Source organism: Ornithinimicrobium panacihumi (assembly GCF_052073805.1).
Lineage (GTDB): Bacteria > Actinomycetota > Actinomycetes > Actinomycetales > Dermatophilaceae > Ornithinicoccus > Ornithinicoccus panacihumi.
Genome location: NZ_JBQGWG010000007.1, coordinates 57103 through 113157, shown reverse-complemented (window position 1 = coordinate 113157; position 56055 = coordinate 57103). Strand labels below are relative to the sequence as shown.

Annotated in this window: 53 protein-coding genes and 1 tRNA gene (2 of these 54 cut by a window edge); 13 read left to right on the top strand and 41 right to left on the bottom strand. The window is 71.7% G+C overall.

Annotation, left to right across the window (positions count from 1 at the left end; translation table 11 throughout):
* The 11 genes from ACTMMA_RS08900 to ACTMMA_RS08850 all read right to left on the bottom strand — a co-directional run.
* On the bottom strand, positions 1–1201 hold the 5' portion of the coding sequence (locus ACTMMA_RS08900; RefSeq protein WP_441189759.1) for a glutamyl-tRNA reductase. It extends 179 nt beyond the left edge of the window; the window shows 1201 of its 1380 coding nt (coding positions 1–1201); its start codon is at positions 1199–1201; its stop codon lies beyond the left edge, outside the window.
* Positions 1198–1908, bottom strand: a complete 711-nt coding sequence (locus ACTMMA_RS08895) for a redox-sensing transcriptional repressor Rex (protein ID WP_441189816.1) — start codon at positions 1906–1908, stop codon at positions 1198–1200. The genes ACTMMA_RS08900 and ACTMMA_RS08895 overlap by 4 nt, the downstream gene beginning before the upstream one ends.
* Before the next feature lie 147 nt (positions 1909–2055).
* The gene (locus ACTMMA_RS08890; RefSeq protein WP_441189758.1) at positions 2056–2400 is read right to left on the bottom strand and encodes a glutaredoxin family protein; all 345 of its coding nucleotides are present in this window, start codon (positions 2398–2400) and stop codon (positions 2056–2058) included.
* A 128-nt stretch (positions 2401–2528) separates the two neighbouring features.
* Complete coding sequence (locus ACTMMA_RS08885) at positions 2529–2627, bottom strand: 30S ribosomal protein bS22 (protein WP_003792170.1); 99 nt, start codon at positions 2625–2627, stop codon at positions 2529–2531.
* Between the two features lie 165 nt (positions 2628–2792).
* Positions 2793–2993 (bottom strand): helix-turn-helix domain-containing protein, encoded by a 201-nt coding sequence (locus ACTMMA_RS08880; RefSeq protein ID WP_441189757.1) that lies wholly within the window; start codon positions 2991–2993, stop codon positions 2793–2795.
* Positions 2994–3238: 245 nt separating this feature from the next.
* Entirely contained in the window at positions 3239–4426 is a 1188-nt protein-coding gene (locus ACTMMA_RS08875) for an acetoin utilization protein AcuC (RefSeq protein WP_441189756.1), read from the bottom strand.
* 112 nt (positions 4427–4538) lie between these two features.
* Positions 4539–5078, bottom strand: coding sequence for a GNAT family N-acetyltransferase (locus ACTMMA_RS08870; protein WP_441189755.1), 540 nt, complete (start codon positions 5076–5078; stop codon positions 4539–4541).
* A gap of 76 nt (positions 5079–5154) precedes the next feature.
* Positions 5155–5958, bottom strand: coding sequence for a pyrroline-5-carboxylate reductase (gene proC, locus ACTMMA_RS08865; RefSeq protein WP_441189754.1), 804 nt, complete (start codon positions 5956–5958; stop codon positions 5155–5157).
* Between the two features lie 10 nt (positions 5959–5968).
* Positions 5969–6934, bottom strand: a complete 966-nt coding sequence (locus tag ACTMMA_RS08860) for a proline dehydrogenase family protein (protein ID WP_441189753.1) — start codon at positions 6932–6934, stop codon at positions 5969–5971.
* A gap of 52 nt (positions 6935–6986) precedes the next feature.
* Positions 6987–7904, bottom strand: coding sequence for a sugar phosphate isomerase/epimerase family protein (locus ACTMMA_RS08855; RefSeq protein WP_441189752.1), 918 nt, complete (start codon positions 7902–7904; stop codon positions 6987–6989).
* Positions 7901–8842 (bottom strand): Ppx/GppA family phosphatase, encoded by a 942-nt coding sequence (locus ACTMMA_RS08850; RefSeq protein ID WP_441189751.1) that lies wholly within the window; start codon positions 8840–8842, stop codon positions 7901–7903. Before ACTMMA_RS08850 ends, ACTMMA_RS08855 begins: the two co-directional genes overlap by 4 nt.
* A 30-nt stretch (positions 8843–8872) precedes the next feature.
* On the opposite strand from ACTMMA_RS08850, the gene ACTMMA_RS08845 reads away from it, so the two are divergent.
* The 4 genes from ACTMMA_RS08845 (at position 8873) to ACTMMA_RS08830 (ending at position 13318) form a co-directional block, all read left to right on the top strand.
* Entirely contained in the window at positions 8873–9739 is an 867-nt protein-coding gene (locus tag ACTMMA_RS08845; protein ID WP_441189750.1) for a DUF3109 family protein, read from the top strand.
* Positions 9740–9742: 3 nt separating this feature from the next.
* The gene (radA, locus tag ACTMMA_RS08840) at positions 9743–11200 is read left to right on the top strand and encodes a DNA repair protein RadA (protein ID WP_441189749.1); all 1458 of its coding nucleotides are present in this window, start codon (positions 9743–9745) and stop codon (positions 11198–11200) included.
* 154 nt (positions 11201–11354) lie between these two features.
* Positions 11355–12410: a DNA integrity scanning diadenylate cyclase DisA gene (disA, locus tag ACTMMA_RS08835; protein ID WP_441189815.1), complete on the top strand. Its 1056-nt coding sequence runs from the start codon at positions 11355–11357 to the stop codon at positions 12408–12410.
* Between the two features lie 2 nt (positions 12411–12412).
* Positions 12413–13318 (top strand): iron-sulfur binding domain-containing protein, encoded by a 906-nt coding sequence (locus ACTMMA_RS08830; protein WP_441189748.1) that lies wholly within the window; start codon positions 12413–12415, stop codon positions 13316–13318.
* Between the two features lie 90 nt (positions 13319–13408).
* On the opposite strand, the gene lgt is transcribed toward ACTMMA_RS08830, so the two are convergent.
* From lgt to ACTMMA_RS08805, 5 genes are all read right to left on the bottom strand, one after another.
* Positions 13409–14287, bottom strand: coding sequence for a prolipoprotein diacylglyceryl transferase (gene lgt / locus ACTMMA_RS08825; RefSeq protein ID WP_441189747.1), 879 nt, complete (start codon positions 14285–14287; stop codon positions 13409–13411).
* Entirely contained in the window at positions 14287–15387 is a 1101-nt protein-coding gene (locus ACTMMA_RS08820) for a lipid II:glycine glycyltransferase FemX (protein WP_441189746.1), read from the bottom strand. The genes lgt and ACTMMA_RS08820 overlap by 1 nt, the downstream gene beginning before the upstream one ends.
* Before the next feature lie 109 nt (positions 15388–15496).
* A complete protein-coding gene (locus tag ACTMMA_RS08815; protein WP_441189745.1) occupies positions 15497–16207 on the bottom strand; it encodes a trypsin-like serine protease in 711 nt (236 codons plus the stop codon).
* A 38-nt stretch (positions 16208–16245) separates the two neighbouring features.
* Positions 16246–17304 (bottom strand): lipid II:glycine glycyltransferase FemX, encoded by a 1059-nt coding sequence (locus ACTMMA_RS08810; protein WP_441189744.1) that lies wholly within the window; start codon positions 17302–17304, stop codon positions 16246–16248.
* A 72-nt stretch (positions 17305–17376) separates the two neighbouring features.
* On the bottom strand, positions 17377–19902 hold the full coding sequence (locus ACTMMA_RS08805) for an ATP-dependent Clp protease ATP-binding subunit (RefSeq protein WP_441189743.1): 2526 nt from the start codon (positions 19900–19902) through the stop codon (positions 17377–17379).
* Positions 19903–20113: 211 nt separating this feature from the next.
* Here ACTMMA_RS08805 and ACTMMA_RS08800 point away from each other — a divergent pair, with 211 nt between their 5' ends.
* Positions 20114–20791 (top strand): hypothetical protein, encoded by a 678-nt coding sequence (locus ACTMMA_RS08800; protein ID WP_441189742.1) that lies wholly within the window; start codon positions 20114–20116, stop codon positions 20789–20791.
* 3 nt (positions 20792–20794) lie between these two features.
* On the opposite strand, the gene ku is transcribed toward ACTMMA_RS08800, so the two are convergent.
* Entirely contained in the window at positions 20795–21817 is a 1023-nt protein-coding gene (gene ku / locus ACTMMA_RS08795) for a non-homologous end joining protein Ku (protein ID WP_441189741.1), read from the bottom strand.
* Positions 21818–21835: 18 nt separating this feature from the next.
* Here ku and ligD (ACTMMA_RS08790) point away from each other — a divergent pair, with 18 nt between their 5' ends.
* Both ligD (ACTMMA_RS08790) and ligD (ACTMMA_RS08785) read left to right on the top strand, forming a co-directional pair.
* Entirely contained in the window at positions 21836–22825 is a 990-nt protein-coding gene (gene ligD, locus ACTMMA_RS08790; RefSeq protein WP_441189740.1) for a non-homologous end-joining DNA ligase, read from the top strand.
* Between the two features lie 11 nt (positions 22826–22836).
* Positions 22837–23670: a non-homologous end-joining DNA ligase gene (gene ligD / locus ACTMMA_RS08785; RefSeq protein ID WP_441189739.1), complete on the top strand. Its 834-nt coding sequence runs from the start codon at positions 22837–22839 to the stop codon at positions 23668–23670.
* Between the two features lie 70 nt (positions 23671–23740).
* On the opposite strand, the gene ACTMMA_RS08780 is transcribed toward ligD (ACTMMA_RS08785), so the two are convergent.
* From ACTMMA_RS08780 to ACTMMA_RS08760, 5 genes are all read right to left on the bottom strand, one after another.
* Positions 23741–24064 (bottom strand): histone-like nucleoid-structuring protein Lsr2, encoded by a 324-nt coding sequence (locus ACTMMA_RS08780; RefSeq protein WP_441189738.1) that lies wholly within the window; start codon positions 24062–24064, stop codon positions 23741–23743.
* A 252-nt stretch (positions 24065–24316) separates the two neighbouring features.
* Positions 24317–24544 carry a hypothetical protein gene (locus ACTMMA_RS08775; RefSeq protein WP_441189737.1) on the bottom strand — a complete coding sequence of 76 codons (228 nt, stop codon included), beginning with the start codon at positions 24542–24544 and terminating at the stop codon, positions 24317–24319.
* Positions 24544–26010: a lysine--tRNA ligase gene (gene lysS / locus ACTMMA_RS08770; protein WP_441189814.1), complete on the bottom strand. Its 1467-nt coding sequence runs from the start codon at positions 26008–26010 to the stop codon at positions 24544–24546. The genes ACTMMA_RS08775 and lysS overlap by 1 nt, the downstream gene beginning before the upstream one ends.
* A 72-nt stretch (positions 26011–26082) precedes the next feature.
* Complete coding sequence (locus tag ACTMMA_RS08765; protein ID WP_441189736.1) at positions 26083–26586, bottom strand: methylated-DNA--[protein]-cysteine S-methyltransferase; 504 nt, start codon at positions 26584–26586, stop codon at positions 26083–26085.
* Positions 26583–28265, bottom strand: a complete 1683-nt coding sequence (locus ACTMMA_RS08760; protein WP_441189735.1) for an AlkA N-terminal domain-containing protein — start codon at positions 28263–28265, stop codon at positions 26583–26585. The genes ACTMMA_RS08765 and ACTMMA_RS08760 overlap by 4 nt, the downstream gene beginning before the upstream one ends.
* 169 nt (positions 28266–28434) lie before the next feature.
* Between ACTMMA_RS08760 and ACTMMA_RS08755 the strand changes: the two genes are divergently transcribed.
* Positions 28435–29403: an SAM-dependent methyltransferase gene (locus tag ACTMMA_RS08755; protein ID WP_441189734.1), complete on the top strand. Its 969-nt coding sequence runs from the start codon at positions 28435–28437 to the stop codon at positions 29401–29403.
* A gap of 59 nt (positions 29404–29462) precedes the next feature.
* Positions 29463–30566: an NADH-quinone oxidoreductase subunit D gene (locus ACTMMA_RS08750; protein ID WP_441189813.1), complete on the top strand. Its 1104-nt coding sequence runs from the start codon at positions 29463–29465 to the stop codon at positions 30564–30566.
* A 43-nt stretch (positions 30567–30609) separates the two neighbouring features.
* Here the strand turns inward: ACTMMA_RS08750 and ACTMMA_RS08745 are convergent, their stop codons facing one another.
* The 11 genes from ACTMMA_RS08745 to ACTMMA_RS08695 form a co-directional block, all read right to left on the bottom strand.
* On the bottom strand, positions 30610–31257 hold the full coding sequence (locus tag ACTMMA_RS08745; protein WP_441189733.1) for a hypothetical protein: 648 nt from the start codon (positions 31255–31257) through the stop codon (positions 30610–30612).
* 649 nt (positions 31258–31906) lie between these two features.
* Positions 31907–33133, bottom strand: a complete 1227-nt coding sequence (locus ACTMMA_RS08740) for a methyltransferase domain-containing protein (protein WP_441189732.1) — start codon at positions 33131–33133, stop codon at positions 31907–31909.
* A 94-nt stretch (positions 33134–33227) separates the two neighbouring features.
* Positions 33228–33734 (bottom strand): DUF3180 family protein, encoded by a 507-nt coding sequence (locus ACTMMA_RS08735; RefSeq protein WP_441189731.1) that lies wholly within the window; start codon positions 33732–33734, stop codon positions 33228–33230.
* Positions 33731–34639, bottom strand: a complete 909-nt coding sequence (folB, locus tag ACTMMA_RS08730) for a dihydroneopterin aldolase (RefSeq protein ID WP_441189730.1) — start codon at positions 34637–34639, stop codon at positions 33731–33733. Before folB ends, ACTMMA_RS08735 begins: the two co-directional genes overlap by 4 nt.
* The gene (gene folP, locus ACTMMA_RS08725; protein WP_441189729.1) at positions 34629–35498 is read right to left on the bottom strand and encodes a dihydropteroate synthase; all 870 of its coding nucleotides are present in this window, start codon (positions 35496–35498) and stop codon (positions 34629–34631) included. Before folP ends, folB begins: the two co-directional genes overlap by 11 nt.
* Positions 35499–35500: 2 nt before the next feature.
* The gene (gene folE / locus ACTMMA_RS08720; RefSeq protein ID WP_441189812.1) at positions 35501–36112 is read right to left on the bottom strand and encodes a GTP cyclohydrolase I FolE; all 612 of its coding nucleotides are present in this window, start codon (positions 36110–36112) and stop codon (positions 35501–35503) included.
* A gap of 19 nt (positions 36113–36131) precedes the next feature.
* Positions 36132–38171: an ATP-dependent zinc metalloprotease FtsH gene (ftsH, locus tag ACTMMA_RS08715; RefSeq protein WP_441189728.1), complete on the bottom strand. Its 2040-nt coding sequence runs from the start codon at positions 38169–38171 to the stop codon at positions 36132–36134.
* A gap of 147 nt (positions 38172–38318) precedes the next feature.
* The gene (gene hpt, locus ACTMMA_RS08710) at positions 38319–38870 is read right to left on the bottom strand and encodes a hypoxanthine phosphoribosyltransferase (protein ID WP_441189727.1); all 552 of its coding nucleotides are present in this window, start codon (positions 38868–38870) and stop codon (positions 38319–38321) included.
* Positions 38871–38921: 51 nt separating this feature from the next.
* Positions 38922–39941, bottom strand: a complete 1020-nt coding sequence (tilS, locus tag ACTMMA_RS08705; protein WP_441189726.1) for a tRNA lysidine(34) synthetase TilS — start codon at positions 39939–39941, stop codon at positions 38922–38924.
* A gap of 19 nt (positions 39942–39960) precedes the next feature.
* Positions 39961–41109, bottom strand: coding sequence for an Rv3626c family coenzyme F420 biosynthesis-associated protein (locus tag ACTMMA_RS08700; RefSeq protein WP_441189725.1), 1149 nt, complete (start codon positions 41107–41109; stop codon positions 39961–39963).
* Between the two features lie 73 nt (positions 41110–41182).
* On the bottom strand, positions 41183–42625 hold the full coding sequence (locus ACTMMA_RS08695; protein WP_441189724.1) for a D-alanyl-D-alanine carboxypeptidase/D-alanyl-D-alanine-endopeptidase: 1443 nt from the start codon (positions 42623–42625) through the stop codon (positions 41183–41185).
* A gap of 89 nt (positions 42626–42714) precedes the next feature.
* Between ACTMMA_RS08695 and ACTMMA_RS08690 the strand changes: the two genes are divergently transcribed.
* Both ACTMMA_RS08690 and ACTMMA_RS08685 read left to right on the top strand, forming a co-directional pair.
* Complete coding sequence (locus tag ACTMMA_RS08690) at positions 42715–43230, top strand: inorganic diphosphatase (protein WP_441189723.1); 516 nt, start codon at positions 42715–42717, stop codon at positions 43228–43230.
* Between the two features lie 291 nt (positions 43231–43521).
* On the top strand, positions 43522–45093 hold the full coding sequence (locus tag ACTMMA_RS08685; RefSeq protein WP_441189722.1) for a DUF3352 domain-containing protein: 1572 nt from the start codon (positions 43522–43524) through the stop codon (positions 45091–45093).
* A gap of 54 nt (positions 45094–45147) precedes the next feature.
* Here ACTMMA_RS08685 and ACTMMA_RS08680 read toward each other — a convergent pair.
* The 6 genes from ACTMMA_RS08680 to ACTMMA_RS08655 all read right to left on the bottom strand — a co-directional run bounded on the left by ACTMMA_RS08680 (position 45148) and on the right by ACTMMA_RS08655 (position 50350).
* A tRNA-Thr gene (locus tag ACTMMA_RS08680) sits at positions 45148–45221 on the bottom strand.
* 79 nt (positions 45222–45300) lie between these two features.
* Positions 45301–46959: an alpha/beta hydrolase gene (locus ACTMMA_RS08675; protein ID WP_441189721.1), complete on the bottom strand. Its 1659-nt coding sequence runs from the start codon at positions 46957–46959 to the stop codon at positions 45301–45303.
* A 29-nt stretch (positions 46960–46988) separates the two neighbouring features.
* The gene (locus ACTMMA_RS08670) at positions 46989–48200 is read right to left on the bottom strand and encodes a DNA polymerase III subunit delta' (RefSeq protein ID WP_441189720.1); all 1212 of its coding nucleotides are present in this window, start codon (positions 48198–48200) and stop codon (positions 46989–46991) included.
* The gene (gene tmk / locus ACTMMA_RS08665; protein WP_441189719.1) at positions 48197–48910 is read right to left on the bottom strand and encodes a dTMP kinase; all 714 of its coding nucleotides are present in this window, start codon (positions 48908–48910) and stop codon (positions 48197–48199) included. Before tmk ends, ACTMMA_RS08670 begins: the two co-directional genes overlap by 4 nt.
* Positions 48911–49024: 114 nt before the next feature.
* Positions 49025–49798, bottom strand: coding sequence for a MerR family transcriptional regulator (locus ACTMMA_RS08660; RefSeq protein ID WP_441189811.1), 774 nt, complete (start codon positions 49796–49798; stop codon positions 49025–49027).
* Between the two features lie 42 nt (positions 49799–49840).
* Positions 49841–50350, bottom strand: coding sequence for an Lrp/AsnC family transcriptional regulator (locus tag ACTMMA_RS08655; RefSeq protein ID WP_441189718.1), 510 nt, complete (start codon positions 50348–50350; stop codon positions 49841–49843).
* Between the two features lie 143 nt (positions 50351–50493).
* On the opposite strand from ACTMMA_RS08655, the gene ACTMMA_RS08650 reads away from it, so the two are divergent.
* Entirely contained in the window at positions 50494–51669 is a 1176-nt protein-coding gene (locus tag ACTMMA_RS08650) for a trans-sulfuration enzyme family protein (protein WP_441189717.1), read from the top strand.
* 21 nt (positions 51670–51690) lie between these two features.
* Here ACTMMA_RS08650 and topA read toward each other — a convergent pair whose 3' ends face one another.
* Positions 51691–54447 (bottom strand): type I DNA topoisomerase, encoded by a 2757-nt coding sequence (topA, locus tag ACTMMA_RS08645; protein WP_441189716.1) that lies wholly within the window; start codon positions 54445–54447, stop codon positions 51691–51693.
* Between the two features lie 106 nt (positions 54448–54553).
* Between topA and ACTMMA_RS08640 the strand changes: the two genes are divergently transcribed.
* Complete coding sequence (locus ACTMMA_RS08640; protein ID WP_441189715.1) at positions 54554–55318, top strand: hypothetical protein; 765 nt, start codon at positions 54554–54556, stop codon at positions 55316–55318.
* Positions 55319–55435: 117 nt separating this feature from the next.
* On the opposite strand, the gene ACTMMA_RS08635 is transcribed toward ACTMMA_RS08640, so the two are convergent.
* Positions 55436–56055: the final stretch of a DUF7059 domain-containing protein gene (locus ACTMMA_RS08635; RefSeq protein WP_441189714.1), read on the bottom strand. 946 nt of this gene lie beyond the right edge of the window; 620 of the gene's 1566 nt are visible here — the last part of the coding sequence; the start codon falls outside the window, past its right edge; it ends in the stop codon at positions 55436–55438.

Genomic DNA, 56055 nt, shown 5'->3' with positions numbered 1-56055 from the left:
GCGTGTGCAGCACCTTGTCCACGACGCGACGCAGGGTCTGCCTGACCTCCTCGCGCTCCTGGGGGAGCAGGTCGGGCAGGCGCTGGTCGAGCCGGGTCAGCTCGGCCTCGACGACCTGGGCGGAGCGGGTGCGCAGGGCGGCGATGGTGGGCGCGAGACGGGCGGCCCGGCGCCGGGCCAGGTGCTCGGCGACCTCGCCGTCCACGATCTCGCGGACGGCCCGGACCGCCAGCTCGACGTCGTCGGTCGTCTCGCCCTCCGCGCGGGCACGGTCCAGCTCCTCGTCCAGCTCGGCCAGGCCCCACAGACGCACTCCGGCCAGGCGGGCGACCTCGGGGTCGACGTCGCGGGGCAGGGCCAGGTCGAGCAGGACCATCGGGGCGCCGGCGCGACCCTGTGCCGTGCGGGCGCGGGTGAGCAGGTCCGCGCCGACCACGTGGCCGAGCGCCCCGGTGCCGGTCACGACGAGGTCGGCCGCCCCGACGAGGGTCTCCAGGCGGGACCAGTCGTCGGCCCGGACGCCGTGGAGCTCCGCGAGCCGGTCGGCACGGTCACGGGTGCGGTTGAGGATGGTGACGTCGTCGATGCCCTCACGGACCAGGGTGGCCACGACCAGCCCGGACATGGCGCCTGCGCCCAGGACGACGACGCGGGAGGCGGTGAGGTCGGGCAGGACCCGTGCGGCACGCTCCAGGCCGAGCGCGACCAGCGAGCGGCTCACCTGGTCGATGGTGGTCTCGGCGTGGGCACGCTTGCCCACCTTCAGGGCGCGCTGGAGGAGGGGGTTGAGGACGGGCCCGAGGTGGCCGGCCTCCTGGGCGCGGGACAGGGCGGACCGCAGCTGGCCCAGGATCTGGCTCTCGCCGACGGCCATGGAGTCCAGTCCGCACGCGAGGGAGAAGAGATGAGAGACCGCACGCTCGTCGTAGTGGACGTAGACGTGCGGCATGAGGTCGTCGCCGGTCAGCCCCGTCACCTTGCAGAGTGCCTCCCCGACCTCGGCCAGGGCGCCGTGGAAGGTGTCGGCCTCCACGACGACCTCGAGTCGGTTGCAGGTCGCCAGGACCAGCGCCTCGGCGACGTGGTCACTCGCGTGGACGACCGAGCCCAGCTCCTGCACGCCCTGGGGGGACAGCGCGGCCTGCTCCAGGAGCTGGATGGGGGCGCTGTGGTGGCTGACGCCGACGACGAGGATGCTCATCCGGCATCACCGCAGACCGAGGCGAGGTCGCGCTGGTGGGCGTGGAAGGCGAGGACCTGCAGCTCGCTGGCCAGGTCGACCGCGCGCACGTCGACCTGCTCGGGGACGCGGAGCACGACGGGGGCGAGGTTGAGGATCGAGCGCACACCGAGTGCCACGAGGGCGTCGGCGACATCCTGGGCGACGGTGGCCGGGGTCGCGATCACGGCCACGGCGACGGCGGCGAGCGCCGGGTCCAGATCGGCCAGCGCCCGGACCGGGAGGCCGTGGACCTGCTGCCCGACGAGGGCGGGGTCCTTGTCGACCAGGGCGGCCACCCGGAAACCACGGGTCGCGAGCTGGCCGTAGGCGGCCAGCGCCCGTCCCAGATTGCCCAACCCGACGATGACGAGGGGGTGCTCGTCGGCCAGACCCAGCTCGGCCGAGATCTGCTCGGAGAGGCGCTGCACGTCGTAGCCGACACCGCGCACTCCGTAGGAGCCGAGGCTGGAGAGGTCCTTGCGCACCTGGGCCGAGCGCAGGCCGAGCAGGTCTGCCAGGTCGTCGCTGGAGACGGAGACGCACCCCTGCTCGGACAGCGACGTGAGCGCACGCAGGTAGCCGGGGAGCCGTCCGACGGTGGCCTCGGGGACCCCGCGTCGGGTGGACTCGGCCATCACAGCGCTACGGCTCCTCTCGGGACGATCGACGCCGACCGGGCGCCTTATATCACTAGGCCCTCACGGTCTGACGCGGACCCCCTCACAATAGGCGCGAACCCCGTCCTGACCAAAACGCGTGCCGGAGCCCGCCCCAGGGGCGTCCCACCAGCCACACGCCATCAGGTTCGGGCGGCTCGCCGTGGCCGGCAGCCCTCAGGTCGCTCGTCGCGTCAGCGCGGCCCGGACCTCCTCGTCGGTCAGTCTCCAGTGCCCGATCTCCACCCCGTCGACGACGAGCACGGGCACGAGCGTGTGCAGCCGCGCGGCCAGCTCCTGGTCCTCCGGCCGGCTGGAGCGGGACAGCTCGTCCACGTCCTCGACGGCGACCACGACCGACCGGCCGGTGCTGCCCGCGGTCGCCCGGACCTGCTGCTCGAGCTCCTCGCAGAGGTGGCATCCCTGACGGGACCAGATGAGCACCTCGACGGGGTCGACGTCCGCCGCGGCGTCGACCTGGCGTCCGCTCGGCGGGGCGGGACGGGACCATGGCCACCGCACGATGTCCTCCTCGGGTCCGTGGACGTGCTCTTGCCGGGCGTGCTCTTGCCGGGCAACGCAGAAGGCGCCAGCCCTGAGGGGGCGGCGCCATCTGCCGATCGACGGGGCGGCTCTCACCGCCCCCGCGATCACTTCTTGTTGCGACGCTGGTGACGCGTCTTGCGCAGCAGCTTGCGGTGCTTCTTCTTGGCCATCCGCTTGCGGCGCTTCTTGATCACAGAGCCCATAGGGCGCATCCTTCGTCTCGTCGGTCAGGGTCGTGCCAGCCGTCTCCACGCGGGAGGGCAGGCGACGCTGCCACATCTACTCGCACGACGGGTGCCCTCCAGAATAACGGCTGGGCGAGGCCGTCCCCAAACCGTGGCGGTCCGGGGAGTCTCGGGGAGGTGCCCTCAGGCGGTCCCGTGGTAGGAGTCCTCGAGGTAGGCGTTGACCGCCTTCTCGGGAACCCGGAACGAACGGCCCACGCGCACCGCGGGGAGCTCGCCGGAGTGCACCAGGCGGTACACGGTCATCTTGGAGACGCGCATCACCGCGGCCACCTCGGCCACGGTCATGAACGTCATCTCGGCGAGCTGACGCTCTTCTGCCATCGAAGCATCCTCATCTACTCGGGCGTGGATGCGGGCTCGGCTTCCCCTCCGGACCGCTTCCACCTGGGTGTTGTGGCCCAACACTAGGGGCAGATGTGGTCATTGCGAAAGTCGGGGCGCGATATTGTCCAGCGCAACACGCCGTGTGGGGCAGAAAAATGCCAACGGGACGGTATGGCGCTTCTGTGCCAGGAGGGTTCTCGGCACCTCTCGGAACCGTCGCCCCGGTCGGAGGCGGGACCCGCTCAGTCCAGGAATGGATCCAGGCCCCAGCCGGGGAAGACCGCGCGCCGGGTGGCCATGATGGCCGAGTCGACGGGGTCCTCGGGGTGGTAGCCGTCGGCCCAGTCACCGTAGCGGATCGGGCGGCCACCACGGTCCCCCATCAGCTCGGGGGCCTCCCGGTCGTAGTTCTCCCTGACGTGCTGCAACCACTCGGCAGGGACGGGGGTCGCGGGGTCGACCGGGTGGCCGGTCGCCACGCCGATGAGGTGGGTCCACGCGCGGGGCACGACGTCGACGAGCTCGTAGCCGCCACCGCCCAGGGAGACCCACCTGCCGTCGCTGGCGGTCAGCGCCAGGTCACGGACCCACTCGGTCACCGTCGCCATGCCCTCCATCGAGACCGACAGGTGCGCCAGCGGGTCGGCGTAGTGGCAGTCGCAGCCGTGCTGGCTGACGATGACGTCGGGGCGGAAGGCCCCCACGATGGTGGGCACCACGGCGCGGTAGGCCCGCAGCCACCCCTCGTCGCCGGTGCCGGGGGGCAGCGCCACGTTGACGGCCGTGTCCTGGGCGCGGGGGCCGCCGGTGTCGCCGGGGAAGCCGGTGCCCGGGAAGAGCGCCCGGCCGGTCTCGTGGATCGAGACCGTCATGACGCGCTCCTCGTTCCAGAAGCAGCGCTCGACGCCGTCACCGTGGTGGACGTCCAGGTCCAGGTAGACGACCCGCTTGGCGCCCAGGTCCAGCAGACGCTGGATTCCGACGGCGATGTCGTTGTAGACGCAGAACCCGCTGGCCGCGTTGGGCATCGCGTGGTGCAGGCCGCCGGCGATGTTCACGGCGTGCCGGGCCTGGCCCGACCACACGGCCTCGCACGCCTCGAGGGTGCCGCCGGCAGCGAGGGCCGAGGCCTCGTGCATGCCCGCGAAGGCGGGGGTGTCCTCGGTGCCGACGCCGTGCCGCCCGCCAGCTCCGGCGGGGTCGAGCGAGGCAGCCTTGACGGCCTCGATCAGCTCGGGGGTGTGGACGGTGAGCAGCTCCTCGTCGGTGGCCTGCCGCACCGGCTGCACGAGGACGTCCTCGTGGTCGAGCAGCCCCAGCGCCTTGGAGAGGCGGTAGGTCAGGTCGAGCCGGGAAGGGTGCATGGGGTGGCCGGGGCCGAAGTCGTACGCGGTGTAACGCTCGTCCCACATCACCCATGACCTGGTCATGGCTTCACGGTAGTCCACCCTCCACGACCACGCGTAGTGGGACCGGGCAGACGTCTCTGCCCGGCGGGAGGAGGTCGCCGCTCGGGTCGCTCGGGTCAGAGACTGACGGGCGTCAGAGGGAGGTGGGGACCGCCACGTGGTCACCCAGGGGGTAGACCATCATGAGCTCCTCGGACTCGGCGTCGTCCGGGTCCACGCCACGGATCCGCATCGGCCGACGGTCGTCGGTGGGGCGGAAGCCGAAGCTGGAGGCGAAGGCCACGGCACGGCCGTTGTCGGTGCCCACCCAGTAGACGAGCTGGCGCAGACCGACGTCGCGGCCCACCGCGGCGGCCTTCTCCATGAGCCGGCGCGCCACGCCGGTGCCGCGGCGCGGGGGCTCGACCCACAGCCCGAAGAGCTCGCCGGCGCCAGGGATCCCGGTGCGGTGCCCGGTGCCGACGCTGACGACGCCGATCACCTGGTCGCCGTCCTCGGCCAGGATGCGGCGCGAGCGGTCCATGCGCTGGATCCAGACGGAGTCCTCGAACGCGTCTTCCTCCTCGAAGGAGGCCACGAAGGCTTCGGGCGACTCACGCAACGCACGCAGACGCACATCGCGGTAACTGGGCCACTCGTCCTCGCTCAGGACGCGCACGCGGATCTCACTCATGGTTCCTACTCTGTCACACGCTCCCGGCGCGGGCGCCAGGACTCCGTGAACAACGGGTGTCCACGCGGATCGGACGTCAGCCTGCCGGCGGGGAGAGCTCCGCGCTGCGCCGGGCGGCGGCCTCCATCGCGGTGAGGAAGGCGGCACGCACCTTGTGGTCCTCGAGCTCGCGCAGGGCGGCGACCGTGGTGCCGCCGGGGCTGCTCACCTGCTCGCGCAGCACGGTCGGGTGGGCCTCGGTCTCCCGGATCATCGTGGCCGCGCCGTAGAGGGTCTGCACGACCAGCCCGGTCGCGGTGTCGCGGGGCAGTCCGAGGAGGACGCCCGCCTCGATCATCGCCTCGACGACGTAGAAGATGTAGGCGGGTCCGCTGCCGCTGATGGCGGTCACCGCGTCCTGGTGGGACTCGTCGATGACCAGGACCTTGCCCACGTTCTCCAGGAGGGTGCGGGCCTGGGCCAGCTGCTCGGGAGTGCAGTGCCGCCCCGGGCTGACCGCCGACATGCCCTGGTCGACCAGCGCGGGGGTGTTGGGCATGACCCGGACCACCGAGGCACCCTCGGGCAGCCGCCGCTCGAGGAACTCGGTGGAGATGGCGGCGGCGATCGAGACGACGAGCACGTCGTCGCGTACCTCTTCGCGGATCTCCTCGATCAGCGCCTCCATGTCCTGAGGCTTGACCGCGAGCACGAGGATGTCCGCCGTGCGCGCGGCCTCCGTCGCGGAGACCGCACGCGCGCCGACCGGGCCGGCCACCTGCTCGGCCCGCCCCGCCGACTTGTCGCTGACGAGGAGCGAGGCGGGATCGTGCCCCGCTCGCACGAGGGCGGAGAGCAGGGTCTGGCCCATGACCCCGGCACCGAGCAGGGCGATCGTCATCGCTCCCACCTCAGCCCCGGGACGCCAGGCCACGGAGGAAGAAGCCGAGGTTCGCGGGGCGCTCGGCCATCCGGCGCATGAGATAGCCGTACCACTCCTCGCCGTAGGGCACGTAGACGCGCATGCGGGCGCCGCCGGCGGCCAGGCGCAGCTGCTCGTCCGGACGGATGCCGTGCAGCATCTGGAACTCGAAGTCCTCCGCCCCGCGCTGGGCTTTGTCGGCCAGCACCGTGGCGATCTCGATGAGGCGCGGGTCGTGGGTAGCCACCATCGGGTAGCCCTCGCCCTCCATGAGGATCTTGAGGCAGCGCACGTAGGAGCGGTCGACGTCGCCCTTCTCCTGGAAGGCGACGTGCTCGGGCTCCTTGTAGGTCCCCTTGCACAGCCGCACCCTGGAGCCGGCGGTGGCCAGGTCCCGGCAGTCCTGCTCGGTCCGGTAGAGATAGCTCTGGAGGACCGCCCCGACCCACGGCCAGTCCTGGCGCAGGTCGTGCAGCACCGACAGCGTCAGGTCGGTGGTGGTGTGGTCCTCCATGTCCAGGGTCACGGTGGTGCCGGCGTTGGCCGCGGCCTGGCAGATCCCGCGGGCGTTCTCCAGCGCGATCTTGTTGCCGTCCCGGCCGAGGGCCTGCCCCAGCGCGCTCAGCTTGAGGCTGACCTCGACGGCACCCTCCTGGCTGAGGCCGGAGGCGGCCAGCGCCCCCAGCAGCTCGACGTAGGCCTCCCTGGTCCGCGTCGCCATCGCCGGGTCGGCCGTGTCCTCGCCGAGGTAGTCGATGGTGACCAGGCGCCTGGTGTCGACCAGCTCGGAGGCGACGGACATGACCTCGTGCGTGGCCGTGCCGCCGACGAAGCGACGCACGACGTCCCTGCTCACGGGTGCCTTCTCGATGACCGAGCGCAACTGCTCGTTGCGGCTCATCCCCAGCAGGGTCTGGCGCATGAGTGCGCCCGGGTTGAGGTCGTCCAGGTCCATGAGGACAGGGTATGCCGTCCCCTGTCACCCGGGTGCTCGGTGGTGCCGGTGCTCAGCCGGCGGCGGGGCCCGGCGTGAGGGCGTCGTCGGCGACGGCGTCGACCGGGCTGGGGCCCAGGCCGGCCGGCTCGGAACTGTCGGCCGCAGGAGCACCTTCCGGACGCCAGTCGGCCCCGGGCAGGTGGTGCTGGCGCAGGTGGGTGCGGGCGAACCACAGCGACTCGGCGAGGGCGTTCTCGCGCGAGACCCGATTCATCTTGCGGGTGCCCACCTCGAGGCTGACCACACCGTCGTAGTCGGTCTCCACGAGGAAGTCGAGCACCTCCGCGCACTTCTGCGCGCCGCGGCCGGGAACGAGGTGCTCGTCCTTGAAGGACCCGAAGGAGTCCCCCAGGTGGACGTGGCGGATGCGGCCCGCCAGGTCCTGGGCGAGCTCGAGGGCGTCCGTGCCCGCCGTCGCGGCGTGGGAGATGTCGAGGGTGACGTCGCCGTAGGGGAAGTCGCGCGGGTCAGGCCCGGGCAGGTAGGCCTGCATCGCGTTGACGCCGGAGCGCCAGGGGAACATGTTCTCGACCGCGATCGCCACGCCCCACTTCGCCTGACGCTCAGCCACCCCTTCGACGAAGCCCTCCGCGTAGCCCTTCTGCCACCGGAAGGGTGGGTGCACCACGACGCACCCGGCGTCCACCTCGGCCGCCAGGTCCAGGGCCCGCTCGATCTTGCCCCAGGGCTCCCAGCCCCACAGGCGCTGGGCGAGCAGGAGGGTGGGCGCGTGGATCGCCCCGATCGGCATCCGGTGCAGCTGCGAGAGAGCCTTGAGCGCACCGGCCTCCTGGGTGACCGGGTCGGTCCAGACCATGATCTCCACCCCGTCGTAACCCAGCCGCTGGGCCAGGTCGAAGGCGTAGGCGGCGTTCTCGGGATAGACCGAGGAGGTCGACAGGTGCACGGGGATGTGCGTCGAGGTCATGAGGTGGATCCTTCCGTCAGACCGTCGAGGAAGCGCAGGATCAGCCCTTCACGCAGGGCCCAGGGGCAGACCGACAGCGAGTGCACGTCGAGCAGCTCCATGGCCGCCTCGACCACGATCGCGCCGGCGAGCAGCTGCGGTGCGCGCGCGGCGGACACCCCTGGCAGGGTCGCACGCTCTGCCGCCGTCATGCCAGCCAGACGGGGCACGAGGTCGCTCAGGTCGGCCAGCGTCAGGGTCCTGGGGGTGTAGGGACCGTCGCCCTTGGGTGCCGCGCCGCAGGCCCGGGCCAGCGAACGGATCGTCTTGCTGGTGCCGACGACCAGGTCGGGCTCGCCGACGCGGGCGAGCCTGGGCCGGGCGGAGGCGACCTCGGAGCGCACGCGCTTGCGCAGCGCCTTGACCTGGGCCGGGCCGGGCGGGTCGGCGGCCAGCTCCCGGGTCAGGCGGCCGGCGCCCAGCGGCAGGGAGATCGCCACGTCCGGCTCCTCGTCCAGTCCCGCGGCGAGCTCCAGGGAGCCGCCACCGATGTCGATGGACAGCAGCTTGCCCGCCGACCAGCCGAACCAGCGGCGCACCGCCAGGAAGGTCACCCGCGCCTCGTCGTCCCCGTCGAGGACCCGCAGGTCGACCCCGCTGGCCTCCTTGACCCGGGTCAGCACGTCCTCGGTGTTGCCCGCGTCACGGATCGCGCTGGTCGCGAAGCCCATGAGATGCCCGACGCCCCGCTCCTCGGCGACCTCGACGCACTCGTTGATGAAGCCGCAGAGCTGGTCGGCCCCGGCCTGGGAGATGTCGCCGTCCTCGGTCATGTGCTCGGCCAGCCGCAGCACCGTGCTGTGCGAGTAGTCGGGCATGGGGTGGGCGCCCGAGTGGTGGGCATCCACCACGAGGAGGTGCACGGTGTTGGAACCGACGTCGATCACACCGAGGCGCATATCCGCCAGTATCCCACCTACCCTTGCGGGGTGACCGCGACCCCGCTCGACATCCCCCGCACCTGGGCCGAGTTCACCGATCCGGCCGAGCCGGCGCAGCGCCTCCGGGTCGACCTGACCTGGCTCACCTCGCGGTGGCAGTGCCTGTTCGGGCGTGGCTGCCCCGGCATCGATGCCGGCGAGCCGGACGCCGGCTGCTGCACGCTGGGGGCCCACTTCACCGACGCCGACGATCTCGCCAGGGTCTCCGCCGTCGTGGAGAGCCTGTCCGCGCAGGAGTGGCAGCTGCGCGGGGAGGGGCTCGCGGAGGGGTGGACCGTCGAGGACGACGACGAGGACGGCGGGGACGAGGACGAGGGATCGGGTCCCACGATCGCCACCCGCGTGCTCGACGGGGCCTGCATCCTGCTCAACCGTCCGGGCTTTCCGGGCGGGGCGGGGTGCGCGCTGCACCGCGCCGCGCTGGCCCGCGGGGTCGAGCCGTTGACCACCAAGCCCGACGTGTGCTGGCAGTTGCCGGTGCGCCGTGCCTACCGGGAGGTGGAGCTGCCCGACGGGAGCTCCTACCTGGAGATCACCATCACCGAGTACGACCGGCGCGGCTGGGGCCCCGGCGGGCACGACCTCGACTGGTACTGCACGAACGAGCCGGTGGCCCACACCGGGGCGGTCCCCCTCTTCGTGTCCCTGCGGCCCGAGCTGGTGGAGCTCGTCGGCGAGGAGGGGTATGCAGTGCTCGCCCGCCTCTGCGAGGACCACCTCGCGGCCCAGGAGCTGCTGGGGCATCGCGCCGGAAGGCCGGGACCTGACGGCCGTGAGCTGCTCCCGCTCCTCGTGCACCCCGCGACGGCCGCGGCGGCGCGCGAAGGTCTGTCGGACCCGCTGCCTAGGGTGTGACCCGTGGCGAGCAAGACGAGCGGACGGGCGGCGGCCCGCGCGGGATACCGGTGCACCGAGTGCGGCTGGGCGACGGTGAAATGGGTCGGCCGCTGCGGTGAGTGCCAGTCCTGGGGGACCGTCCAGGAGGTCGGCGCGCCGACGGCGGTGCGCACCTCGGCCGTCTCCCCCAGCCGTCCGGCCGTCCCGATCGCGCAGGTCGACGCCACCGCCGCGCAGGCCCGCTCCACCGGCGTCGGCGAGTTCGACCGGGTGCTGGGCGGGGGGCTGGTCCCGGGCGCGGTCGTGCTGATGGCCGGCGAGCCCGGCATCGGCAAGTCCACCCTGGCTCTCGACGTGGCCGCGCGGGCGGCCCGCGAGGGCGAGTCGGTGCTCTACGTCTCCGGCGAGGAGTCCGCCGCTCAGGTCAAGCTGCGCGCCGAGCGGATCGGTGCCGTCGCCGACACCCTCTTCCTGGCCGCCGAGACCGACCTTGCCACCATCCTGGGCCAGCTGGAGCAGGCCGACCCCACCCTGGTCGTCCTCGACTCCGTCCAGACCATCGCCTCGGCCGAGGTGGAGGGATCGCCCGGCAACGTCAGCCAGGTCCGCGAGGTGGCCGCGGCGCTGATCCAGGCGGCCAAGTCGCGCGGGACCGCCGCGATCCTCATCGGGCACGTCACCAAGGACGGCTCGATCGCCGGGCCGCGTCTGCTGGAGCACCTCGTGGACGTCGTCGTCCAGTTCGAGGGAGAGCGACACTCCCGGCTGCGCCTCGTGCGGGCGGTGAAGAACCGCTACGGCCCCACCGACGAGGTCGGCTGCTTCGACCTGGGCGACGCCGGGATCGTCGGGCTGCCCGACCCCAGCGGCCTCTTCCTGACCAGCCGAGACCGGCCCGTGCCGGGCACCTGCGTGACGGTCACCCTCGAGGGCCGTCGCCCCCTGGTCGCCGAGCTGCAGGCGCTGGTCAGCGAGGCGGCCGCCGGCAGCCCCCGACGCACGACCAGCGGGCTGGACGGCTCCCGTCTGGCGATGGTGCTGGCCGTCCTCGCCCAGCGCGGTGGCGTGCCGCTGGCCCGCCACGACTGCTACGCCGCGACCGTCGGCGGCGTCCGGCTCAGCGAGCCCGCCGCCGACCTCGCCCTGGCGCTGGCGCTGACCAGCGCCCTGGGCGACCTGGCCCTGCCCGTCGGCACGATCGCCGTCGGCGAGGTCGGCCTGGCCGGCGACCTGCGTCCCGTGACCGGGCTGCCCCGCCGCCTGGCCGAGGCCGCCCGGATCGGCTTCCGCGAGGCGGTCGTCCCGACCGGCTCGCTCACCGAGGGTCCGGCGCCGGCCGGGATGCGCGTGCACGAGGTCGCCACCCTCGCCGAGGCGGTCGCCCTGGTGGTCTCGGCGTCGCACGCCAGCGCCGCCGACGGGCGCACCGGCACCGGCGGCACCGCCACGGGCCAGGGGCTCGACATCACGAAGGGGTAAAGCCCGGCGGATCGGCGAAGGATCTGGCGCCGCGTGGCCCTAGGATCACCCCAGGACGAGGGAGACCGACCCGGAGGCGGCGAGGGGACCGTCCCGGCCCGGGCAGCGAGAAGGAGAGGTGCACGCCGTGGTGGAGCGCAGCGACGAGGAGACCATGCACGCGACCCTCGCGGCGGTGGCTCCGGGGACGGATCTGCGCGACGGGCTCGAGCGCATCCTGCGCGGGCGGACCGGCGCCCTCATCGTGCTCGGCAACGACCGGACCGTGGAGTCCATCTCCTCCGGCGGCTTCGAGCTCGACGTCGACTTCTCCGCCACCCGCCTGCGCGAGCTCGCGAAGATGGACGGCGCCATCGTGCTCAACCGCGAGGGCACCCGGATCCTGCGGGCCGCCACCCAGCTCGTCCCCGACCCCTCGATCGAGACCCGCGAGAGCGGCACCCGCCACCGCACCGCCGAGCGGGTCGCCAAGCAGACCCGCATGCCGGTGATCTCGGTCAGCCAGTCGATGGCCATCGTGGCTCTCTACGTCGGCGACCACCGCCACGTCCTGGAGGCACGGACCCAGATCCTGGCCCAGGCCAACCAGGCGCTCCAGACGTTGGAGCGCTACCGTGCCCGCCTCGACGAGGTCACCGCCAACCTCTCGGCGCTGGAGATCGAGGACCTTGTGACGATCCGCGAGGTCGCCGCCGTCCTCCAGCGCCTGGAGATGGTGCGCAGGATCAGCGGCGAGATCGAGCAGTACGTCATCGAGCTCGGCGTCGACGGTCGTCTCGTCGGCCTCCAGCTCGAGGAGCTCACCGGCGGCATCGGCCGCGACCGTGAGCTGGTCGTCCGCGACTACGCCGCCGCCACCGACAGCGCGCACGACCCGACCGAGATCCTGGAGTCGCTCTCGGCGCTGGACAGCGCCCAGCTGCTCGACCTCCCCGCCGTCGCCGCCTGCCTGGGCATCACCGTCATCGGTGACGGGCTCGACCTGCACGGGCTCAGCCCCGCCGGATACCGTCTCCTGCACCGGATCCCGCGCCTGCCCGGAGCGATCGTGGACCGGCTGGTCGAGCACTTCGGCGGTTTCCAGGCGCTCCTGTCCGCCGGCCTCGAGGACCTCATGCAGGTCGAGGGCGTCGGTGAGACCCGGGCCCGAGCCGTCCGCGAGGGCCTCTCCCGCCTCGCCGAGGCCTCCATCCTGGAGCGCTACTCCTGACCGTGGCGCGCCCCTCCCCCGCCGACGGCTCCCCGGCACCCGAGCTGCTGCATACCCTCCTCCTTCCTTGGTATGCGGCGCAGCAGCGCGATCTCCCGTGGCGCCGTCCGGAGCGCTCGCCCTGGGAGGTGCTGGTCTCGGAGGTCATGCTGCAGCAGACGCCGGTGGCACGCGTGCTGCCGGTGTGGGAGCGGTGGATGCGGCTGTGGCCCTCCCCCGCCGACCTCGCGGCCGCGGCGCCCGGGGAGGCCGTGCGCGAGTGGGGGCGGCTGGGCTATCCCCGCCGCGCGTTGAGGCTGCACGCGGCGGCGACGGCGATCCGCGACGACCACGACGGGCAGGTGCCGGGCGACGAGGCGACGCTGCGGACGCTGCCGGGCATCGGGGACTACACCGCCGCCGCGGTCGCCGCCTTCGCCTTCGGGCTGCGGACGACGGTCGTGGACACCAACATCCGTCGGGTGCAGGCGCGAGCGGTCGGCGGGCTGGCTTTGCCGGCGCCCTCACTCACCCGGGCCGAGGTCACCCTCGCCGCGTCGCTGCTGCCCGCCGACGAGGCCGAGAGCGCGGTCTGGAACGTCGCGGTCATGGAGCTGGGCGCGCTCGTGTGCACCGCCCGGGCGCCGCGGTGCGGGGAGTGCCCGCTGGCGCAGGTCTGCCGTTGGCGGCTGGCGGGGTCGCCGGCCTACGACGGGCCCACGCGGCGCGGCCAGGCGTGGGTGGGCACGGACCGGCAGTGCCGGGGGCGGATGGTGCAGGTCCTGCGGGAGAGCGGGGGCCCGGTCGAGGGAGCCGCGCTGCACGCGGTGTGGCACGACCGCGACCAGTCCTACCGCTGCCTGGACGGGCTGGTGGCCGACGGGCTGGTCGAGCCGCTGGCCGGTGACCGCTTCCGCCTGCCGGGCTGAGCCGAACTCACGCGGAGCGTGTCGCCGGTCGGGGGCAGAACGTGTCTCCGGTGGGGAGCAGAACGTGTCGCCGGTCGGGGGAAGGGTGGGTCAGGCGGCGCGGGGGGTCTGCTCGTCGGCTGGCTCCTGCGGGCCGCTGGGGTCGTGAGGTTCGTGGTCGTGGGGCCAGGGGTTGGCGTAGGCCAGCCAGAGCAGGATCACGCCGGCCACGATCATCGGGGCGGACAGGATCATTCCCATGGTCAGCCAGTCCATGGCCAGGTAGCCGATGTGGTCGTCGGGGATCCGCAGGAACTCCACGGCGAACCTGAAGGTGCCGTAGAGGAGCAGGAAGAGGCCGCTGACGGCGCGCACCGGCGGTCGGCGGGAGGAGAACCACCACAGGATCGCGAAGAGGACCAAGCCCTCGAGGATGCCTTCGTAGAGCATCGTGGGGTGCCGGGGCTGGTCGTCGGCGGCCGGGAAGACCATGGCCCAGGGCACGTCGGTCGGCTTGCCCCACAGCTCGCCGTTGATGAAGTTGCCGACGCGGCCGAAGAACAGGCCGAGCGGGACCAGCGGGGCGATGAAGTCGGTGACCCGCCAGAAGCCGCGTCCGGTCTTGCGCCCGTAGAGCCAGCAGGCGATGAGCACGCCCAGCAGACCGCCGTGGAAGGACATGCCGCCCTCCCAGATCCGCAGGACGGACATCGGGTCCTCGGCGACCTTGGCCCAGCCGTAGAAGAGGATGTAGCCGATGCGGCCGCCGGCGACGACGCCGATGGCGGCGTAGAGGATCAGGTCGCTCACGTCGTCCGGCGTCCAGGCCCAGCCCGGTCGCTTGGCCCGCCAGGTGCCCAGGGCCCAGGCCAGCACGAAACCGATGGCGTACATGACGCCGTACCAGTGGATCGTCAGGGGGCCGATCGAGAAGCCGGGGTCGATGTCGGGATAGGGGATCTCGCCGGGCAGCAGGGTCAGGTGCGTCATCAGCCGTTCCCCTTGCGCCGGCTGGCCAGCTCGGAGACCTTGCCCGCCACGGTGCGCCGCGCGAGCTGGACGCGCGGGAGCGCGGTAGCCAGCGCCGCATACAGGAGCTTGTTGTGCACGATGTCGATCTCGCCGATGAGCTCTGTCGCACCGCCGTCGCCCTTGGTGAAGGCCTTCTTGAACTCGTAGAGGCCGTCGCTCTCGTCGAGGGCGAAGACCCCGCCCAGGTCGTAGGACTCGGCGCCGTTCGCCAGGCCCCAGACCATCAGCTCGTGGTTCATCAGGTGGTTGGGGGCGAGATTGCGCTTGGTGTCGTTGGACCCCGCGTAGAGGTAGTAGAGCTTGCCGAAGTAGTCGATGGTGACCGAGGAGGCCAGGGTGTCGTCCTCGTGCTGCACGTGCAGGACGCGCATGCGGTCGCCGAAGGCCTCTCGCATGCGCTCGAAGTAGGGCAGCTCGCGCGCGGTGATCCCGTTGCGTCGTGTCATGAAGGTGTAGATCTCGTGGAAGAGGCGCAGATCCGCATCCGACGTGCCGGCCCGGGTGACCAGGCCCTTGCGGCGACCGCCCCGCACGCGCGACCGGGTGCGGGGGTTGTACTTGGCGATCAGCTCGTCCTCGGTGAGCTGCTGGCCATCCTCGTCGCGCAGCTGCACGACCATGTTGTAGCGCGGCTGGATGAGATCGTCCTTGCCCGCGCCGACGTTCTTGACCACCCACCCCGGCTGGCTGCGCAACCAGGCGTCGAGCCCCGCGTCGAAGCGGACCTCGGGGTCGATCCGCGTCATGATCGCGCGGTGCTTCTTCACCAGGGGCGCCGCCTCCGCGAGGATGCGGCGCACCATCGTCGTGTCGTCCCAGTCGACGAGGGGGCCGCGGGGGGCGTAGAGGACGGAGAACCCGCCGGGCAGACGGCGGACCAGGATCGTCATGGCCGCGACGATCTGGCCACCCTCCTCGAGGTAGACCGCCTCCTGCCCCCAGTCGTCCTTGACGATGGCCCAGCGCAGGTCCTGGGTCAGGGCCCGGTGCGGGTGGGAGCGGACGAAGGCGGAGTAGCGCTCGACGGCAGCGGGATCGGACAGATCGAGGACGGGCACGCGCCTACGCTACCCCGGCATGCGCCCGGCCCCCACCTCCCGGCCTGCTGGGCGCAGGGGGAGGCAGGGGCCGAGCGCGCGCGAAGGAGGTCGGACCTCGAACGGCCCGTCAGTCGACGAACTGGCCGATCCAGGCCAGGTCGTCGGCGGTGTCGATGCGGTAGACCCCGCTCGTCCCGGCGCAGGTCTCGTTCACGCCGAACGAGGTGACCGCCACGACGATGTTGCTCCCGTCGATGAAGGTCGGGCCGCCCGAGTCGCCGGAGCAGGTGCCCCCGGTGCGGGCGTTGTTGGTCAGCACGACATAGGCGTCCTGGCCCTTGCCCGCGTTGAACTGCCGGTTGTTGATCAGCTCGCCACCGGCCTGGAGCTTGACCCACCGCTCCTCGTTGGCCCGGCGGTTGGGATTGTCCGGGGAGTTGCCGCGGGTCGGCGTCGCCCACTGCAGGCCGTAGCCGACGGTGGTAAAGCTGTCGCGGAACTTCTTGTTCAGCGCCAGCTGCGCGTCCCAGTAGCCGAGCTCGGGCAGCTCGCCGTAGGCGTCGAAAGAGGTGCCCTCGTTGAGGACCACCTCGTCGACGATGCCCACGTCGTGCAGGTAGAAGCCGGCGTCGTCGTACTCCGGGTGGCTGATCGCGGAGTAGCTGTAGGCGTCGGCGTTGACCTTGGCGTCGGTGAAGACGTCGAAGTCCGCGCCGGTCAGGTGGTCGACGTCATCGCCGTACCAGATCGCCACGGCGTCGGCGCCGTAGGTGCAGTGGCCAGCGGTGAGGAAGGTGTCGGCATCCATCTGGGTGCCGGTGCAGCGCCAGCTGGCCAAGAGCTCGCGGTGTCGCGCCGCTGTCTCGGGGAAAGTGCTCAGTAGAAGAGCGGGTTCTTCTTCCGGCCCATCCGCCAGTAGACCCTCACCCCGACCTTGTCCCAGGCCTTGGCCCGCTTCGGGTCGACGACCAGACGCATCGTGCCGACGGTGTCGGTGATCTGGCCGAAGGCGGTCTTGAACTGGACCAGGCCGTGCATCTGGTGGCTCTTGTCGTCCACGGCCCAGCTGGGCGGGGCGCCGAACATGTCGTAGGTCGTCGCACCCTGCTCCTTGCACCAGCGCATGGCCTCCCACTGGACGCGGTACTGCAGCCCGTTGGCCTCGGGCGTCCGGATCGAGCCGCCGTCACGGTAGTAGCCCAGGTCGCGGTGCTGCCACAGGTAGATGCCGGCCTCGGGCTCCCCCTGCTCGTGCCGCTCCGGGGAGGAGTAGGCCAGGATGACGTGGCCCTCGCCGCGGTCGCGGTAGAGACGCCAGGCGTCCAGGTAGTAGTCCTTGGGGCGCAGCGGCAGACCGGCCCGGTCGGAGATGGTGGGGACGTAGAGCTTCCACAGCTGCTCGAAGGAAGCGTCGTCGGTGCGGTGCTCGATGACGGCCTCACCGGTCTTGCGGATGTAGCGCCGGGCCCGCTGGCGGAAGGAGGCCATCAGCTCCTCCTCCGACGGCTCCAGGTCGATGAACACCGTGCTGGTGCCGGGCTGGAGCTGGATGAACTCCTCCAGCCCCGGGATCGTCGCGGCCAGGTCGGCCTTGCTCGTGGGGCCCTCGGCGGCGATGGCCGGCTCCATGATGACGGCGAAGGCACCGCCGGCGCGCAGGTCGTCGCAGACCAGGGCCAGGTGCTCCTGGTCGGTGACCCTCGGCCCCATTGGGGCGTACCAGAACTCACCGAAGGGCGGCACCTTGCGGACCAGGTAGAGGACGGGCAGGTCCTCCCGGCCCGGGAAGCTGTGGACCATCTGGCGGAAGCCCCAGGTGGCCGCCTTGACCTGGGCGTAGGGCACCAGCTGCATCAGGTCGGGTCCGGCCGGGCTGTCCCACACCAGGTCTTCCCAGCGTGCCTTCTCCTCGGCGGTCGCCTCGCGCATCGTCATGCCGCCAACCCTAACCGGGCCAGGTGACCGAGACGGTCACCTGGCCCGGTGCGGGGTCGTGCTGGGTCGGGCTCAGCCGGTCTGCTCCTCCACGGGCAGGGTGTCGGGCACCTCGGAGGGCTTCTCCGAGCCGGTGAAGGTGAACACCTTGTCGCTGTTCTTGCCCTCGCCCACCGGGTCCTCGACGTCGACCAGGACGATCTGGCCGGCGGTCAGCTCGCCGAAGAGGATCTTCTCGGAGAGCTGGTCCTCGATCTCGCGCTGGATCGCCCGGCGCAGCGGGCGCGCGCCCAGGACGGGATCGTAGCCACGCTTGGCCAGCAGCTCCTTGGCCGCCGGCGTGAGCTCGATCGCCATGTCCTTGTCCTTGAGCCGCTCGTCGAGACGGGCGATCATCAGGTCCACGATCTTGACGATCTCGTCCTGGGTCAGCTGCGGGAAGACGATGGTGTCGTCCACGCGGTTGAGGAACTCGGGGCGGAAGTGCTGCTTGAGCTCGTCCTGCACCTTGTTCTTCATCCGCTCGTAGCTGCTGCGGGTGTCCGGCCCGGCGGAGAAGCCGAGCGAGACGCCCTTGGCGATGTCGCGGGTGCCCAGGTTGGTGGTCATGATGATGACGGTGTTCTTGAAGTCCACGACCCGGCCCTGGCTGTCGGTCAGGCGACCGTCCTCCAGGATCTGCAGCAGGCTGTTGAAGATGTCCGGGTGGGCCTTCTCGACCTCGTCGAAGAGGACGACCGAGAACGGCTTGCGCCGCACCTTCTCGGTCAGCTGGCCACCCTCTTCGTACCCGACGTAGCCGGGGGGCGAGCCGAACATCCGCGAGACGGTGTGCTTCTCGGAGTACTCCGACATGTCCAGGGTGATGAGGGCGTCCTCGTCACCGAAGAGGAACTCGGCCAGCGCCTTGGCCAGCTCGGTCTTGCCGACGCCGGTGGGGCCGGCGAAAATGAACGAGCCGCCGGGGCGGCGCGGGTCCTTCAGGCCGGCGCGGGTGCGGCGGATCGCCTGGGACAGCGCCGTGATGGCGTCGTCCATGCCGATGATCCGCTTGTGCAGCTCGTCCTCCATGTGGAGCAGCCGCTGGGACTCCTCCTCGGTGAGCTTGAAGACCGGGATGCAGGTGGCCGCGGCGAGGACCTCGGCGATCAGCTCCTCGTCGACCTCGGCGACGACGTCCATGTCGCCGTTCTTCCACTCCTTCTCCCGCTCGGCGCGCGCCTGGGTGAGCTTGTGCTCCTCGTCGCGCAGCCGCGCCGCCTTCTCGAAGTCCTGCGCGTCGATCGCGGACTCCTTCTCGCGCTTGGCGTGCGAGATCTTCTCGTCGAACTCGCGCAGGTCCGGCGGAGCGGTCATGCGACGGATCCGCAGTCGAGCCCCGGCCTCGTCGATCAGGTCGATCGCCTTGTCCGGCAGGTAGCGGTCGTTGATGTAGCGGTCGGCCATCGTGGCCGCGGCCACCAGGGCGCCGTCGGTGATCGAGACACGGTGGTGCGCCTCGTAGCGGTCGCGCAGGCCCTTGAGGATCTCGATGGCGTGCTTGAGGGTGGGCTCGGCCACCTGGATCGGCTGGAAGCGGCGCTCGAGGGCGGCGTCCTTCTCGATGTGCTTGCGGTATTCGTCCAGGGTGGTGGCACCGATGGTCTGCAGCTCGCCGCGGGCCAGCATCGGCTTGAGGATGCTGGCGGCGTCGATCGCGCCCTCGGCGGCACCGGCACCGACGAGGGTGTGGATCTCGTCGATGAACAGGATGATGTCGCCGCGGGTGCGGATCTCCTTGAGGACCTTCTTGAGCCGCTCCTCGAAGTCACCGCGGTAGCGGCTGCCGGCGACCAAGGCGCCGAGGTCGAGGGTGTAGAGCTGCTTGTCCTTGAGGGTCTCGGGCACCTCGCCCTTGACGATGTCCTGGGCCAGTCCCTCGACGACGGCGGTCTTGCCGACGCCGGGCTCACCGATGAGGACCGGGTTGTTCTTGGTGCGGCGGGAGAGCACCTGCATGACCCGCTCGATCTCGGCACCACGGCCGATGACCGGGTCCAGCTTGGCCTCGCGGGCGGCCTGGGTCAGGTTGCGGCCGAACTGGTCCAGCACCAGCGACCCGGCCTGCTGGCCCTCGGGGCCCTGGGAGGCCCCGACACCGGCGGTGGCGGCCTCCTTGCCCTGGTAGCCGGAGAGCAGCTGGATGACCTGCTGGCGGACCCGGTTGAGGTCGGCGCCCAGCTTGACAAGCACCTGGGCGGCCACGCCCTCGCCCTCACGGATGAGGCCGAGGAGCAGGTGCTCGGTGCCGATGTAGTTGTGGCCCAGCTGCAGGCCCTCGCGCAGCGAGAGCTCCAGGACCTTCTTGGCGCGCGGGGTGAAGGGGATGTGGCCGGTCGGGCTCTGCTGGCCCTGGCCGATGATCTCCTGCACCTGCTGGCGCACGGCGTCGAGGCTGATCCCCAGCGACTCCAGCGCCTTGGCGGCGACGCCCTCCCCCTCGTGAATCAGGCCCAGCAGCAGGTGCTCGGTCCCGATGTAGTTGTGGTTGAGCAGCCGCGCCTCTTCCTGCGCGAGCACCACCACGCGACGGGCGCGGTCGGTGAACCGTTCAAACATGCCTCACTCCTCAACTTTCGTCGTGGCACGCGTGGTGGCAGGCCACCCTCACGGGCTTTCGTCCACTCTACGTTGCGTCTGTGTGGCTCAACGTCGGTGCCGACCGATGATGTTCCCCGCCCGCGCGGCCGCACCACCGTGTTCGCCCCCGGCATAAATCCTCCGGCGGGGTGCAGGAACCACCCAGCAGCACCGCATACCATGTCCGGCCATGCGCAACCGGATCTTCTCCAGCACCGCGGTCGCCGCGGGCCTGGCCCTCGTCCTCACCTCCTGCACCTCCGAGGACGCCACCGTTGCGGGGCGGACCACCGACGACGCCGCGGTCGCCACCGACGACGGGCTCGAGGGCGAGCCGGGACGTGGCGGCTGGCTGTGCGAGCACGTCAACCCCGCCGCCGTGGAGGCCGCCTCCGGCGGCGAGCCGGTCAACCCCCGCCAGCTCGTCCTGCAGGACGACGCCGAGGGCTGGGTCTGCGAGGTGCTCACCGGGGAGAAGGGTGCCCAGGAGCCCGTGGTGCGCCTGTCGATCCTGCTCGGGGACGAGGCGCGCGCCACGGCCCGGGAGCGGGCGGAGGCCGCCGAGGGCGTCGAGCCCGGCCCGGAGTATCTCGGCCGGTCCTACATCTCCGACGGCCTCGTCACCGGCCTGACGACCTGCACCCGTCCCGGCGCCACCAAGCGCGACGACCGCGTCCCGCACACGATCGTGGCCGAGTCGCTGGGCGAGAAGGACGAGGCCACGACCAAGGGGCTGCTGGCCGCGGCCGGCCAGGCCGCCCAGGGTCTGGACCGTGGGCTGGGCTGCTCGCCCAAGCAGGCCGTGATCGAGCAGTCCGAGGACGCGCAGGGCGAGGGCGACGACGCGGCGACGACGACCGCGCCCTGAGCGCTAGCTGGCCTTCTTCCTGCTCGTCGCCTTCTTGGCGGGGGTCTCCTTCTTGGCGGGGGCCTTCTTCGCGGCAGTCTTCTTCGAGGCCGTGGCGCCGGTCCTCGACGCCGTCTTCTTCGCCGGTGCCTTCCTCGTCGATGAGCCCTTCCCCGGTGAGTCCTTCGCCGAGTCCTTCTCGGCGGGCTTCTTCTCCGCCGGCTTCTTGTCCTGCGCCGCAGCGCCGCTGGAGCTCTCCCCACGGCCGGCCTTGGCCCGGTCCACCGAGCGCTGGAGCGCGGCCAGCAGGTCCACGACCTCGCCAGAGTCCGTGTCCTCCCCCGCGTCGGGGCTCTCGGTGACGTCGCCCCCCTCGATCTTGCTCTTGACCAGCGCGTCGACGGCCTCCTTGAAGTCGTCCACGTGGCCCTCGGGCTCGAAGTCCCCGGACATGGAGTCGACGAGCATCCGGGCCATCGCGACCTCGGCCTCCTTGGGCTCGCTGACCTCGTCGAGGTGGTCGAGCTGGGAGCTGTCCCGGATCTCGTCCGGCCACAGGAGGGTCTGGAGGACGATGACGTCGTCGACGACCCGCAGGACCGCCATCGTCATCCGGGTCCGCACCGAGACGGTCACGACCGCGACCCGCTCGGACTCGGTCAGCGCCTCCCGCAGCAGGCCGTAGGCCTTGGCCCCCATGGCGTCCGGCTCGATGTAGTAGGCCTTGTCGTAGAGGATCGGGTCGATCTGGTCGATCGGCACGAAGGACTCGACCGCGATCTCCTTGCTGGAGCGGTTGGGCAGGCTGGCCATGTCCTCCTCGGTGAGGATGACCGTCTTGCCGTCCTCGGTCTCGTAGGCCTTGGCGATGTCCTTGTAGGCCACCTCCTCGCCGTCCGCCTGCGCCACGCGCTTGTAGCGGATCCGGCTGCCGTCGCTGGCCCGGACCTGGTGGAAACTGATGTCGTGGTTCTCCGTCGCGGAGTACAGCCGCACCGGCACGTTGACCAGCCCGAAGCTGACGGCACCCTTCCAGATAGCTCTCACGCACCCCAGGATGGACCCATGCGCCCCATGCTCGCCACTCCCGGCGACTCCCGGACCGGTCCGCCGGCGGGCCCGGGCTGGGCCCACGAGATCAAGTGGGACGGCATCCGGCTGCTCGCCGACGTCCGTGAGGGCCGGGTGCGCCTGCTCACCCGTGGGCAGCGCGACATCGCCGTCGCCTTCCCCGAGCTCGCCGGTCTGACCCGGATCGCCGGCGACCTGCTGCTCGACGGGGAGGCCGTGGCGATGATCGGCGGGCGCCCCTCCTTCAGCCACGTCGTCGACCGCGTGCACACCACCTCCGCCCGGGCCGCCGAGCAGCTGCGCACGACCCGGCCGGCGACCTACCTGGCCTTCGACCTGCTGCGGCTCGAGGGCACCGACCTCACCTCGCTGCCCTGGTCGGTGCGCCGGTCGGCCCTGGAGGACCTGCTCGAGGACGCCGACGTCCCCGCCGTGCAGCTCTCCCCCGTCTACGACGACGGGGCCCGGCTGGTCGCCGCCACCGCCGAGCAGGGCCTGGAGGGCGTGATCAGCAAGCGCCGCTCGGCCACCTACCAAGAGGGCACGAGGTCGGCCGACTGGCTCAAGTTCCCCCACCGCGACACGATGAGCGTCGTGATCGGTGGATGGAAGCCCCAGACGGGGACCGTGGGTCGCCTCGGCGCCGTCCACGTGGGCCTGCCCGCCACCGACGAGGAGGGTATGCCGTTGCTCGACCCCGAGGGTCGACCTCGCCTGAGCTATCTGGGCCGGGTCGGCAGCGGCCTGGCGGGGAAGGCCGGTGCCGCCCTGGCCGCGCGGCTGGAGGAGGTGCCGCGCACCGCATACCCCTTCGCGGAGAAGATCCCCCACGCGGAGGCGCACGGCTCCACCTGGCTGGCGCCCGAGGTGGTCATCGACGTGGCGTCGCTGGGGATCACGCCCGGGGTCGGGCGGCTGCGGCAGCCGTCCTACCAGTGCGTGCGCGTCGACCTGACCCCGATGGACCTGCTGGAGCTGTCGTGACGAGCCAGAGCGTGAGCGTGGGCGACCGGACGCTGAAGGTGAGCAACCTGGACAAGGTGCTCTTCCCGGCGACGGGCACGACCAAGGGCGAGGTGCTCAGCTACTACGTCTCGCACGCCGACCAGATCCTGCCCGAGCTGGCCGACCGTCCGGTGACCCGGATCCGTTTCCCCGAGGGCGTGCACAAGCCGCACTTCTTCGAGAAGAACCTGCCCTCCGGAGCACCCTCCTGGCTGCCGCGGGTCACCGTGCCGACGCCGGGCTCGTCCAAGGGGCGCGACACCCTGACCTTCCCGCTGGTGACCGATCTGGCGGCGCTGGTCTACCTGGTCAACCTCGGCAGCCTGGAGCTGCACGTGCCGCAGTGGCGGGTCGACGAGGACGGGGAGCCACTGCCGCCCGACCGCCTCGTGATCGACCTGGACCCCGGGCCGGGCGCCGGGCTGGCCGAGTGCGCGCGGGTGGCGCTCATGGTGCGCGAACGGCTCGAGGGCGTGGGGCTGGCGACCCGGCCGGTGACGAGCGGGTCCAAGGGGATGCAGCTCTACGGCGACCTGGAGGGGACGCGCAGCTCGGACGAGGTGAGCCAGGTGGCCAGGTCGCTGGCCGAGCAGCTGGCCGCGACCCACCCGGACCTGGTGACCGCCAAGATGACCAAGGCGCTGCGACCGGGCAAGGTCTTCCTGGACTGGAGCCAGAACAATGCGGCCAAGACGACGATCTGCCCCTGGTCGCTGCGCGGCCGGGAGCGCCCCCAGGTGGCCCTGCCCCGCGAGTGGGAGGACGTCGAGGCGGCCGCCGCCGGGGATCTCGAGCTGACACAGCTGACGATCGACGAGGTCTGACGCCCGTCCGGAGACGGCGATCGGGTCGGCCCCCAGGGATTGGGCCGACCCGATCAGGTGCTGCGTGCCGTCAGTTGGCCGCCGCGTAGGCGTCCTGCAGCTCCTGCGACACACGACCGCGGGCGCTCACCTTGAAACCGTTGGCGCGACCCCACTCACGCATCTTGGCCAGCTCGTCGGACTTTGCCGCAGAGCCACCGCCGGAAGCCCGGCGACGGGTCTGACGACGCCCCCCGGCGCGGCGCGCGTTGGCGATCCAGCCAGCCATCTCGTTGCGGAGCTTGGCGGCATTCTCGTCGTTCAGGTCGATCTCGTAGCTCACGCCGTCAAGAGCGAACTCAACCGTCTCGGTGGCCTCGCCACCATTCATGTCATCCTCCAGGATGATCTGCACACGCTGAACCACTGTGTCTCCTGATCCATTGTTCGGTGCCGTCCGGGTCCCCGTCCGACTCGGAGAGAATATCGCAATAACGCGTGCGGGCGCACATTATCGCTCACCCCACCGATGGAAATTGCGTGGGACTTTCTCGATCGAGCCCTCAATTGGGCCCGAATTCCAGCCAGGCTCCACGCGTCTGCCGTGCCCGACCCGGTGCATTTATCCGCTCCGGTGGGAACGAAACGACTCGTCGAACGACGGCCGTCAGGGCTTTTCCGGGGAGGGTGCGGAGGACGCCTCCGCAGCCTTCTCCTCGCGCCCGCGCGCAGCGGCCTCGCGGTCCTGGGCAGCCTCCCACTCGCGCAGGGCGGCGCGCTCGCGGCGGTCGCCCTCCAGGATGTGCTTGAGGATCACCCAGAAGAGGAAGAGCAGCCCGATCGAGGGGATCAGGGCCGAGAGGAACCACCAGGCCTCACCGAGAAAGTTGCTCATCACGCCTCCGGCTTGAGCAGGGGGAACAGGATGGTCTCGCGGATGCCGGCGCCGGTGAGCAGCATGACCAGGCGGTCCACACCTAGGCCGGTGCCACCCATGGGCGGTGCGGCGTACTCCAGCGCCCGCAGGAAGTCCTCGTCCAGGGACATCGCCTCGGGGTCGCCGCCTGCGGCCAGCCGGGACTGGATCGTGAGCCGCTCACGCTGGATCACGGGGTCGACCAGCTCGGTATAGCTCGGGGCGAGCTCGACGCCGCCGATGATCAGGTCCCAGGCCTCGACCAGCCCGGGCTTGCTGCGGTGGCTGCGGGCCAGCGGGCGGACCGACTCCGGGTAGTCGCAGACGAAGGTGGGCTGCACGAGAGTGTCCTCGATGAGCTGCTCGAAGACCTCCAGGATGATCTCGCCGGCGCCCCAGTGCGGCTGCAGCGCGATCTCCTTGGCCTGCGCCAGCTCGCGGAGCCGGGCGACATTGGCCTCGTCCTCACCTGCGGTGATCTCGGCACCGAGCGCCTCGCCCACGGCATCGACGATCGGCAGCCAGCGCCATTCACCGGAAAGGTCGATCTCCTGGCCCTTGTAATCGGTCAGCTGCAGTCCCGCGCCGGTCGCCTCTGCGGCATCGAGGATGATCTGCCGGGTGCGCTCGGCGGCCGAGAACTGGTCTCCATAGGCCTCGTAGAACTCCAGCATCGTGAACTCGGCACTGTGGGTGGAGTCGATGCCCTCGTTGCGGAATGTCCGCCCGATCTCGTAGACCTTTTCCACGCCCCCGACCACGGCCCGCTTGAGGTAGAGCTCGGTGGCGATGCGCAACGACATATCGATATCGAAAGCATTCAGGTGCGTGGTGAACGGTCGGGCCGCGGCGCCGCCGTGGACCAGATTCAGGATCGGGGTCTCGATCTCGACAAATCCCAGGGAGTCCAGCGTGGTCCGGATCGAGCGCAGCACGGTGGCCTTGGTGCGGACCATGTCCCGTGCCTCCTGGCGCAGGATCAGGTCGACATAGCGCTGCCGGACCCGCTGCTCCTCGGAGAGGTCCTTGTGCAGGACCGGCAGCGGCCGCAGCGCCTTGGAGACCATGGACCACTCGTCTGCCATCACCGACAGCTCCCCGCGCCGCGAGGAGATCACGCGGCCGTGGACGAAGACGTGGTCGCCCAGGTCGACCCAGGACTTCCAGCGCGCCAGCGCCTCCTCGCCGACCTCGGCCAGGGAGACCATCGCCTGCAGCCGGGTGCCGTCGCCGGCCTGGAGGGTGGCGAAGCAGAGCTTGCCGGTGTTGCGCACGAAGATGACCCGCCCGGCCACGCCGACGACGTCCTGGGTCTCCTCCCCCGTCTCGAGGTGAGACCACTGCTCGCGCACCTCGGCGATGGTGTGGGTCACCGGCACGGTGGCCGCATACGGCTCCACACCCTCGGCCAGCATGGCCTCCCGCTTGCCGCGTCGCACCCGCATCTGCTCGGGGACGTCGGCCTCGGGGGTCGGGGTGGTGGGGGTGTCAGTCACCCCACCAGGGTATCTGGCGGATCAGAAGAGGACGCCCTCCGCCCGCGAGCGCTCCAGGTCCAGCAGGACCTGCTTGCGCTCGACCCCTCCGCCGTAGCCGGTGATCGCGCCGGTCGACCCGACCACCCGGTGGCAGGGCACCACGATCGAGATCGGGTTGCGGCCGTTGGCCAGCCCGACGGCCCGGGAGGCGCCCGGCTGCCCGATCACCTCGGCGAGCCGGCCGTAGGACCAGGTGGTCCCGTAGGGGATCTCCCCCAGGGCCGCCCACACCCGGCGCTGGAAGTCGGTGCCCGCGGCGGACAGGGGCAGGTCGAAGTCCGTCCGTCCCCCGGCGAAGTACTCCCCCAGCTGGGTCGCGGTGTCCCGCAGCACCTGCGCCGCCTCCTCGAGCGGCACCTCCTGCCCGAGGTCGTCCGGCGCGTGCCGGTGCTCGGCGAAGAACACCCCGGTCAGGTGGTCGCCGTCGCTGACGATCCGCAGGGGGCCGACGGGGCTGTCGATGGTGGCGTGGTGGGTGCTCATGCGTCCTTCTCGGTATGCGGTGGCGAGGGTTGGTCCAGCCCCAGCAGGCGGCCGCTGGCCTCGTGGCTCGAGGAGGCCCACAGCAGGGAGGCGGCGTAGCCGCGCCAGGGTCGCCAGGTCTCGGCACGGCGGCCCAGCGCGGCCGGGGCGTCCGGGAGACCGGCGTCGCGTGCCGCATACCGGACCCCGAGATCGGAGCCGGGCCAGGCGTCGGGGTCGCCGAGGCCGCGGAGCAGGATCATCTCGGCGGTCCAGGGGCCGATCCCGGGCAGGGCGAGGAGTCCGGCGCGGGCCTCGGGCCGGTCGGCGCCGGGGTCGAGGACGAGGGAGCCGTCGGCGAGCGCCCCGGCCAGCGCGCGGAGGGCCTTGCGTCGGCTGCCGGGCATCCCCGGGAAGTCGTCGTCGGCGGCCCCGGCGACCGCATCGACCGTCGGGAAGCGGTGGGTGAGCCCGGCGGTCCGCAACGCCTCGGGGAGCGGGTCACCGAGGGTGAGGGCCAGGCGGGCGCCGAGGTCGGCGGCACGGGCGGTGGAGATCTGCTGGCCCAGGACGACCCGCAGGGCGAGGTCGTGGGCGTCGCTGGCCCCTGGGATCCGCACGCCGGGGTGGGCCGCGAGCAGGGGCAGGAGTGCCGGTTCGCCGGCGAGGTGGGCGTGGACCGCGACGGGGTCGGCGTCCAGGTCGAGCAGGGCGCGGCACCGCCCGATGGCCGCGGTGAGATCCCGCAGATCGGTGAGTCGCAGGGTGGCCCGCACCGTGCCAGGAGCCGACCCCTCGGGCGGCGCGAGGTGAGCGGTGCCCTGCCCGTGCGGCAGACGCAGCGCGAGGTGGAACCGTCCACCGGACCACGCCTCCACGCCCGGGACCGCGGTGGCGACGAGGTGACCGAACAGGCTCGGCGCGTGCAGCGGCGGGCGCAGCGGCAGTCTCAGCTCGATGCTCACGGGAGCGCTCTCCGACGCCGTCCCCTGGGCCGACGCCGTCCCCTCGGCCAGCCCCGGCCCGGCCGCCGGCCCCGAACCGGGTGCCTGCGCCGGCCCGGACGCCCGCCCCGGCCCGGGTGCCAGCCCCGGCCCGGGTGCCGACTGCCGTCGACGCACGGCCTTGTCCCGCAGCTCCAGCGGCGCGCTCGCAAAGACCGAGCGCACGGTGTCGTTGAAGGAGCGGATGCTGGCGAAGCCGGCGGCGAAGGCGATGTCGGCCATCGGCATCGTCGTGGTCTCGATGAGGATGCGGGCCGTCTGCGCGCGGCGGGCGCGGGCCAGGCCAAGCGGCGGCGCACCGAGCTCGGCGACGGTGAGGCGCTGGAGCTGGCGGGTGGAGTAGCCCAGCCTGGCGGCCAGCCCCGGGACTCCTTCGCGCTCGACGACGCCGTCGTCGACCAGCCGCATCGCCCGGGCCACGACGTCGCCGCGCACGTGCCACTCCGGCGAGCCCGGCGTCGCGTCGGGACGGCACCGCTTGCAGGCCCGGAATCCCGCGCCCTGCGCCGCGGCGGCCGTCGGGTAGAAGGTCATGTGCTCCGTCCTGGGCGTCATGGCGGGGCAGCTGGGGCGGCAGTAGATCCCCGTCGTGAGCACGGCCGTGAAGAAGCACCCGTCGAAGCGCGGGTCCCGGCTGCGCACCGCCGCCGCGCAGGCGGCGTGGTCGGTGTGCGCCGGGAGCGCCGTCGTGGTCATGCCCCCATCGTGCGCCACCCCACCCCACCGCGGCTAGCAGAAAAACGACATCGCCTCCCCCCGCCCCACCGAGAGCGTCGGGTGGTTGCCCCACCACCGACCGAGCGCGCCCCGTGGTTCTTCCACACCCCACCGAGCGCGCCCCGTGGTTGCTGGCAGGCTAGGCCGCATGCACATCCCCTGGGACGAGGCCTGGCACGAGGCGCTCTACGGGGCGGAGGGCTTCTACCGACGGACCGCGCCCGCCGACCACTTCGCCACCTCCGCCCAGGGCATCCCCGGGGGCGGCCGGGTGCTGGCCCGTGCCATCGCGAAGCTCGCACGCTCTCGCCACTGCACCCGCGTGGTGGACCTCGGCTGCGGACGGGGCGAGCTGCTGCGGCACCTGCGCGAGCTGGCGCCCGAGCTGCACCTCACCGGCGTCGACATCGTCCCCCGCCCGGCGGACCTCGACGTCGACGCCTGGCTCGTCTCCCCCGGCGGCGCCGGGCTGCCCGAGGAGCTGGTCGACCTCCGGGCCACCCTCGTGCTCGCCCACGAGTGGCTCGACGTCGTGCCGACGCCGATCGTGGAGACCGACGACAACGGTGTATGGCGTGTGGTCACCGTCGCGCGCGACGGCACCGAGGAGCATGGCCGGTGGTTGACCGGGCCCGACCTGCACTGGGTGAAAAGCTTCGCGCCCAGGGGGGCGAAGCGGGTCGAGGTCGGCAGGACCCGCGATCTCGCCTGGCTCGACCTGCTGGACCGGGTCCGCACCGGGGTCGTGGTCGTGGTCGACTACGGCAACATGCGGGGCACCCGACCGGCGCACGGCACGCTCACCGGCTACCGCGACGGGCGCCAGGTCGACCCCGTGCCCGACGGGACCTGCGACCTGACCGCCCACGTCGCCTTCGACAGCCTCATGAGCGACTACCCCGACGACGTGACCGTGGACATGATGGCCCAGCGCGACTGGCTGTTCACCCTGCTCGGGGAGCCGACCTCCCCGGTGCCGCACGAGCTCGCCACGACCCGACCCACCGCATACCTGGAAGCCCTTTCCCAACGCGCCGCGCTGAACGCGTTGACCGCCTGGCCCGGGCTCGGCGAGTTCCGCTGGGCCGTGGCCCACATCGCTAGGCTGGGCCGGTGACCACCCGCGATCTCGATGTCTCCCTGGGCTCAGGCGTCGGCGGCCTGAGCACCACCGAGATGGTGCTGAACATCGGCCCGCAGCACCCGGCGACCCACGGCGTCCTGCGCCTGCGCATCACCGTCGACGGCGAGCAGATCGTCGCGGCCGAGCCGATCATCGGCTACATGCATCGCGGTGCGGAGAAGCTCTTCGAGGTCCGCGACTACCGCCAGATCATCGTCCTGGCCAACCGTCACGACTGGCTCTCGGCCTTCAACAACGAGGTCGGCGTCGCCCTGGCGGCCGAGCACCTGCTGGGCATGGAGGTGCCCGAGCGGGCGACCTGGACGCGCACGCTGCTCTCCGAGCTCAGCCGGGTGCTCAACCACCTGATGTTCCTGGGCTCCTACCCGTTGGAGCTGGGCGCGATCACCCCGATGTTCTACAGCTTCCGCGAGCGCGAGGAGCTGCAGGCGGTGATGGAGGAGTTCAGCGGCGGCCGGATGCACTACATGTGCACCCGCGTCGGCGGGCTGCTCCACGACCTGCCCGACGGGTGGCTGGACCGGGTCGACGCGGCGGTCGAGAAGGTCCGCTCCCGGATGCCCGAGCTGGAGTCGATGCTCATCGGCAACGAGATCGTCACCGCCCGCACCCGCGGCGTCGGGATGCTCCCGCTCGAGCAGGTGCTGGCCTATGGCGTGTCCGGGCCGATCGCGCGAGCGTCCGGGCTGGACCTCGACCTGCGCCGCGACGAGCCCTACCTGGCCTACGGCGAGCTCTTCACCGACGGCGGCCCGGGGCAGGTCGTCACCCGCGAGGCCGGCGACTGCCTCTCCCGGCTGGAGGTGCTGGCCGAGCAGGTGCACGTCTCCCTCGATCTCGCCCGCGCCTGCACCGAGCGGCTGCGCGAGATCGGCCCCGGCCCCTACGACACCAAGCTGCCCAAGGTCCTCAAGGTGCCCGAGGGCGAGCACTACTTCCACGGCGAGAACCCGCTCGGCCTCAACGGCTACTACCTCGTCAGCCGCGGGGACAAGGCCCCGCACCGCCTCAAGCTGCGCTCGGCGTCCTTCAACAACGTGCAGGTGCTCCGCGAGATGCTGCCCGGCACCGTCGTGGCCGACATGGTCGCGATCCTGGGGTCGATGTTCTTCGTCGTCGGCGATATCGACAAGTAGGTGCGGGCCCCGTCGGCCCACGACCGATAAGACCTGCTGGGTCTCAGGGGCCGTAGGGAGGCACCTGTGGGCAAGCCTCGTTGAGCTCGAGCCACTCCTGGTGAGGGACTCTCACGTCCCCGTAGGCAGACCACTGGAGGGATCCGTTGAGCAACTCTGCCGAGAAGCGCTCGAACGAGGGTGGTTCGGGCACCCGGTGTCCACGCGCTTCCAGACACTCGGTCAACGGACCCGTTTGGTACTGAAAGATGCGTTCTATCTCTTCGTCGTCCAACGGGGTGAGGTATTTCGCATCGATGGGAAATCGAACCTCGCACACATACATGGCCACGTGCAACGCCTGCCCTTGATCGGGATGGACGTCCCCGAAGAACAATCCTCCATCTAGCATGGCCTTGACCGGGAAACCCTGTTCCTGAAGGCAGGTCGACTGGACCTTGGCCCAGTCGTCTGGGGAGATCGTGTCCACAGTGTCCACGACCGGGCGCGTGGACTCGGGAAAGATGGCCACGACCCGTTCCCAGGCGTCGTCGGCATAGCCCTGATAACTGATGCGCTCAGAGACGTCGGTGATGTCCGGAGACTTAGGCGATGGTTGTCCAGCTGCGCATGAACTCAAGGCCATCGCGCTGACGACGGCCAACAGGACCCGGCGCTCAGGGCCGACGAAGACTAGGATCCCTCGCCGCATCCCTTGGACCACCACTCCAACTTGGCAGTGTAGGGCCCATCAAACCCGACGATGACAAGGCTGCTCACTCTCGCGGGATGGAGGCTCTTACGCTGCTGCGGCGACCGCCCGTTCCACCACGACGCGACGAGATCAGTTGAGTTTCGGTAATGGGCCGTGTAGTTCGTGCTAGAGGTTCGCATATGCGACATCGCACCTATGCACGACATGCCACCCGCAGGCTGTTCGTAATCGGCTGCATGCACCGGTTGCGTGGCACTCAGGGTCAACAGAGTACCCATGACCGCGCCTAACATCTTCGACCGAATTGTCATGATGCCTCCACAGTGAGAGCCTTCGTTTGACTCCTCAGGAGCCTACCCCCCCCAGCGGTCTAGTCAAGCACTCGTCGAGCGTCTGCTGTTGCGTCCGGGCGCTGCTACGCGACAACCGGCCTTTCGAACTCACTCCGCCATCCCGAAAAGAGCTGCCCAGAACGGCTTGACAAAGTCATTGAGAATCCGCCGGGCGGGTTTGGTGAGGTGCGTTGAGTGTCGCTGAAGAGCAATGTGTGGGACGGTCAGGGGCCGATGCCGCCAGTCATCCCGGAGTAGCACCTGTGTCGAGGGTCCGTCTTCGTCGGCATCTCCACGACCACGCCGGGGCGACGTCAGGAGCCCTTCCGCAGGACGCTCACGGCGAAGCCGGAGGTGGTCTCCCACGGCCGCAGGTCCCAGGTGGCGAAGCGCTGCTCCAGGGTCAGGCCCACCTCGGGGAGCAGCGCGTCCAGCTCAGCCGGGGTGAAGCCGCGGGTCACGCGGCAGCCGACCACGACGAAGCCGTCCGCTGCCAGGTGTCCCGCGATCCGGCGCAGCGCCTCCCCACGCACCTCTGGCGTGAGGAAGTCCATCACATTGCCGGCCAGGAGCACGCCGTCGAAGGGCTCGGTGATCCCCTGCGAGGGCAGGTCGAGCTCGACGAGGTCGCCGACGAGCCAGGTCGCCCCGGGGGGGTCCTGACCCGCAGCGTCGATGAGCACCGGGTCGAGGTCCACACCGACCACCCGGTGCCCCAGCCGCGCGAGGTGGCCGCCGTGCCGACCCGGGCCGCAGCCGGCGTCCAGCAGGTGGGCATGCCGGGGCGCCAGCACGTCCACCAGCCGGGACTCCCCTTCGAGGTCTTCTCCCCGGGCCGGCATCACCCGGAAGCGCTGGACATAGGCATGGCTATGGTCCGGGTCCTCCAGCCCGGGCCAGAAGGTGGTCGGCCGTCGGCCCGGCTCTGGCTCCACCGGCACAGTGCGCACGTGGTGCCCGGCTGGCGGCGGCGCGGCAGCGGCCACGGGACCCGCTCGGCCCCCGTCAGGGCGCCCCTTCCGCTCCGTAACCAGGTCGGCCGCCACCCCGACGAAGCGCCCCTGCCCGCAGGACAGCACGTGCCCCCACTCCAGGGGCATCCAGAAGCACTCCCACCTCGGCGCCTCGCCACCCCCGCTCGGGTCGGGGTCCCGGTGCTCCCACCGGGCGGTCAGGTCGAGCCGAGGCTCCAGCTCGCCCCCCGCCACCTCGAGACCTCCGGCGTTCTCGTCCCCCGCCACCTCGTCCACCTCCAGCAGGAAGAACCGCCGGTGCAGGACCTCGTCGCGTACCGGCGCGATGTCGTACTCGTCCTCCCCCAGCAGCGCCACGACCCGCAGCCCGGTCAGCCCGCTCTCCTCGATGGCCTCCCGCAGGGCACCGGCGACGGCGTCCTCCCCCGGGTCCAGCGTCCCGGCCGGCACCTGCACCCCCGTCTGCTCCATCGGGTAGTCGCGGTGGGTGAAGACCAGGAGGTGGTCGTCGCGGACGATGTAGCAGACGACCTTCTCCGAGCGGTGGGCGCGCGCAGCTGCTGGCATGGGTCTCAATCTAGGAGCTGGCGGACGAGTTCAACGCCACGACGCCGTGGGCAACCCGGCCCGCGTGGTCAAGGAGTTGGACCGGATGTAGGCCTCACCCGTAGGCCAGGCCGCCGTCCTTGACCGTCCCGTCCTCGTCGTCGTCCTCACCGGGCGGGATCCGGCACCAGTGCTGCCCGACGAAGCCGGCGACCGACAGCGCCGCCGCCAGCACGGCGTGCACCAGCGCCCACAGCAACTGCCCGCGCTGGCTCGGGACGTCCACCAGCGGGAGGTGGAGGAGGACATGCGCGGCATACCAGCCGACCAGCGCCGCCCCGCCCAGCGCCGCCGCCTGCGCGCCCACGAGGGTGCCGCGGGCCCGCTGGGGGCTAGGCCGGTTGGCAGGCGAGCCCTTCCCGCTCACGTACCGGCGCACCTGCCACGACAGCACGAGCACCAGCGCGATCATCGCCACCAGCGGGACGACCCCCAGCCAGATCAGCTGCGGCACCGACCCGCCAGTGCTCCGCAGCAGCAGGAGGAGCAGTAGGCCGGCCATCCCCACCAGCACGGCGGTGACGACCGCCACGCCGGGCCGGACGCCCTGGGTCAGGTTCATCGCGGCTCCAGCGGGTGCACGTCCTGGTCGGCGACGGAGGGTATGAGGTCACGCACCGGGGTGCTCCCCTCCCCCGTGCGCAGCGTGGCCGCGGGGTCGACCGCCAGCCAGGGGCGCAGCACGAAGGCCCGCTCGTGGGCACGTGGGTGGGGCAGCAGCAGGGACGGGTCCTCGCTGACCACGTCGGTGCCGTCGGCGGGGTCGCCGTACTGGATCAGGTCCAGATCGAGGGTGCGGGCGCCCCAGCGGACCTCGCGGGTGCGGCCGAAGTCCTCCTCGACGCGGTGCAGGGCGGCCAGCAGAGCAGCCGGGGTCAGGCGCGTGCGGGCCACGGCGACGGCGTTGACGTAGTCGGGCTGGCCCTCGACCAGCTCCCCGCCGACGGGCGCGCTGCCGTGCAGGGGCGAGACGCGGACGGCGCGCAGCCCGCGGATCCGGCGCAGGCGGTGGCCCGCGGCGCGCACCGTCGCGGCCGGGTCGGCACCGTCCTCGCCCTCCAGGTTGGCGCCGAGGGCGATGACGACCGGCACGTCCCGCTCGCGGCGCACCACCACCTGGACGTCGGAGAAGGGCACCCCCACGGGGGCCTGCGGCTTGTGCACGGTCACCTCGACGGCCTGGACCAGGGGGCGGGCGAGCACGCGGTCGGCGATGACGGCGGCGACCTTCTCGATGAGGTCGAAGGAGGGGCCGGTGACGACCTCGACGACGTCGGCGGCCACCTCCGCGTAGTTGACCGTGGCGGACAGGTCGTCGGTGCGCCCGGCCTCGGCCAGGTCGACGGTCATGACGACGTCGACGACGAAGTCCTGGCCGTCGCGCTTCTCGAAGTCGAGGACCCCGTGGTGGCCCCGGGCGGCGACGCCGAGGAGCCGGATCTCGTCGGTGCTGCGGTCAGCGCGCATCGGCACCCCGCACCATCTGCCAGACACCGAGCGCCTCGCGGGTCGCGGCGACGTCGTGGACCCGGACCGCCCAGGCCCCCGCCTGCGCGGCGAGCAGGCTGGTCGCGGCGGTCGCGACGTCCCGGTCCACCGGCTCGGTGGGCGCCGCGTCGGGTGCCACGGTCACCCCGGGCCGCGCGGGCAGCCGGCCCAGGAAGCGCTTACGGGAGGTGCCGACCAGGACGGGCAGGCCCAGCGCCATGACGCGGTCCAGCCGGGAGAGGAGCGTCCAGTTGTGCCCCGCGTCCTTGGAGAAGCCGAAGCCCGGATCGAGGATGATCTGCTCCCGGGCTACCCCGGCACCCAGGAGAGCGTCCACGCGATCGGTGAGCTCGCGGCATACCTCGGCCGTCACGTCGTCGTAGTGCGGCTGCTCGTGCGGGTCGGTGAGCAGTCCCCGCCAGTGCATGAGGACGAACGGCGCCCCGGTGGCGGCGATGACCGCAGGCATGTCCGGGTCGGCCTGGCCGCCGGAGACGTCGTTGATGATCGCGGCTCCAGCCTCGAGGGTCTGGCGGGCGACCTCGGCGCGCATGGTGTCCACCGAGACCACGAGTCCCTCGTCGGCCAGGGCGGCCACGACGGGCAGCACCCGGTCGAGCTCCTCCTGCTCGTCGGGGCGGCGGCTCCCCGGACGGGTCGACTCGCCCCCGACGTCGATGAGGTCGGCGCCCTCGGCGGCCATCTCCCGGCCGCGGCGCACCGCCACCGCCGGGTCGATCCACCGGCCGCCGTCGCTGAAGGAGTCGGGCGTGACGTTGACGATGCCCATGATCCGGGTGGGACCCGGGGCGAGGAGGTCGGCGACGCTCGCGGGCACGCTCAGCTGCTCCTGCCCGCCGTCATCAGGCTCATCGCCTCTGCGCGGGTGGCCGGGTTGCGCAGCCCACCGCGGACGGCCGAGGTGATGGTCCGGGCCCCCGGACGGCGGATGCCGCGCATCGACATGCACAGGTGCTCGGCCTCGACCACGACGATGACGCCGCGAGGGGCGATGTGAGCCTCCAGCGCGTCGGCGATCTGGGTGGTGAGCCGCTCCTGCACCTGCGGGCGGCGGGCGTAGACGTCGACCAGCCGCGCGAGCTTGGACAGGCCGACGACGCGGCCGTCCAGGCCGGGGATGTAGCCCACGTGGGCGACGCCGTGGAAGGGCACCAGGTGGTGCTCGCAGACGCTGAACATCTCGATGTCCTTGACCAGGATCATCTCGTCGTGGTCGACGTCGAAGGTGGTGCCCAGCACGTCGCTGGGGTCCTGGCTCAGGCCGGAGAAGATCTCGGCGTAGGAGCGGGCGACCCGGGCGGGGGTGTCGAGCAGCCCGTCCCGGTCCGGGTCCTCGCCGACGGCCAGGAGGATCTCCCGCACCGCGGCCTCGATGCGGGCGTGGTCGACCGCGCCGGGCACCAGGCTGGGGTCCGGCTCGCCGGGGACCAGCTCGTCCCCGGTGCGCGGGTCAGTGGTGCCCGGGGTCGACACGGCCGCCCTCCGGCACCTGGATGACCTGGGCCGGCGGGTGCTCCTCGCCGTCGTCCTCGAGCGGGTTGTGGCCGTTGGCCATGGCCCGCTTCTCGGCCTCGGTCAGGACCGGTCCCTCGGTGTGCACGGTCCGGGCGTCGCTGGAGAGCCAGACCGGTCGGACCGGGCGCTTGCGCACGTCCTTGAAGATCTCGGCTATCGCGGCGGCGTTGAGGGTCTCCTTCTCCAGCAGCTCCAGGACCAGCGCGTCGAGGATCTCGCGGTTGTCGTTGAGGGCGTGCCAGGCCTCGTCGTGAGCGGCCTCGATGAGCCGGCGCACCTCCTGGTCGACGACGCCGGCGAGGTTCTCGGAGTAGTCGCGCTCGTGGCCCATGTCGCGGCCGAGGAAGACCTCGGAGTTGCCCGAGCCGAGCTTGACCGCACCGACCCGCTCGGACATCCCGAACTGGGTGACCATCTTGCGGGCCAGCGCGGTGGCCTTCTCGATGTCGTTGGCCGCGCCGGTGGTCGGGTCGTGGAAGACCAGCTCCTCGGCCACGCGTCCTCCGAGGGCGTAGGCGAGCTGGTCGAGCAGCTCGTTGCGGGTCGTGGAGTACTTGTCGTCGGCGGGCAGCACCATCGTGTAGCCCAGCGCCCGGCCGCGCGGCAGGATCGTTACCTTGCTCACCGGATCGGTGTGGTTCATCGCCGCGGCGACCAGCGCGTGACCACCCTCGTGATAGGCGGTGATCTTCTTCTCCTTGGCGCTCATCACCCGGGTCCGCTTCTGCGGGCCGGCCATGACCCGGTCGATCGCCTCGTCCAGGTCGTGGTCGTCGATGATCTTCTCGTTCTGCCGGGCCGCCAGCAGCGCGGCCTCGTTGAGGACGTTGGCCAGGTCGGCGCCGGAGAAGCCGGGGGTGCGGCGGGCGATCGCCATCAGGTCCACGTCCGGCGCCAGCGGCTTGCCCTTGCCGTGCACCTGCAGGATGTGCAGGCGCCCGAGCATGTCGGGGGCCTCCACGGCGATCTGCCGGTCGAACCGGCCCGGCCGCAGCAGCGCCGGGTCCAGGATGTCGGGCCGGTTGGTGGCCGCGATGAGGATGACATTGGACTTCACGTCGAAGCCGTCCATCTCGACCAGCAGCTGGTTCAGGGTCTGCTCGCGCTCGTCGTGACCGCCGCCGAGCCCGGCGCCACGGTGGCGACCGACGGCGTCGATCTCGTCGACGAAGATGATCGCGGGGGCGTTCTCCTTGGCCTGCTCGAAGAGGTCGCGCACGCGGGAGGCACCGACACCGACGAACATCTCGACGAAGTCCGAGCCGGAGATCGAGTAGAAGGGCACCCCGGCCTCGCCGGCCACCGCGCGGGCCAGCAGGGTCTTACCGGTGCCGGGCGGGCCGTAGAGCAGCACGCCCTTGGGGATCTTGGCGCCGACCTCGAGGAACTTGCGCGGTTCGGAGAGGAACTCCTTGATCTCGTGCAGCTCCTCGACGGCCTCGTCCGCGCCGGCCACGTCGGCGAAGGTCACCTTGGGCATGTCCTTGGTGGCCAGCTTGGCCTTGGACTTGCCGAACTGCATGACCCCGCGGCTGCCGCCCTGCATGCGCGTCATCAACCACAGGAACAGACCCAGGATGAGCAGCAGCGGCAGGAAGCTCGCCAGCATCGTCATGAAGAAGTTGGGGCCCGAGGTGTCGTCGTCGTAGCTCACGCTCGGCGGGTGCGCCTCGAAGGCCTCGATCACCTGGTCGCCGCGGGCGTCGACGTAGTAGGCCTGGACCTTGCTCGTCTCCCGCACCTCGTCGCTGGAGAAGGTCTCACCCTCCTTGAGGGTCAGGTCCATGCGGTCGTTGGTGATCGTCGCCTCGGCCACCTTGTCTGAGGTGACCAGGCGCAGGGCGTCGGCGGTGGAGATGCGGCTGTACTCGCTCGGGTTGAGGATCGAGAACCACAAGATCGCCATACCCAGGATCAGGAAGAGCCAGATCCAGGGACGGGGCTTGGCCTTGGGCCGCGGTTTGGCGGTGCTCATGTCTGGCGCGTTCGGGGCTTGCACCGCGGTGCTCGCCCCGGTCCTCCTGCTCGTTCGGGAAGGTCGGGGTCTGCTGCCGACAACGCGCGGCAGGAGGCCAGTGTTCCACGTCCGCCGTGCCGGGCGGACGTGGACGGCCCTCGCAGGTCAGCTGTAGACGTGCGGCGCGAGCGTGCCGATGACCCGCAGGTTGCGGTAGTGCTCGTCGTAGTCGAGGCCGTAACCGACCACGAAGGCCGGCGGGATGTCGTAGCCGACGTACTTCACGTCGATCTCGACCTTGGCCGCCTCCGGCTTGCGCAGCAGGGTGCAGATCTCGACCGAGGCGGGGCCGCGGGACTCCAGGTTGGTCTTGATCCAGGACAGGGTCAGGCCGGAGTCGATGATGTCCTCGACGATGAGCACGTGCCGGCCGGTGATGTCGGTGTCGAGGTCCTTGAGGATGCGCACGACGCCGCTGGACTTGGTGCCCGAGCCATAGCTGGAGACGGCCAGGAAGTCGATCGGCGCGCTGCCGGGCAGGGCCCGCATGAAGTCGGCCATGACCAGGACCGCGCCCTTGAGGACGCCGACGAGCAGCACGTCCTTGTCCTTGTAGTCCTCCCACACCTCCTGGGCCAGCTCGGCCAGCCGGTGCTGGATCTGCTCCTCGGTGAACAGAACGTTCAGCAGCTTGTCACCCATGTGCTCGGCGTCCACGCGCGCTCCTCGGATCGTCAGGGGGAGGTCGGGCCGGAGGTGGCCCGTTGTCTAGGTGCCATTGTGCCCCGTCGCCGGCCCGGCCGGGGCGGCGGACCCGATCCAGACACCCTGCGCTCCACGCCCGGCGCGCACTCCCCCCGGCAGGTGCAGCGGCCCCTGGCCGTCCCAGTCGGTGACGAGAGAGTCCACGGCCCGCAGGTGCTCGGCGGTCAGGTCGGTCCCGGGGCTGCCGGCGGCGAGCGCCGCGGCCCGCCAGAGCCGGGTCCGGACCGCGCGGGGCAGCTCCTGCAGCCGCGTCACCTCCCACGGTTGCTCGCCGAGCCCGGGGTATGCGGCGCGCGTCACCTCCTCCAGGGCGTCGGCGTCGTCGCGGAGCAGGTCGGCGCTGCGGGCCAGCGCCTGCCGGACCCCCGGGCCGAGGTCGGCGTCCAGGTCGGCCAGCGCCTGCCGGACCCGCACCCTGGTGAAGCGCGGGTCGTCGTTGTGCGGGTCGGACCAGGGCCGCAGGTCCAGGGCGGCGCAGGCGGCGAGGGTCTGCTCCCGGGTCAGACCGAGCAGCGGCCGCAGGAGCCGCAGCGACGGGCCCAGCCGGCGCGAGGGTGCCATCCCCGACAGCGACCGCGCCCCCGAGCCCCGCACGAGGCCCAGCAGCACCTGCTCGGCCTGGTCGTCGAGGGTGTGACCGAGGAGCACCGCGGCGGCGCCGAGCTCCTCCGCCCGGGCGCGGAGCACCGCATACCGTGCCGATCTGGCGTCCGCCTCCGGACCGGAGCTCGTCTCCTCGACCTGCGCCGGGACCACCTGGACAGGCTCGAGGCCGAGGTCACGGCACTGCCCGGCCGCCGTGCGCGCGACCTCGGCGGACCCGTCCTGGAGCCCGTGGTCGACGACGACCGCTCCGGCCCGCAGGCCCAGGCGCGGGGCGACGAAGGCGGTGGCCGCCGCGAGCGCGAGCGAGTCGGCCCCGCCGCTGCACGCGACCAGGACGAGCGAGTCCACCTCGAGACCAGCGAGGGCGCGGCGCACGCGGACGCGGGCGGCGGCGACGGCAGGGTGAGGTCCGGGCATCGGGTGCGCGCGGGGCCGCTCAGCCGTGGACGCGCGCGACCCAGGCGGCGGGCTCGACGATCTCGGTCGGTCGCGGCAGGGTCTCGGGCGAGGTCCACACCCGGTTGAAGCCTTCCACCCCGACCTGGTCCATGACACCGCGGACGAAGACGGCACCGTCCTTGTACTGCCGCATCTTGGCCTCCATGCCGAGCAGGCGGCGCAGGACCTTGTCGATGCTGCCGGCGCCCTTGCGACGCTGGGTGAACTTGGCCCGGATCTCGGCCACGCTGGGGATGATCTGCGGGCCGACCTCGTCCATGACGACGTCCGCGTGCCCCTCCAGCAGCGACATGACCGCGGTGACCTCCGCCAGGCGCTCGCGCTGCTCCGGGGTGGCCAGCACCTGGGTGATGTCGGTGTCCCCCCGGATCACGCCGGGCATGGCCGAGACGATCTCCTTCATCCGGTCGACCATCTGGTCCGGCTCGGGCATGATCTGCGACCCGACCGAGCGGGCCTTGTCGATGATGAACTCGCGCAGCCACGGCACGGCGGTGAACTGCACGCGGTGGGTCTCCTCGTGCATCGCCACCCAGAGCCGGAAGTCGGTCGGGTCGACGTCCAGCTCCCGCTCGGCGGCCAGGATGTTGGGCGCGACGAACATCAGGCGCGGGTTGCCCTGGGGCGCGAGGTCGTACTGCCCCAGCACCTTCGTGGAGATCCACGACAGCATCCCGGCGACCTCGGTGCCGGTGACGGCCGAGCCGAGCCGCTGGGCCAGCGGGCCGACCTCGGGCAGCTCGGTGCCCTTCTCCGCCGCGCGCCGCTGGTCGGCGACCCGCTTGCGCTCGATGACGTCGTCCAGGACCGGGCCGAGCATGGCGCCCATCGAGGCGGCGTTGGCGCGGATCCACCCCGGGCGGTCCACGACGAGCGCCGGCGGGGTGCCGGGCGGGGTCTGCAGCTGGGCGGTGGTGGCCACGGGGCCCACGGCCCGCTCGGCCGCGGCGCGCAGCTCGGCGACGAGGGTCTGGGCCTCGGCACGGTCGACCTTGGGGCCGGGAGGCACGATGCGGCTGGCGGCACCGGCCGCCAGGTCCCAGTCGACCATCGAGCTGCCGCGCAGCGGGGTGCCCGCCGGGGCCGGGTCGGGTGTGGTCGGCGCGGAGGAGGAGGTCTGCGTCATGATCCGACGGTATGCGGTGACCGCTCCCCTCCGCGACACGAAGCCCTCACCCCACCCGTCGGTCGGCCCCCGGTCAGCAGCCGCAGCGGGCGAGCTGGGCCACGATCTCGTCCAGGACGCTGCGGGCCTCCAGCACCGCGCCGTCCTCGCCGATCTTGTCGGCGGTCATGGCGTAGACGAGCAGGCGGCCGTCCCGCGTCACGACCGTGCCGGCGAGCGAGGTCACGCCGGGCAGGGAGCCGGTCTTGGCCCGCCCGTTGCCGATCCCTTCAGCGTGGACGGGCAGGTGAAAGCGGCTGGCCAGGGTGCCGGTGTAGCCGGCGATCGGCAGCCCGCCTGCGGCGAGCACCTCCTGCAGGGCCGGGTGGCTGCCGTCCGCGGCGCCGACCAGCACGTCACCGATCACGCTGACCGGGATGCGGGTCCCGTCGGACAGTCCGCTGGTGTCGCTGATCCGCACGTCGTCGAGGTCGAGGCCGTAGTCCTCGGCGACCGTCTCCTTGACCCAGGCGGTGACGTCCTCCTGCTCCGTCGACCGCCCGTCGGCCACGGCGGCCTGCCGGGCCAGCTGCTCCACCATCGCGTTGTCGCTGGTGGCCAGGGCGTGGGCGAGGACGTCGCGCAGCTCGGCCGACTCGCCAGAGGCCAGCTCGATCGCGTCCGGTGAGGCCGTGACCCGCTCGGCCTTCACCTCGGGACGGTCGGCGTAGGCGACCGTCATGCCCTCGTCCGCCAGCGCCTGCCGGAAGGCTGCGGCCACCTCCTGCGGCGGGGAGGCGGGGCTGGCGGCGAACGGGAGGGCGAGGTCCTCGGCCAGCCCGAGCTGGACGATCCGGCCCGCGTAGCCGTAGGTGACCCAGTCGTCGGTCCAGGTCTCGAGCGTCGAGGGGCCGTCCACGTGCTCGAGGTCCAGGTGCACCCGGATCTTCTCGGTGACGCCCTGCTCCTTGAGCCCCGCGGCCGTGTCCCTGGCCAGGTCCGCGATCCCCACCCGGCCGGGGACGGCCTCGGGGTCACCCTCACCGCGGGCCAGCATCATGTCGCCGCCGGCGACGATGACGACGTCCCTGGGCGTCTCCCCCGCCACGACCCGCGTCGTGAAGGTCGTGTCCGTGGGCAGGGCGGACACGATCGCGGCGGCCGAGAGGATCTTCGTGGTGGACGCCGGGATGCCCAGGCGGTCGGCGTTCGTGTCGGTCAGGTGGGTGCCGGTGAGCGCGTCCCGGACGGTGATGGAGCGCCGCTTGGACGGGCCGAGCCAGCTGCTGGACAGCTCGTCCTTCAACTCCTCGGTCACCCCTTCGGGGGTGGGCATGACCCCGGCGCTTGGCTGCGCCAGAGGGGCGACCGCGGGCCGGATCCGGGGCCGCAGGTCCCCTGCCTGCGTGGTCACCGCGGCGTCGTCCTCCTGGCCGGCGCCGGGCAGCGGGGCCAGCACCAGGCTCAGCGCCAGGGCCGGGGCAAGGGCACGGCGTCGAGCACGCCCGGAGAACCGGTCCGCACGGCCAGTGGTCACGATGCGCCGCCCTTCTGCACACTCGGGGTCGGGGATGAGGGACACTGGACGCAGAGCCTAACGCCGTCCACCATCAGAAAGAGCCGCACATGCAGTTCGACGTGACGATCGAGATCCCTCAGGGAAGCCGGAACAAGTACGAGGTCGACCACGCGACCGGCCGCATCCGGCTGGACCGCATGCTGTTCACGGCGACCCGCTACCCGGCCGACTACGGCTACATCGAGGAGACCCTCGGCGAGGATGGCGACCCGCTGGACGCCCTCGTCCTGCTCGACGAGCCGACCTGGCCCGGCTGCCTGGTCGCCGCCCGTCCCATCGGCGTCTTCCGGATGACCGACGAGGCCGGCGGTGACGACAAGATCATCTGCGTGCCGCTGGACCCCCGCAAGCAGTACATCACCGACCTGGAGAACATCGGCGAGCACACCCGCCTGGAGATCCAGCACTTCTTCGAGGTCTACAAGGACCTCGAGCCCGGCAAGTCCGTCGAGGGCGCCCACTGGGCCGGCCGCGAGGAGGCGGAGCGGATCTACGAGGAGGCCGTGACCCGCGCCCGCGAGGCCGGCGTCTCCACCGCCAGGTGGCCCATGCCCCAGCACTGAGCCGGCCAACGGGTCTCCCGTGCCTCAGCCCTGAGCAGGCCCTACGGGTTTGCTCGCCAGGAGCGAGCAGACCCGTAGGCAGCTCTCCACATCTGTCCTGACGCCCCGGAACCGAATGGCCCGGGGCGTCGTCCATCCCCATGACGCCGTCGCTCGCTGGTTTCCACAAGCAGGTGCACGCACTACGCTGGACCGCGAACGGGGCGAGGGCCATGAAGGCCCGGACACGAATCACGCCGGGACTACCGGGAAGACACCTGGGCGGACCACCGCCCGGAAGGGGAGAGACAGATGAGCACCGTGATCGAGCAGCAGGGCGGGGACGTCACCGAGGGCGGCAAGGGCGGCAAGGGCCTGTTGATGGTCGGTGCCGGCGTGGGTGCCGCGCTCCTGATCGGGGGCGGCGCCTGGGCGGCCACCAACTTCTTCGGCGGCGGGGGTGACCAGCCCGACAGCGTCCTGCCCGCCAGCGCGGCCATGTACGCCCGTGTCGACCTGGACCCGGCAGCCGGGGAGAAGGTCGCCGCCGTGCGCTTCTTCCAGGGGCTGGACGCCGAGACCAAGGCGCGCCTCAACGCCGGTGAGTGGCGTGAGTACGTCTGGGAGAAGCTCACCGAGGAGGGCGGCAACCCCGCGGGCCTCGACTACGAGAAGGACATCAAGCCCTGGCTCGGGGACCGTCTGGGGATCGCGGTGATGCCCGGCACGGAGGAGCCCCTGCCCGTGGTGGCGCTCCAGGTCAAGGACGGCGAGAAGGCCCTCGAGACGATGGACCGGCTCAAGGCGGCCGCGACCGAGGAGCCCATGGAGATGGACTACTGGGTGGCCGACGACTATCTCGTGATGACCCAGGCCGGGCAGGCGGACGCGGTCAAGGCCGCCGTCGAGGCCGGCACCCTGGACGAGCTGGACACCTTCAGGTCCGACATGGACGACCTGGGCAATCTGGGCATCGCCTCCTACTGGTACGACATGGAGCGCTTCGTCGACATGGCCGACGAGGTCTCGGCGCTGGCCGAGGAGGGCGTCACCGAGCTGGGCGCCGCCGGCACCGTCAACGACCTCTCCGCCGGCCTGACCGACGCGCAGAAGGAGCTCATGACCGGGCGCAACGCCGGCACGGTGCGCCTCAACCCGGACTCGATCGAGGTCCACGGCATCGGGCGCGGCGTCCAGGGGCTGGCCATGCCCTCCGACGGTGGCACGGCCCGGATCGTCAACGAGCTGCCGGCCGACACCGTCGTCGCCCTCTCCCTGGAGAACGGCGACGACTGGGTGCAGAGCGTCTGGGACGCCGTGGGCAAGCTCGACCCCGACTCGCTGAAGACCGCCACCGACGAGGCCGCAGCCAGCGGCTTCACCCTCCCCGACGACATCAAGACGGTGCTCGGCGACTCCATGTCGCTGTCGGTCGGCCCCGGCATCGTGGAGGCCGCCAACACCATGAGCGGCACCGAGACCGGCCTGCCCGCCCTGCCGATCGCCTACCGGGTCCAGACCGACGCCACCAAGGTCAACACGCTGCTGAGCGACGCCGGCCTGCCGCCGACCACCCTGGCCCAGCGCACCGACGACGGCATCCTGACCCTGGGGCTGCACCAGCCCTACGTCGACGGGGCCGCCACCGCCGGGGACCGACTCGGCGACAACGCCGGCTTCAAGGCCGCCGTCGCCGACGCGGACAAGGCGCAGAGCATCTTCTACGTCAACGTCAACGAGTTCGAGAAGGACTACCTGCCGCTGATCGAGGACGAGAACGCCCGCACGGCCCTGGAGACCCTCGGCGCCGTCGGCTACTCCGTCGGTGTCGACAACGAGTCCGACAGCCACTTCACCCTGCGGTTCGTCGCCGACCAGAAGTGAGGCAGATGCAGCAGGCCCCGTTCCGGATCCGGAACGGGGCCTGCTGCATCTGTGAGCCGCCTAAGGGAATCGAACCCTTGACCTATTCATTACGAGTGAATCGCTCTGGCCGACTGAGCTAAGGCGGCGTGCACGCCCTCGCAGGGCGAACCTCAGCGAGGATACCCGAGGTCCTCCGGTGGCCCCAAACGCGCGGCGACCGCAGCCTCAGCAGGTCAGCCCGTCCTCGGGGACGGTCCCCTCGAGCAGGTAGGCGTCCACGGCTCCGTCGACGCAGTCGTTGGACCGACCGTAGGCGGTGTGGCCGTCACCGTCGTAGGTGACCAGCACCCCGGAGTCGAGGGTCTCGGCCAGCGACTCCGCCCACTCGTAGGGGGTGGCCGGGTCGCGGGTGGTGCCGATGACCACGATCGGGGCCGCGCCCTCGGCGGAGTAGTCCTCGATCGTCTCCTGGGCCTGGGCCGGCCAGTACTCGCAGACGCCGTCACCAGCCAGGTAGGGGCCCCACGTCGGTGCGACCTTGGTGAACTCGGCCAGGACGGCGTCGCTGTCCAGGTCCTCGGCGCCCTCCTCGGCGGGCCGGTCCAGGCAGTTGACGGCGTAGATGGCCTGCATGCCGTTGCCCGAGTAGGTGCCCTTGCTGCTGCGGGTGGCGTAGGTGTTGGCCAGGAACATCAGCATCGTGCCGTCGCCCTGCTCGGCGCGCTGGAGCGCCTGGGTCAGGATGGGCCAGAAGGTCTCGGCGTACATCGCCACGACGATGGCGTACATCCCCCAGCCCTCGGTGAGCTCGGTGACGGTGTCGCCGGAGACCGGCAGCGGGTTGGCGTCGAGCTCGGCGAGGAACTCCGGGATGCGCTTCATGGCGGAGTCCACGTCGTCGCCCAGCGGGCAGTCACCGCCGGCGACGCAGTCCTCGACGTAGGCGCGGGTGGCGCGCTCGAAGCCCTCGGCCTGCCCCAGGCCCATCTCGAGCCCGCTCACGGTCGGGTCGATGGCCCCGTCCAGGACGAGGCGGCCGACCTTGTCGGGGAAGAGGTTGGCGTAGGTGGCGCCGAGGAAGGTGCCGTAGGAGGCGCCCAGATAGGTCAGCTTCTCGTCGCCGAGCGCGGCGCGCAGGACGTCCATGTCGCGGGCCGCCTCGACGGTGGAGACATGGCCCAGCAGGTCCGGGGCGGCCTGCTCGCAGGCGGCGGCGAAGTCCTTGAGGATCTTCTCGCCCTCGGCCTCCTCCGCCGCATCGTCGGGCGTGGGGTCCGAGCCCAGCAGGGTGTCCAGCTGCGCGTCGTCGAGACAGGTGATGGGGGCCGAACGGCCTACCCCGCGGGGATCGAAGCCGACGATGTCGAAGGACTGGCGGATCTGCGGGCCCACGACGGCGCCGGCCATCATCGCGTAGTCCACGCCGCTGCCGCCGGGACCGCCGGGGTTGACCAGCAGCGAGCCCTGGGCGTCACCCTTGGCCGCGGAGCGCAGCAGCGCCAGCTCGATCGTGCCGCCCTCGGGCTCGGCGTAGTCGATCGGCACGGTGAGCGTCGCGCACTCGAAGGCGGCCTCGCACTCGCTCCACTCCAACGACTGGCCGTAGAACTCCTCCAGCCCCGCGGGGGCCCCGCCCGCCACCGGGGTGGAGGTGGCGGTGCTCCCGCCGGTGTCCGTGGACCCCCCGGTCGTGCCGCCGGTCCCGGCGCTCCCGCCGTCCCCGGCGTCCGCGCTGGCGGTCGTGCCCTCCCCCGTGGGGTCGTCCTCGCCGCGGTCCACCCAGGAGCATCCGGCGAGCATGGCCACGGCGGTCAGCGCGGCCAGGCCGCGGGTCGTCCTGCCGCGCCGGGCTGCGGAGCGGGAGGGATGGTTCGGTGTCACCACGTGGTGGTCCTTCCGGTGGTCGTCGTGCGTCATCGTCGGGTCCCGGCACGCGGTCGACCCGCGCCCCCAGCGGCCCCATGGTCCGCCCCCTGATCGGTCGGCAGCATCAAGCCAATCATCATCGCCTCCAGGACGAGCAACGGGGCACCGTTGGCGATGAGCCGCTGCCGGGCCAGCCCGATCGTCTCCAGCGCGCGCAGCAGCCCCTCGGGGCGCAACGCCCGCGCGAGCCGGGAGATCTGCTCGGGCTCGCTGACGTTGACCGGCTCGACCTCGCTGCCGGTGGCCACGAGGAGGGCGTCCCGGTAGACGGAGGCGAGATCGGTCAGGGCGGCGTCGAAGCTGTCGTGCTGCTGCCGTCGGGCCTCGGCCTTGAGGCGGTCGTCCAGCCTCTTGAGGTGGGAGCGCACCGCCGGCGGCTGCGTCCGTGCGGACGGGTCGGCCCCCAGCTGGGTGAGGAGCTCGCGGCGCTGCTCGTCGGCATAGTCCTCAGACATCGCCTTGGCCCCTTGGCCGGCGTCGTCGACGAGATCCTGCGCCGCGCGCAGGGCCGCGCCGAGGCTGGTCAGGGTCAGCGGGATGGAGGTGATCTCGCGCCGCCTGTTGCGGGCGTGCTCGTCGCGGGCCAGGCGTCGGGCGATCCCGATGTGGCTCTGCGCCGCGCGGGCGGCGTAGTGGGCCATCGGCGGGTCGATGCCGTCGCGGGAGATGAGCAGCTCGGCCACCGCCGTCACCGGCGGGGTGCCCAGGCGCAGGTGCCGGCAGCGGGAGCGGATCGTGACCAGCACGTCCTCCAGCGACGGGGCGCACAGCAGCCACAGCGTCCGGGCCGGCGGCTCCTCCAGCGACTTGAGCATGGTGTTGGCGGAGTGGTCGTTGAGCCGGTCGGCGTCCTCGACGACGATCACCCGCCAGCGCCCGATCGATGGGCGGGCCTGGGCCTCGACCACCAGCTCACGGGCCTCGTCGACCTTGATGAAGGTCTGCTCGGTGTCCACCACCCGCACGTCGGGGTGGCTGCCGGCCATCACCATCCGGCAGGCCTGGCAGTCGCCGCAGCCGGGGTCGTCGGCACGCTCGCACTGCAGGGCCGCGGCGAAGGCGCGTGCGGCCACGCTGCGGCCGGACCCGGGCGGCCCGGTGATCAGCCAGGCGTGGGTCATCGCCCCGGACGTGGTGAGGGTCTGGCGCAGGGTGTCCACCACCCTGTCCTGCCCCACGAGCTGGTCGAAGACGCTCATCGCGCACCGTGCCCCTCGTGCTGCGCCCCGGGAACGGTCGCCGAGGCCTCGGCGCCGCCGAGCAGCGGAGCGACCCGCTCGCGCACGGCCGCGGCGAGCTCGCCCACCGGCGCCGCCGCGTCCAGGACCAGATAACGGTCGGGCTCGCGCGCGGCGAGGTCGAGGAAGCCCTGCCGGACCCGGTCGTGGAAGTCGTCGGCCTCCCGCTCGAGCCGGTCGTGGACGCCGCCCCGGCGGGACCGGCCCTGCTCGGCGGACACGTCCAGCAGGACGGTCAGCTCGGGCAGCAGGCCCTCGACCGCCCACAGCGACAGGTCGCGGATCTCCTCGTGCCCGAGGTCACGGGCGGCGCCCTGGTAGGCGACCGAGGAGTCCAGATAACGGTCGGTGAGCACGACGGCCCCACGCTCGAGCGCCGGGCGCACGACGGTGGCCACGTGGTGCCCCCGGTCGGCCGCGAAGATCAACGCCTCGGCCCGCGGCGTGACCGACCCGTCCTCGCCGTGGAGCACCAGCTCGCGCAGGGTCCGCCCCAGGGTCGTCCCGCCCGGCTCGCGGGTGTGCACGACCTCGATCCCCTGCCCCTCGAGCCACTCTCCCAGCACCCGTGACTGGGTCGACTTCCCTGCCCCGTCGCCGCCCTCGAAGGCGATGAAGACACCCCTGGCGTGGCCGCGCACGGCCGCATGGGGAGGGGTCTGCTCGATCACGTCAGCAGCCTACGCGAGGCGGGAGACACCCCATACCCGATCATCCACAGGAAGAGGTGACGCCGAAGGACCCCCGGGCCCATGGACGGGCCGGGGGTCCTCGGTCGCCGCGAGTCAGTCGCGGGAGGCGTTGGCCACGACGGCGTCGCGGACGTACTGCGCCAGACCGGGAGCGATGTCCTCGTAGGTCTTGGTGAAGCGCGGGTCGGAGACATACATCTCGGCGATGTTGGCGTGCATGCCCCTGGGGCAGTCGTAGAACCAGCGGCAGATCTGCTGCCGGCCCTCCTCGGCCAGGTCCATCGCCTCGGTCGAGTCGGCCGGGACGCCGGACTGCATCGCCCGGACGTAGCGGGCGTTGAGCTCGTCCTGCTCGTCCTTGACCTGCTGCCACTGCTCCTTGGTGTAGCCCTTGGTGCGGCTGGCCGACTCCTTCCAGGCGTCGGTGTCGCCCCAGCGCTGCTCCGCCTCGTCCTGGTAGGAGTCCTCGAAGGCACCGCCGAAGATCTCCTTCATCTCGGCGCCGCTGATCTGATAACGCTGGTCGCTCATCTCACTCTCCAATGCTCGGTCGATGGCCGCGACGAGCTGCTGCAGCTCTGCGACCCGGTCCGTGATCGTGTGGCGTTGGCGACGCAGGTGCTCCACCGTGGTGAGCCCGCCCGAGCCGTCGAGGATCGCCGCGATCTCCTCCAGCCCGAAGCCGAGCCGGCGGTAGACCACGACGTGCTGGAGCCGCTCCAGGTCGGCCTGCGTGTAGAGCCGGTAGCCCGCGTAGCTGCGCTCGGACGGCTCGACCAGGCCGATCTCGTCGTAGTGGTGCAGGGTGCGCACCGTCACGCCGATCTCGTCGGCGACCTGGCCGACCGTCAGGAGGTCCTCCGTCATCACGTCCACCCCCTCAGCGTGGAGCCTCACGGCGCGTGAGGGTCAAGCGTCCTCGTCCGGGAGGGCGCCGTCGCGGGTCATGGTGCCGCGTCCGCGCTGCGCGTCGAAGATGAGCGAGGTCTCGGCGTGCAGCACGCCGGGACGGTTCGTGAGGTGGTCGAGCACGAAGTCGCGCAGCGCGTCGGCGCTCTCGCAGGCGACGTGCACGTAGTAGTCGATCGCGCCGGAGACGTGGAAGGCACCCAGGACGCCGGGCAGCGCGGGCACCTCCTGGGTGAACTGCTCGAAGTGGCTGCGGCGGTGGCCGCCGAAGCGGACGGCGATCATCGCCTCGACGGGGCGCCCGACGGCGACGGGGTCGATGTCGGCGTGGATGCCGCGCACGACCCCTCGCTCGCGCAGGCTGCGCACCCGCACCAGGCAGGTGGACTCGGCGATCCCGACCTCGCGGGCCAGCATGGCGTTGGACATGCGGCCGTCCTGCTCCAGCAGGCGGACCAGGGCGAGGTCGGTCGGGTCGAGCGGCTTGGTGTCTCGAGGATTCTTCGGCACGGGGACAGGGTATGCGGTCACGCACCTGCTCCGGCACGGCACCGTGGCCACGGGGAGGCGCACACTCCGCCACACGCGCGGGGCTTGGGTGCGGATTCTTCGGGCCCATTGCCTGATAATCGACTGATCTGCATGATTGACACATGGGTGCCGAACAGATGAGCCTTGACAGCCTCGCCGTCCACGCGGGTCGCGCGGACCTGACCGCCCTCGGGGTGCACGTCCCCCCGATCGACCTGTCCAGCACCTACCCGCTGCCCGACATCGAGGCCGGGGGCGAGGCCTACGACCAGATGGCGGGCGGCCACCCCCGCAAGGAGGGGCAGACGCCGGTCTACCAGCGGCTGTGGAGCCCGACCGTGGCGCGATTCGAGGAGGCGCTGGCCAGCCTGGAGGGGGCCGAGTCGGCCGTGGCCTTCGCCTCCGGCATGGCCGCCCTGAGCGCGACCCTGCTGGCCCGGGTCGCGCAGGGCAGGCCCCACGTCGTGGCCGTCCGTCCCCTCTACGGCGGATCCGACCACGTCCTGGCCACCGGGCTGCTGGGCACCCGGGTCACCTGGGCCCGGGCCGAGGAGGTCGCCTCGGCCCTCGAGGAGGACACCGGCCTGGTCATCGTCGAGACCCCGGCCAACCCGACGCTGGACCTCGTCGACCTGCGCGCTCTGGCGGAGCAGGCGGGCGAGGTGCCGCTGCTGGTGGACAACACCTTCGCCACCCCCGTCCTGCAGCGTCCGCTGGAGCACGGGGCGAGCATCGTCCTGCACTCGGTCACCAAGTTCCTCGGCGGCCACGGCGACGTGCTCGGCGGGGTCGTCGCGACGACCGAGGAGCTGGCCGTCCAGATCCGACCGGTCCGTGCCATCACCGGCGGCAACCTCCACCCGCTGTCGGCCTACCTGGCCCACCGCGGCCTCCAGACCCTCCCGGTGCGGATGCGCGCCCAGCAGGACACCGCCCAGGTGGTCGCGAACTGGCTGACCACCCACGCCGACGTCGCCCGGGTCCACTACCCCGGCGTCGAGGGCGGGGACCCCCTCGGCCTGGTCGGCACCCAGATGACGGGCCCCGGAGCCCTGCTGGCGATCGACCTCGGCTCCTACGAGCGCGCCGCCAAGGTCGCCACGTCGTGCCGGCTCTTCATCCACGCCGTGTCCCTGGGTGGGGTCGACTCGCTGATCCAGCATCCCGCCGCCCTGACCCACCGGCCGGTGGCGGACGACGCCAAGCCGAGCCGCGGCATACTCCGCCTGTCCATCGGCCTGGAGAGCGCCGAGGACCTCATCGCCGACCTGGAGCAGGCACTCACCGCCGCCAGCTGACCGGGCTGGTCGTCTCGCCGGTCAGGACTTCTTGGCCGTGCCCGTCTTCTTCGCCGTGGTCTTCCGGGCGGTGGTCTTGCGGGCGGTCGTCTTCTTCGCCGTGGTCTTCTTGGCCGCGCGCTTGCGGGTGGTCGGGCCCTTGGCGCGCTTCTCGGCGATCAGCTCGAAGGCGCGCTCCTCGGTCAGGCTCTCCGGCTCGTCGCCCTTGCGCAGGGTCGCGTTGGTCTCGCCGTCGGTCACGTACGGACCGAAGCGGCCGTCCTTGACCACGACCTTCTTGCCCGAGACGGGGTCCTCGCCGAACTCGCGCAGCGGCGGCTTGGCGGCGGCGCGGCCGCCGTACTTGGGCTGGGCGTAGATCGCCAGCGCCTCCTCCAGCGTGATGTCGAAGATCTGCGCCTCCGACTGCAGCGAGCGCGAGTCGGTGCCCTTCTTCAGGTAGGGCCCGTAGCGGCCGTTCTGCGCCGTGACCTCCACGCCCTCGGGGTCGACGCCGACCACCCGGGGCAGCGACAGCAGCCGCAGCGCCGTCTCCAGGTCGATCGTCGCCAGGTCCATGTCCTTGAACAGCGATCCGGTGCGCGGCTTGACCTTCTTGGCGCCCTTCTTCGGCGCCTCCTCCGCCTCGGGGAGCACCTCGGTCACGTAGGGGCCGTAGCGGCCGGCCCGCGCGACGATGTCGTGCCCGGTCTGCGGGTCCTGCCCGAGCACGCGGCCGTCGTCGGCCGCCGCGGACAGCAGCTCACGACCCTTCTCCGGGGTCATCTCGTCGGGGGCGATGTCGTCGCTGACGGTCGCGCGCCGCGCCTCCTCACCGTCGGCGGCCTCATCCTCGACATAGGGCCCGTAGCGACCGACGCGCACGACCACACCGTCACCGATCGGCACCGTGGACACGCCCCGGGCGTCGATGTCGGGCAGGTGGTCGACCAGGCCCTTGAGCCCCTCGGACGAGGTCGCCTCGTCGCCGAAGTAGAAGCGCTGCAGCCAGGCCACGCGCTGCTCGTCCCCGGCCTCGATCCGGTCCAGGCCCTCCTCCATCGAGGCGGTGAAGTCGTAGTCCACCAGCGTCGGGAAGTGCCGCTCGAGCAGCTGGGTCACCGCGAATGCCAGCCAGGTCGGGATCAGCGCCGACCCGCGGGTGCGCACGTAGCCGCGGTCCTGGATCGTGGTGACGGTCGCCGCATACGTCGAAGGACGGCCGATCTCCTTCTCCTCCAGCGCCTTGACCAGGGTGGCCTCGGTGTAGCGGGCCGGCGGGCTGGTCTGGTGGCCCTCGGCCTCGGCCCGCAGGGTCTCCAGGGCCACGCCCTCGGCCAGCTTCGGCAGCCGCTTGCCCATCCCGCTGTCCTCGTCGACGCTGCCGCTGTAGCGCGTCTCGTCACGGCCTTCCTCATAGGCGGCGAGGAAGCCCCGGAAGGTGATGACGGTGCCGGAGGCGCTGAACTCTGCCGAGGTGTATGCGGTGCCGTCGCCTCCGCGGGTCCCCTCCGGGAGGGTGGCGGTCAGCTTCACCGTGGCGGTCGAGCCCTTGGCGTCGGCCATCTGGGAGGCGACCGTCCGCTTCCAGATCAGCTCGTAGAGGGCGTACTCCGGGCCGCGCAGCTCACCGGCCACCTGGGCGGGGGTGCGGAAACGCTCGCCGGCGGGGCGGATCGCCTCGTGGGCCTCCTGGGCGCCCTTGGCCTTGCCGTAGACGCGGGGGCTGTCGGGGACGTACTCCGCGCCGTACATGTCGCGGGCCTGGCTGCGGGCGGCGCTGGTCGCGGACGCCGACAGGGTCGTCGAGTCGGTCCGCATGTAGGTGATGTAGCCGCCCTCGTAGAGCCGCTGGGCGGTCCGCATCGTGGCCTGCGCGTTCATCCGCAGCTTGCGGGAGGCCTCCTGCTGGAGGGTGGAGGTGATGAAGGGTGCCGAGGGGCGGCGGGTGTAGGGCTTCTCGGACACGCTGCTGACGACGACATCGCCCTGGCGCGTGCCGTCGGCCACGGCCTGGGCGCCGGCTGCGTCGAGGTGGACCGCACCCTTGGTGCGCAGCGTGCCGTCGTCGCGGAAGTCGCGGCCGGTGGCGACCTTGGCGCCGTCCAGGGCGGAGAGGCGCGCGGTGAAGGGGTTGGAGGCGGAGGCGCCCGAGCCGGCCGGGGCGAAGTCGCCCTCGACGTCCCAGTAGGACGCGGACCGGAAGGCCATCCGCTCCCGCTCACGCTCGACGATCATCCTGGTCGCGACCGACTGCACCCGACCCGCCGACAGGCCTTGCTTGACCTTGCGCCACAGGACCGGCGACACCTCATACCCGTAGAGGCGGTCCAAGATCCGGCGGGACTCCTGCGCGTCGACGGTGTTCATGTCCAGGTCACGGGTGTTGTTCACCGCGTGCTGGATGGCTTCCTTGGTGATCTCGTGGAAGACCATGCGGCGCACCGGGACCTTGGGCTTGAGCACCTCGAGCAGGTGCCAGGCGATGGCCTCGCCCTCGCGGTCCTCATCGGTGGCCAGGTAGAGCTCGTCGGCGTCCTTGAGCGCCCGCTTGAGCTCGGCGACCTTCTTCTTCTTGTCGGCGTCGACCACGTAGTAGGGCTCGAAGCCGTCGTCGACGTTGATCGCGAACTTGCCGAACGGGCCCTTCTTCATGTCCGCGGGCAGCTCGGAGGGATTGGGCAGGTCTCGGATGTGGCCGATGGAGGCGTCGACGGTGTAACCGGGCCCCAGATACTCCCCCAGGCTCTTGACCTTGCCGGGCGACTCGACGATGACGAGCTTCTTGCCAGCGCTCACGACACGCTCCTTGATCCGACCCCGCGTGCCGCGGATTCGTCGCGGCTCCGACACGGGACCTCGGGCGTCACGGTAGCCCATCGCCGGACGACTAGGCTGAACGACCATGAAGGCGCACACCGGTACGCGTAGGCAGAAGGGTCGGCAGTTGCGGCTGCTGGCCGGGGTCGTGCTGGCCGGGAGCCTGGTGCTGGCCGGCTGCAGCGGCGACGAGCCGGAGGCCGAGGACGGCGGGGGCTCCCAGAGCCAGACCGACGAGGCCGGCGGCGGCGGCGGAGGCGGCGGCGGAGGCGGGACCGACGAGGCCGGATCCACCGACGGCGGCGGCGCCGATGCCGAAGGCGCCACGACGGAGCCGTCCGGGCCGCCCACCGAGCCGGCCGACATCGAGCTGGAGGCGGGCAATCGCTCGGCCTCCGGCAGCACCGACATCACGATCGAGGGTCCCCGCGCGGCGTTCGTCACCCCCACCGGCAATATCGCCTGCACGGTCAACAACGACGCCGCCGTGTGCCAGCTCGCCGAGGCCACCCTGCAGCCGCAGGCCGGGCACATGGTCCCCGGCGTGCTGGGCGACTGCACCGCCTCCACCGCCAACGCCGTCATGACCTCGGAGTCCGGCGCCTGGACCTGCGTGGACGACCCGGTGGCCCCGCTGGCCGCGGTGGACCAGGGCGGCTGGTGGGTCGATGAGGTCGACGGCACCACCACCAAGGTCGGCGATCTGACCGTGGCCGCCCTGCCCTACGGCTCCAGCATCACCGTCGGGTCGGTCCGCTGCACCTCCGCGGAGTCCGGCGTCACCTGCCGCAACAACGAGCTGGGCCGTCAGTTCACCCTGTCCCGCAACAGCTACAACTTCGGCGGCTGACCCCGCAGGCTCCGCAGGGCCCACCCCAGCCCGCTGGGCCCGGCCAGACTCCATCCAGTGACGCCCCTGTGCTGCCGAAATTCGCGAAACGGCGGCATAACAGCATCACTGGGCGGGCTATCGCAGCAGGCCGTCCGCGACCAGGTCCCGCAGCACCGGGACGATCTCGGCCTGCACCGCCCCGGCGTCGCTGTCGGTGAGGACGGCCAGCCCGCCGCAGAGCTGACGCGCCGTGAGGTCGCCGTCGCAGGCGCCGACGAAGCCGGCCTGCAGGGAGGTCAGCCGCACGACCCGCCGCAGCCCGCCGCCCTGCCGCAGCTGGATGACCGACGGGTCCGGCGCCCCCGGACGACCCACCCGCTCCTCGGTGACATCGTCGGCGACCTGCCAGGCCACGTCGAGCAGCTCGTCCTCGGAGTGCTCGGCCAGCCAGGTCCGCGCCCTCAGCCCCGCCAGCACGGTCGGCCCCATCGGCGAGGCGACCGGGCTGCGCACCTCGACCAGGTCTCGCCACGGCTCCCGTCCCGACGCCGGCCGCTGCAGGGTCACCACCCCGAACCCGATCCGCTCCACGCGCCGCGCCGCGAAGTCCTCCAGCCATGCGGCGCACAGCCGGTCGAACTCGGCCGTCCCCGGCCGGTGACCACCGTCGCGCACCCAGGTCTCGGCATATTCGGCGACATCCTGCTCCTCACGCTGCACGACCCAGGCGTCCAGACCGGTCCCGTCGAGCCAGC

What these genes read in the sequence shown, in the direction of transcription:
- ACTMMA_RS08885 (WP_003792170.1), bottom strand. Translation starts at nt 2,627, where the DNA reads ATGGGCTCTGTGATCAAGAAGCGCCGCAAGCGGATGGCCAAGAAGAAG.
- ACTMMA_RS08880 (WP_441189757.1), bottom strand. Translation starts at nt 2,993, where the DNA reads ATGGCAGAAGAGCGTCAGCTCGCCGAGATGACGTTCATGACCGTGGCC.
- ACTMMA_RS08875 (WP_441189756.1), bottom strand. Translation starts at nt 4,426, where the DNA reads ATGACCAGGTCATGGGTGATGTGGGACGAGCGTTACACCGCGTACGAC.
- ACTMMA_RS08870 (WP_441189755.1), bottom strand. Translation starts at nt 5,078, where the DNA reads ATGAGTGAGATCCGCGTGCGCGTCCTGAGCGAGGACGAGTGGCCCAGT.
- proC (WP_441189754.1), bottom strand. Translation starts at nt 5,958, where the DNA reads ATGACGATCGCCCTGCTCGGTGCCGGGGTCATGGGCCAGACCCTGCTC.
- ACTMMA_RS08860 (WP_441189753.1), bottom strand. Translation starts at nt 6,934, where the DNA reads ATGGACCTGGACGACCTCAACCCGGGCGCACTCATGCGCCAGACCCTG.
- ACTMMA_RS08855 (WP_441189752.1), bottom strand. Translation starts at nt 7,904, where the DNA reads ATGACCTCGACGCACATCCCCGTGCACCTGTCGACCTCCTCGGTCTAT.
- ACTMMA_RS08850 (WP_441189751.1), bottom strand. Translation starts at nt 8,842, where the DNA reads ATGCGCCTCGGTGTGATCGACGTCGGTTCCAACACCGTGCACCTCCTC.
- disA (WP_441189815.1), top strand. Translation starts at nt 11,355, where the DNA reads ATGCACGCGACCCTCGCGGCGGTGGCTCCGGGGACGGATCTGCGCGAC.
- lgt (WP_441189747.1), bottom strand. Translation starts at nt 14,287, where the DNA reads ATGACGCACCTGACCCTGCTGCCCGGCGAGATCCCCTATCCCGACATC.
- ACTMMA_RS08810 (WP_441189744.1), bottom strand. Translation starts at nt 17,304, where the DNA reads ATGACGATGCGCGAGGCGACCGCCGAGGAGAAGGCACGCTGGGAAGAC.
- ACTMMA_RS08805 (WP_441189743.1), bottom strand. Translation starts at nt 19,902, where the DNA reads ATGTTTGAACGGTTCACCGACCGCGCCCGTCGCGTGGTGGTGCTCGCG.
- ACTMMA_RS08800 (WP_441189742.1), top strand. Translation starts at nt 20,114, where the DNA reads ATGCGCAACCGGATCTTCTCCAGCACCGCGGTCGCCGCGGGCCTGGCC.
- ligD (WP_441189740.1), top strand. Translation starts at nt 21,836, where the DNA reads ATGCGCCCCATGCTCGCCACTCCCGGCGACTCCCGGACCGGTCCGCCG.
- ACTMMA_RS08775 (WP_441189737.1), bottom strand. Translation starts at nt 24,544, where the DNA reads ATGAGCAACTTTCTCGGTGAGGCCTGGTGGTTCCTCTCGGCCCTGATC.
- lysS (WP_441189814.1), bottom strand. Translation starts at nt 26,010, where the DNA reads ATGCGGGTGCGACGCGGCAAGCGGGAGGCCATGCTGGCCGAGGGTGTG.
- ACTMMA_RS08765 (WP_441189736.1), bottom strand. Translation starts at nt 26,586, where the DNA reads ATGAGCACCCACCACGCCACCATCGACAGCCCCGTCGGCCCCCTGCGG.
- ACTMMA_RS08760 (WP_441189735.1), bottom strand. Translation starts at nt 28,265, where the DNA reads ATGACCACGACGGCGCTCCCGGCGCACACCGACCACGCCGCCTGCGCG.
- ACTMMA_RS08755 (WP_441189734.1), top strand. Translation starts at nt 28,435, where the DNA reads ATGCACATCCCCTGGGACGAGGCCTGGCACGAGGCGCTCTACGGGGCG.
- ACTMMA_RS08750 (WP_441189813.1), top strand. Translation starts at nt 29,463, where the DNA reads ATGGTGCTGAACATCGGCCCGCAGCACCCGGCGACCCACGGCGTCCTG.
- ACTMMA_RS08745 (WP_441189733.1), bottom strand. Translation starts at nt 31,257, where the DNA reads ATGCGGCGAGGGATCCTAGTCTTCGTCGGCCCTGAGCGCCGGGTCCTG.
- ACTMMA_RS08740 (WP_441189732.1), bottom strand. Translation starts at nt 33,133, where the DNA reads ATGCCAGCAGCTGCGCGCGCCCACCGCTCGGAGAAGGTCGTCTGCTAC.
- ACTMMA_RS08735 (WP_441189731.1), bottom strand. Translation starts at nt 33,734, where the DNA reads ATGAACCTGACCCAGGGCGTCCGGCCCGGCGTGGCGGTCGTCACCGCC.
- folB (WP_441189730.1), bottom strand. Translation starts at nt 34,639, where the DNA reads ATGCGCGCTGACCGCAGCACCGACGAGATCCGGCTCCTCGGCGTCGCC.
- ftsH (WP_441189728.1), bottom strand. Translation starts at nt 38,171, where the DNA reads ATGAGCACCGCCAAACCGCGGCCCAAGGCCAAGCCCCGTCCCTGGATC.
- tilS (WP_441189726.1), bottom strand. Translation starts at nt 39,941, where the DNA reads ATGCCCGGACCTCACCCTGCCGTCGCCGCCGCCCGCGTCCGCGTGCGC.
- ACTMMA_RS08700 (WP_441189725.1), bottom strand. Translation starts at nt 41,109, where the DNA reads ATGACGCAGACCTCCTCCTCCGCGCCGACCACACCCGACCCGGCCCCG.
- ACTMMA_RS08690 (WP_441189723.1), top strand. Translation starts at nt 42,715, where the DNA reads ATGCAGTTCGACGTGACGATCGAGATCCCTCAGGGAAGCCGGAACAAG.
- ACTMMA_RS08685 (WP_441189722.1), top strand. Translation starts at nt 43,522, where the DNA reads ATGAGCACCGTGATCGAGCAGCAGGGCGGGGACGTCACCGAGGGCGGC.
- ACTMMA_RS08670 (WP_441189720.1), bottom strand. Translation starts at nt 48,200, where the DNA reads ATGAGCGTCTTCGACCAGCTCGTGGGGCAGGACAGGGTGGTGGACACC.
- ACTMMA_RS08660 (WP_441189811.1), bottom strand. Translation starts at nt 49,798, where the DNA reads ATGACGGAGGACCTCCTGACGGTCGGCCAGGTCGCCGACGAGATCGGC.
- ACTMMA_RS08650 (WP_441189717.1), top strand. Translation starts at nt 50,494, where the DNA reads ATGGGTGCCGAACAGATGAGCCTTGACAGCCTCGCCGTCCACGCGGGT.
- ACTMMA_RS08640 (WP_441189715.1), top strand. Translation starts at nt 54,554, where the DNA reads ATGAAGGCGCACACCGGTACGCGTAGGCAGAAGGGTCGGCAGTTGCGG.